43 protein-coding genes (1 of these 43 cut by a window edge) are annotated in these 57,083 nt (G+C 74.2%); 22 read left to right on the plus strand and 21 right to left on the minus strand.

Going from position 1 to position 57,083, the window contains the following annotated elements; genetic code table 11:
- Positions 1-450 carry the 3' portion of a sulfurtransferase gene (locus P2H44_RS20985; RefSeq protein ID WP_275766790.1) on the plus strand. It extends 444 nt beyond the left edge of the window, so the window shows 450 of its 894 coding nt (coding positions 445-894); its start codon lies beyond the left edge, outside the window; its stop codon occupies positions 448-450.
- A 16-nt stretch (positions 451-466) separates the two neighbouring features.
- On the opposite strand, the gene P2H44_RS20990 is transcribed toward P2H44_RS20985, so the two are convergent.
- The 4 genes from P2H44_RS20990 to P2H44_RS21005 all read right to left on the minus strand — a co-directional run bounded on the left by P2H44_RS20990 (position 467) and on the right by P2H44_RS21005 (position 9,987).
- Positions 467-841, minus strand: coding sequence for a GFA family protein (locus P2H44_RS20990; RefSeq protein WP_275766793.1), 375 nt, complete (start codon positions 839-841; stop codon positions 467-469).
- Positions 842-1,077: 236 nt separating this feature from the next.
- Positions 1,078-3,540: a Tex family protein gene (locus P2H44_RS20995; protein WP_462976310.1), complete on the minus strand. Its 2,463-nt coding sequence runs from the start codon at positions 3,538-3,540 to the stop codon at positions 1,078-1,080.
- Between the two features lie 121 nt (positions 3,541-3,661).
- Positions 3,662-6,229: an FAD-dependent oxidoreductase gene (locus P2H44_RS21000; RefSeq protein WP_275766794.1), complete on the minus strand. Its 2,568-nt coding sequence runs from the start codon at positions 6,227-6,229 to the stop codon at positions 3,662-3,664.
- Complete coding sequence (locus tag P2H44_RS21005) at positions 6,226-9,987, minus strand: NAD(P)-binding protein (RefSeq protein WP_275766796.1); 3,762 nt, start codon at positions 9,985-9,987, stop codon at positions 6,226-6,228. Before P2H44_RS21005 ends, P2H44_RS21000 begins: the two co-directional genes overlap by 4 nt.
- Positions 9,988-10,159: 172 nt before the next feature.
- Here P2H44_RS21005 and P2H44_RS21010 point away from each other — a divergent pair, with 172 nt between their 5' ends.
- Positions 10,160-14,152, plus strand: a complete 3,993-nt coding sequence (locus P2H44_RS21010) for an AAA family ATPase (protein WP_275766799.1) — start codon at positions 10,160-10,162, stop codon at positions 14,150-14,152.
- Between the two features lie 90 nt (positions 14,153-14,242).
- Here the strand turns inward: P2H44_RS21010 and P2H44_RS21015 are convergent, their stop codons facing one another.
- Positions 14,243-16,813 carry a CheR family methyltransferase gene (locus P2H44_RS21015; protein WP_275766802.1) on the minus strand — a complete coding sequence of 857 codons (2,571 nt, stop codon included), beginning with the start codon at positions 16,811-16,813 and terminating at the stop codon, positions 14,243-14,245.
- Between the two features lie 79 nt (positions 16,814-16,892).
- Here P2H44_RS21015 and P2H44_RS21020 point away from each other — a divergent pair, with 79 nt between their 5' ends.
- The gene (locus tag P2H44_RS21020) at positions 16,893-17,276 is read left to right on the plus strand and encodes a response regulator (protein ID WP_275766803.1); all 384 of its coding nucleotides are present in this window, start codon (positions 16,893-16,895) and stop codon (positions 17,274-17,276) included.
- Positions 17,273-19,756: a hybrid sensor histidine kinase/response regulator gene (locus tag P2H44_RS21025; protein WP_275766805.1), complete on the plus strand. Its 2,484-nt coding sequence runs from the start codon at positions 17,273-17,275 to the stop codon at positions 19,754-19,756. The genes P2H44_RS21020 and P2H44_RS21025 overlap by 4 nt, the downstream gene beginning before the upstream one ends.
- Before the next feature lie 51 nt (positions 19,757-19,807).
- Here the strand turns inward: P2H44_RS21025 and P2H44_RS21030 are convergent, their stop codons facing one another.
- The 3 genes from P2H44_RS21030 to P2H44_RS21040 all read right to left on the minus strand — a co-directional run bounded on the left by P2H44_RS21030 (position 19,808) and on the right by P2H44_RS21040 (position 23,621).
- Complete coding sequence (locus tag P2H44_RS21030) at positions 19,808-21,871, minus strand: phosphodiesterase (RefSeq protein ID WP_275766807.1); 2,064 nt, start codon at positions 21,869-21,871, stop codon at positions 19,808-19,810.
- A 138-nt stretch (positions 21,872-22,009) separates the two neighbouring features.
- On the minus strand, positions 22,010-22,759 hold the full coding sequence (locus P2H44_RS21035; protein ID WP_275766808.1) for a DUF1028 domain-containing protein: 750 nt from the start codon (positions 22,757-22,759) through the stop codon (positions 22,010-22,012).
- 40 nt (positions 22,760-22,799) lie between these two features.
- Entirely contained in the window at positions 22,800-23,621 is an 822-nt protein-coding gene (locus P2H44_RS21040) for a GntR family transcriptional regulator (protein WP_275766811.1), read from the minus strand.
- Between the two features lie 169 nt (positions 23,622-23,790).
- Here P2H44_RS21040 and P2H44_RS21045 point away from each other — a divergent pair, with 169 nt between their 5' ends.
- From P2H44_RS21045 to P2H44_RS21085, 9 genes are all read left to right on the plus strand, one after another.
- Positions 23,791-24,777, plus strand: coding sequence for an ABC transporter ATP-binding protein (locus P2H44_RS21045; protein WP_275766813.1), 987 nt, complete (start codon positions 23,791-23,793; stop codon positions 24,775-24,777).
- Positions 24,774-25,847 carry an ABC transporter ATP-binding protein gene (locus P2H44_RS21050; protein ID WP_275766816.1) on the plus strand — a complete coding sequence of 358 codons (1,074 nt, stop codon included), beginning with the start codon at positions 24,774-24,776 and terminating at the stop codon, positions 25,845-25,847. The genes P2H44_RS21045 and P2H44_RS21050 overlap by 4 nt, the downstream gene beginning before the upstream one ends.
- Entirely contained in the window at positions 25,844-27,616 is a 1,773-nt protein-coding gene (locus P2H44_RS21055) for an ABC transporter substrate-binding protein (protein WP_275766818.1), read from the plus strand. Before P2H44_RS21050 ends, P2H44_RS21055 begins: the two co-directional genes overlap by 4 nt.
- A 414-nt stretch (positions 27,617-28,030) precedes the next feature.
- Complete coding sequence (locus P2H44_RS21060; protein ID WP_275766820.1) at positions 28,031-28,978, plus strand: ABC transporter permease; 948 nt, start codon at positions 28,031-28,033, stop codon at positions 28,976-28,978.
- The gene (locus P2H44_RS21065) at positions 28,978-29,862 is read left to right on the plus strand and encodes an ABC transporter permease (protein WP_275766821.1); all 885 of its coding nucleotides are present in this window, start codon (positions 28,978-28,980) and stop codon (positions 29,860-29,862) included. The genes P2H44_RS21060 and P2H44_RS21065 overlap by 1 nt, the downstream gene beginning before the upstream one ends.
- Before the next feature lie 20 nt (positions 29,863-29,882).
- A complete protein-coding gene (locus P2H44_RS21070) occupies positions 29,883-31,478 on the plus strand; it encodes a gamma-glutamyltransferase family protein (RefSeq protein ID WP_275766823.1) in 1,596 nt (531 codons plus the stop codon).
- Between the two features lie 121 nt (positions 31,479-31,599).
- A complete protein-coding gene (locus P2H44_RS21075) occupies positions 31,600-32,931 on the plus strand; it encodes a hypothetical protein (protein ID WP_462976311.1) in 1,332 nt (443 codons plus the stop codon).
- Position 32,932: 1 nt separating this feature from the next.
- Positions 32,933-33,769: a COG3904 family protein gene (locus P2H44_RS21080; protein ID WP_275766826.1), complete on the plus strand. Its 837-nt coding sequence runs from the start codon at positions 32,933-32,935 to the stop codon at positions 33,767-33,769.
- Positions 33,770-34,002: 233 nt separating this feature from the next.
- Positions 34,003-34,710: a Crp/Fnr family transcriptional regulator gene (locus P2H44_RS21085; RefSeq protein WP_275766829.1), complete on the plus strand. Its 708-nt coding sequence runs from the start codon at positions 34,003-34,005 to the stop codon at positions 34,708-34,710.
- A 12-nt stretch (positions 34,711-34,722) separates the two neighbouring features.
- Here the strand turns inward: P2H44_RS21085 and P2H44_RS21090 are convergent, their stop codons facing one another.
- Positions 34,723-35,337, minus strand: a complete 615-nt coding sequence (locus P2H44_RS21090) for a LysE family transporter (protein WP_275766830.1) — start codon at positions 35,335-35,337, stop codon at positions 34,723-34,725.
- 253 nt (positions 35,338-35,590) lie between these two features.
- Here P2H44_RS21090 and P2H44_RS21095 point away from each other — a divergent pair, with 253 nt between their 5' ends.
- Positions 35,591-35,866 (plus strand): hypothetical protein, encoded by a 276-nt coding sequence (locus P2H44_RS21095; protein WP_275766832.1) that lies wholly within the window; start codon positions 35,591-35,593, stop codon positions 35,864-35,866.
- Positions 35,867-35,972: 106 nt separating this feature from the next.
- On the opposite strand, the gene P2H44_RS21100 is transcribed toward P2H44_RS21095, so the two are convergent.
- The 6 genes from P2H44_RS21100 to P2H44_RS21125 form a co-directional block, all read right to left on the minus strand.
- Positions 35,973-36,455 carry a GNAT family N-acetyltransferase gene (locus P2H44_RS21100; protein WP_275766834.1) on the minus strand — a complete coding sequence of 161 codons (483 nt, stop codon included), beginning with the start codon at positions 36,453-36,455 and terminating at the stop codon, positions 35,973-35,975.
- 226 nt (positions 36,456-36,681) lie between these two features.
- Positions 36,682-38,019 carry an aminotransferase family protein gene (locus tag P2H44_RS21105; protein ID WP_275766835.1) on the minus strand — a complete coding sequence of 446 codons (1,338 nt, stop codon included), beginning with the start codon at positions 38,017-38,019 and terminating at the stop codon, positions 36,682-36,684.
- Position 38,020: 1 nt separating this feature from the next.
- The gene (locus tag P2H44_RS21110; RefSeq protein ID WP_275766838.1) at positions 38,021-39,127 is read right to left on the minus strand and encodes an ABC transporter ATP-binding protein; all 1,107 of its coding nucleotides are present in this window, start codon (positions 39,125-39,127) and stop codon (positions 38,021-38,023) included.
- A gap of 58 nt (positions 39,128-39,185) precedes the next feature.
- A complete protein-coding gene (locus P2H44_RS21115; protein WP_462976312.1) occupies positions 39,186-40,322 on the minus strand; it encodes an ABC transporter substrate-binding protein in 1,137 nt (378 codons plus the stop codon).
- 76 nt (positions 40,323-40,398) lie between these two features.
- Positions 40,399-41,199, minus strand: coding sequence for an ABC transporter permease (locus P2H44_RS21120; RefSeq protein WP_275766842.1), 801 nt, complete (start codon positions 41,197-41,199; stop codon positions 40,399-40,401).
- Positions 41,199-42,068, minus strand: coding sequence for an ABC transporter permease (locus P2H44_RS21125; RefSeq protein ID WP_275766844.1), 870 nt, complete (start codon positions 42,066-42,068; stop codon positions 41,199-41,201). The genes P2H44_RS21120 and P2H44_RS21125 overlap by 1 nt, the downstream gene beginning before the upstream one ends.
- Before the next feature lie 95 nt (positions 42,069-42,163).
- On the opposite strand from P2H44_RS21125, the gene P2H44_RS21130 reads away from it, so the two are divergent.
- Positions 42,164-43,150, plus strand: coding sequence for a LysR family transcriptional regulator (locus tag P2H44_RS21130; RefSeq protein ID WP_275766845.1), 987 nt, complete (start codon positions 42,164-42,166; stop codon positions 43,148-43,150).
- A gap of 48 nt (positions 43,151-43,198) precedes the next feature.
- Here the strand turns inward: P2H44_RS21130 and P2H44_RS21135 are convergent, their stop codons facing one another.
- The 5 genes from P2H44_RS21135 to P2H44_RS21155 all read right to left on the minus strand — a co-directional run bounded on the left by P2H44_RS21135 (position 43,199) and on the right by P2H44_RS21155 (position 49,240).
- Entirely contained in the window at positions 43,199-44,413 is a 1,215-nt protein-coding gene (locus P2H44_RS21135; RefSeq protein ID WP_275766848.1) for an amidohydrolase family protein, read from the minus strand.
- Positions 44,414-44,484: 71 nt separating this feature from the next.
- Positions 44,485-45,594, minus strand: coding sequence for a BMP family ABC transporter substrate-binding protein (locus tag P2H44_RS21140; RefSeq protein WP_275766851.1), 1,110 nt, complete (start codon positions 45,592-45,594; stop codon positions 44,485-44,487).
- Positions 45,595-45,646: 52 nt separating this feature from the next.
- Positions 45,647-46,561, minus strand: coding sequence for an ABC transporter permease (locus P2H44_RS21145; RefSeq protein ID WP_275766854.1), 915 nt, complete (start codon positions 46,559-46,561; stop codon positions 45,647-45,649).
- The gene (locus P2H44_RS21150) at positions 46,561-47,652 is read right to left on the minus strand and encodes an ABC transporter permease (protein WP_275766856.1); all 1,092 of its coding nucleotides are present in this window, start codon (positions 47,650-47,652) and stop codon (positions 46,561-46,563) included. The genes P2H44_RS21145 and P2H44_RS21150 overlap by 1 nt, the downstream gene beginning before the upstream one ends.
- Positions 47,636-49,240: an ABC transporter ATP-binding protein gene (locus P2H44_RS21155; protein ID WP_275766858.1), complete on the minus strand. Its 1,605-nt coding sequence runs from the start codon at positions 49,238-49,240 to the stop codon at positions 47,636-47,638. The genes P2H44_RS21150 and P2H44_RS21155 overlap by 17 nt, the downstream gene beginning before the upstream one ends.
- Before the next feature lie 392 nt (positions 49,241-49,632).
- Between P2H44_RS21155 and P2H44_RS21160 the strand changes: the two genes are divergently transcribed.
- Positions 49,633-50,322 (plus strand): GntR family transcriptional regulator, encoded by a 690-nt coding sequence (locus tag P2H44_RS21160; RefSeq protein WP_275766861.1) that lies wholly within the window; start codon positions 49,633-49,635, stop codon positions 50,320-50,322.
- 273 nt (positions 50,323-50,595) lie between these two features.
- The gene (locus P2H44_RS21165) at positions 50,596-52,812 is read left to right on the plus strand and encodes a SulP family inorganic anion transporter (protein WP_275766863.1); all 2,217 of its coding nucleotides are present in this window, start codon (positions 50,596-50,598) and stop codon (positions 52,810-52,812) included.
- A 13-nt stretch (positions 52,813-52,825) separates the two neighbouring features.
- Here the strand turns inward: P2H44_RS21165 and P2H44_RS21170 are convergent, their stop codons facing one another.
- Positions 52,826-53,434 (minus strand): TetR/AcrR family transcriptional regulator, encoded by a 609-nt coding sequence (locus tag P2H44_RS21170; protein WP_275766864.1) that lies wholly within the window; start codon positions 53,432-53,434, stop codon positions 52,826-52,828.
- A gap of 172 nt (positions 53,435-53,606) precedes the next feature.
- On the opposite strand from P2H44_RS21170, the gene P2H44_RS21175 reads away from it, so the two are divergent.
- The 5 genes from P2H44_RS21175 to P2H44_RS21195 all read left to right on the plus strand — a co-directional run bounded on the left by P2H44_RS21175 (position 53,607) and on the right by P2H44_RS21195 (position 57,051).
- The gene (locus tag P2H44_RS21175) at positions 53,607-54,155 is read left to right on the plus strand and encodes a carboxymuconolactone decarboxylase family protein (protein WP_275766865.1); all 549 of its coding nucleotides are present in this window, start codon (positions 53,607-53,609) and stop codon (positions 54,153-54,155) included.
- 84 nt (positions 54,156-54,239) lie between these two features.
- A complete protein-coding gene (locus P2H44_RS21180) occupies positions 54,240-54,704 on the plus strand; it encodes a nuclear transport factor 2 family protein (RefSeq protein ID WP_275766868.1) in 465 nt (154 codons plus the stop codon).
- 14 nt (positions 54,705-54,718) lie between these two features.
- Positions 54,719-55,327 carry a pyridoxamine 5'-phosphate oxidase family protein gene (locus P2H44_RS21185; RefSeq protein ID WP_275766870.1) on the plus strand — a complete coding sequence of 203 codons (609 nt, stop codon included), beginning with the start codon at positions 54,719-54,721 and terminating at the stop codon, positions 55,325-55,327.
- A 57-nt stretch (positions 55,328-55,384) separates the two neighbouring features.
- Entirely contained in the window at positions 55,385-56,494 is a 1,110-nt protein-coding gene (locus tag P2H44_RS21190) for an AraC family transcriptional regulator (protein ID WP_275766872.1), read from the plus strand.
- 95 nt (positions 56,495-56,589) lie between these two features.
- Positions 56,590-57,051, plus strand: coding sequence for a hypothetical protein (locus P2H44_RS21195; RefSeq protein WP_275766875.1), 462 nt, complete (start codon positions 56,590-56,592; stop codon positions 57,049-57,051).
- Positions 57,052-57,083: the final 32 nt, after the last annotated feature.

Raw genomic sequence — 57,083 nt, forward strand, 5'->3', positions numbered from 1 at the left:
CGGCCGGTCTCGACCGAGCCGGTCGACTATCCCGAGGGCCGACTGGTCGCGAAGGAGCGGCCGGGCCTGTTCGTGGGCAAGGAGGAGATGCTGGCCGCGATCGGGGACGGGGCCGTGTGCTCGCTGAACGCGCTGAGCCCGGACCTGCACTCGGGCGAAAACGCGCGCTACGGGCGGCCGGGGCGGATCCCGGGGTCGACGAACGTGCCGGCGGGCTCGCTGGTGGATCCGCAGACGAAGCGGCTGGTCTCGCCCCGGGCGGCGGCGGAGGCCTTCGCGGCGGCCGGGGCGACGCCGGAGAAGCGGGTGCTGAACTACTGCGGCGGCGGCATCGCGGCGACGCTGGACGCGTTCCTCCAGCACCAGCTGGGATACGAGGACGTGGCGGTCTACGACGCCTCGATGTCCGAATGGGCGAAGGACGAGCGGCTGCCGATCGAGGTGGGCTGAGGGCGCGCGCGGCGCCTCAGTCCTCCTGGTCCCGCTCGTGGAGCGCGAGGCCGGGGATCGGGGGCAGCCAGCTCTCGCGCCGGCAGGTCCAGAGCTCGTAGGTCGGGGCGAACCGGTCGGGGGCGTCGAGGGCGCCGAGATGCACCTCGACCTCCCCCTCCGAGCGGGCGAAGACCGAGGAGCCGCAGCGGGGGCAGAAGTGGCGGCCCTTGTAGTGGTTCGTCTCGCCGGAGATCTCGACCGCCGCCTCGGGGAAGATGGCGGCGGCGTAGAACGGCGCGCCATGGTGCTTGCGGCAATCGAGACAGTGGCAGAGGCAGACGCGGGAGGGCTCGCCGGTCGCGACCAGGCGGACCGCGCCGCAGAGGCATCCGCCGGGGGTTCGCGTCATGGCGCGTCCTTTCGTGGGGCCGGGTCCTGCGGAACATAGCGCGTCGCGGAGGACGTGGAAGGGCGGCGCGGCAGGCGCGGCGCGGGGATAGCAGCGAGGCGCCGAGGCAGGCCCGCGCGCGGATTGGCGCGAGGCGCCGCGGCGGGCGCGGCGCCTGGGTCCGGCCGCCCGCCCGCGGCGCAGGGCCGGCGGGGCGCCCGGCCCCGGCGGCGCGGACGGCGGGCCGGGGCGCGGGATCAGCCGCGCTTGCGGATGGCGTCGAGCAGGGCCGCGCCCAGCGCGCCCTCTCCGGGGGCGGGCGCGCCGCCGCCGGGCTTGCCGCCGCCGCCGGGCCCCTTGCCGCCGGGGCCGCCCTTGTGGGGGCCGCGGCCGCCGCCTCCCCCGCCCGGACCGCGTCCGCCGGGGCCGCCGGGACCGCGGCCGCCCTGCCCGCGGGCGTCGCGCGGGGCGCCGCTGCGGCGGGGCTGGCCGTCCTCGGCCGAGGCCTGCTTGCGCATCGAGAGGCCGATGCGCTTGCGGGCGGCGTCGACCTCCATCACCCGCACCTTCACCACGTCGCCGGCCTTCACCACCTCATGCGGGTCCTTCACGAAGCGGTCGGCGAGCTGGCTGATGTGCACCAGCCCGTCCTGGTGGACGCCGATGTCCACGAAGGCGCCGAAGGCCGCCACGTTGGTCACCGTGCCCTCGAGCAGCATGCCCTCGCGCAGGTCGGAGATCTCCTCGACGCCGTCGGCGAAGCTGGCGGTCTTGAACTCGGGGCGCGGGTCGCGGCCGGGTTTCTCGAGCTCGCCCAGGATGTCGCGCACGGTGGGCAGGCCGAAGGCGTCGGTGACGAAATCCTCGGGGTCGAGCCGCTTGAGCGCCGAGCCGTCGGCCTGGATCGCGCGGATGTCGCGCCCGCAGGCCTTCACGATGGCGCGGGCGAGGTCGTAGGCCTCGGGGTGGACGGCGGAGGCGTCGAGCGGCTCCTCCCCGCCCTGCACCCGCAGGAAGCCCGCGCACTGCTCGAAGGCCTTGGGCCCGAGGCCCGAGACCTTCTTGAGCGCCTTGCGCGAGGGGAAGGCGCCGTTGGCGTCGCGATGCACCACAATGTTCTGCGCCAGCGAGGGGCCCACGCCCGCCACCCGCGCCAGCAGCGGCGCCGAGGCGGTGTTGAGGTCCACGCCCACCGCGTTCACCGCATCCTCGACCACGCCGTCGAGCGCCTTGGCGAGGCGATGCTGGTCCACGTCGTGCTGGTACTGGCCGACGCCGATGGACTTCGGCTCGATCTTCACCAGCTCGGCCAGCGGGTCCTGCAGGCGCCGCGCGATGGAGACGGCGCCGCGGAGCGAGACGTCGAGGTCGGGGAACTCCCGGCTCGCCAGCTCGGAGGCGGAGTAGACCGAGGCGCCGGCCTCGGAGACCACCACCTTGGTGGGGGCCTTGTCGCCCGCGGGCAGGAGCTTGAGGGCGTCGGCGACCAGCCGCTCGGTCTCGCGCGAGGCGGTTCCATTGCCGATGGCGACCAGCTCGACGCCGTGTTTGCGGACCATCTCGACGATCTTCGCCTCGGCCCCGCGGACGTCCTTCCTGGGCTGGAACGGGTAGAGGGTCGCCGTCTCCAGCAGCTTGCCGGTCGCGTCGACCACCGCGGCCTTCACCCCGGTGCGGATGCCGGGGTCGAGGCCCAGCGTGGCGCGGGGACCGGCGGGGGCGGCGAGCAGCAGGTCCTTGAGGTTGCGGGCGAAGACGGCGATGGCCTCCTCATGCGCCCGCCGGCGCAGGTCGCCCATCAGGTCGAGATACATCGTCAGGCTGAGCTTCACCCGCCAGGCCCAGCCGGCGGTCTTCTTCAGCCAGGCGTCGCCCGGGCCGTCGCCCCGGATGCCCACGGCGGCGGCGACCGCGGCCTCGACCTGGGCCTCGCCGGTCTCGGGGTCGGGGGCGATCGCGACGGTCACGATCTCCTCGTTCTGGGCGCGCAGGACCGCCAGCGCGCGGTGGGAGGGCATCGTCTCCCACTTCTCGGAATGGGCGAAGTAGTCGGAGAACTTGGCGCCCTCCTGCTCCTTGCCCGGCACGACGGTGGCCGAGACCACGCCGGTCTTGTGCATCAGCGTGCGCAGGCGGCCGAGCAGGTCGGCGTTCTCGGCGAGCTCCTCGACCAGGATGTCGCGGGCGCCGTCGAGAGCCGCCTTCACGTCCTTCACCGCCTCGGTCACGTAGGCGGCGGCCAGCGCCTCGGGCTCGGCGTCGCGCCGGTCCTGGATGGCGCGCAGGAGGGGCTCCAGGCCGTTCTCGCGGGCGATCATCGCCTTGGTGCGGCGCTTGGGCTTGTAGGGGAGGTAGAGGTCCTCGAGCGTCGCCTTGGTCTCGGCACCCGCGATGGCGCGGTGCAGGTCGTCGGTCAGCTTGCCCTGCTCGGAGATCGACTTGAGGATCGCGGCGCGCCGCTGCTCCAGTTCGCGCAGGTAAGTCAGGCGGTCGGCGAGGGTGCGCAGCTGCGCGTCGTCGAGCCCGCCGGTGACCTCCTTGCGGTAGCGCGCGACGAAGGGGACCGTGGCGCCGCCGTCCAGCAGCTCGACCGCGGCGGCGACCTGGGGCGGACGGGCGCCGATCTCCTCGGCGATCAGCCGGGCGATCTTCTGGGCGACCTGGCCCTCGGCGGCCTGCGGCGCGGGAACGGGGGACGGGCTGTCGGCGGGCGTGTCCAAGGCGAAGCTCCCTCAGGGGTCCGGGAGGGTGGGGATACCCAAGGCCGGCGCCCGGTCCAAGGGGGGAAGATGCGGCGCCCCCGGGCGGGGCGGCCGCGCCGCCCGGCGGCCTCGCGCGGCCTCAGCCGCCGCGGGGCCCGCCGGGGCGGCGGGGGAAGGGCGGCTTGGGCAGGCCCTTGGGCGGGCGGATCCGCGGCGGCCGGAAGCCGGGCGGGCGCGGAAACAGCCCCAGGGGCCGGCTCGCCATCGACCGCGGCGGCGCCTCGGGCGGCGGCAGGGACCCGGGCGAGGGAGCGGGCGCGGCCCCCCGCGCGGCGGCCAGCCGGCGCGGGCCGAGGCCGATGCGCGCGCGGGCGATGGGCTTCACGCGCCGCGCCTCCGCCTCCCGCTCGGCCGCCGTGCGCGCGGCGTAGCCGGGATCGTCGCTGGGCGAGAGGGACCTGGGATCCTCCCCGATCACCGTCTGCGGAAAGCCCGAGATCGCGCGCGAGGCCTGGAGGCCCGACATCACCGCCCCCTCGACCGAGGAGATGTTGAAGCCGTTGTCCGTCCAGTCCCCCGCGAAGACCAGGTTCGAGAGCCCCGCCGCCTGCGTCTTCGGCCGGTGATCCATGCCCCCGGCGGTCGAGAGGACGTAGAGCTCCTGCAGGTCGATGTTGGCCTGGAGATGCTGGCCGCGGATCCGCTCCGCCCCCTCGCGGTTCCCGGGATCGAACAGGGCGGACCAGTCGAAGCCCTCCCCGTCGCGGGCGGCGGGCCAGAGGGGGGCGGACTTGGTCTCGAGGAAATCGGTGATCGAGGCGCGGGTCCAGTCCAGCGCCTCGGCCTCGGTCTTCGCGGCGTCGAAGGGGAAGGTTCCGCAGGTGTAGTAGAGGGTCGAGACCCGCGCGTCCCCCCACTCCTCCCGCTCGAGGATGTGGGTGAAGTCGGCCATCGAGGACCAAGGCTCGACGAAGGCGCCGGAGACGGCGGGCGGCGCGCCCACGCCCAGCGCCTGGCGGGGGCGGGCGAACCAGAGCTGCGCCGCGCAGGTCCGCACGGACTTCACCCGCCGGGTGGCGCGGAACCAGGGCTCGATCTTCTCCACCAGGTCGCCGCAGACGGCGCGGTGGGCGGGCAGCGGGATCGCCATCACCACCCGGTCGAAGTCGCGCCCAGCCTGAAGCTCGCGCACCTCGCCCCGGTTCTCCCAGCCGCTGTCGTAATGCTCGAGGTTCACGCCGGCGGCGCGCAGGGCCTCGCCCTCCTCGAGCTGGTCGTAGAGGGGGGAGGCGGGCCAGCATTCCAGCCCCTTCACCTTCACCAGCGGGTCGTAGCGGCCCTTCGGCGTCGCCTGCTTCTGGAGGCGCACCGTCTCGATCCGGTTCAGGCCCGCGTCGGCCTCCAGCCCCACCACCTGGTCGAAGAACTCGAATTTCACGCCGCGGCCCAGCAGGGCGAGGTAGGCGGGGGCGAAGATCGTGTCGCCCATGCCGGCCTGCATCTCGTAGCAGAAGGCGCCCTTGTAGCTGAACGGCAGCCACAGGCAGGCGCGCAGCAGCACCGCGGCGGAGAAGTCGGGCTGGTCCCACTTCCCGTCCCGATAGGCGAAGGCGGCGTCGTAGATCGAGCGGATCAGGGGGCTGTCGAAGGCGAGCCCGTTGGGGTTCTTCGGCTCGTCGTCGGGCAGGCAGGCGTGACGGCGCAGCCAGTCGCGCCCTTCCTCGGCGTTGACCGAGTCCACCCCGTTGCGCTCGAGGTCGTCGATCAGGATGCCCCGGCAGATGGTGATGCCGAGATAGGCGAGAATCCAGCTCCGCCGCGCCACGTCGTCCTGGGGGATGCGGGGCGACAGCTCGCGCCAGGTCGCCTCGGCCAGCAGGCGCAGGCCCTCGGCCATGGCGAGCTCCACCCGCCGGCCGGCGGCGGCGTCGGTGGCGACATGGGCGCGGGCGGTGTGGTGCAGGTCGCGGGCGAGCGCGCCGGGATCGTGGGTCACGCGTCCCGCCGCCGGCGCCGCGGCGCCGGTGGCGAGGTGGAAGGCGCCCGCGGCCATTCCGGCGAGGCGGTGCAGGCCCCGCTCGGCCACGTCGAACAGGCTCCGGGCGGCGAGCTCCAGCTCCTGGCGCAGCAGGTCCTCGAAGCGGGTGGCGTGGCCGGCCTCGTGCAGGGCGCGGCGCACCCAGGCGAGGATGATCTCGACGAAGGCGAGGGTGGAGGGGTGGCCGCCCGCCAGCGCGGGGGTCTCGGGGAAGTCGAGCCGCCAGTCCCGCCACTCCCCCTCCACCCTCTCGCGCAGGACGAAGGTGTTCTGGGGGCGGAAGGCCTGGTCGAGGGTCGCCAGCGGCGCCTCGGGCGGGCGGGCGAGCTCGTCGTAGATCTCGCGCATCATCTGGAAGGCGTTGTCGTAGCAGCCGAACCAGATGTGCAGCCCGTGCTCCAGCACCCGCTGGGCGTTGTCGGGGTCGCGGCCCGAGGCGCCCTTGCCCCCCAGCCGCCAGCCCATCGTGTGCACGGTGACGTCGTAGCGCCCCTGCTGCTCGGGCGCGGTCAGGGCGAGCGCGGTGGTGATGCCGCCCAGCCCGCCGCCCAGGATCACCACCTTCTCCCTGCGCCGGGGCGACGGGCCCGGAGGCGTCGGGCGCGGGGGCGGCGGGGCGCCGTAGGGCTCGGGGCGCGCGGCGGTCCCCTCGATGCGGTCGTCGCTCATCTCTCGCCCTCCCCGGTCAGCCAGGCGGTCGCGCCCAGGTGCGGCCCCCAGACCACCCGCCCCAGGTCGAGGCGGAAGTCCATGGTCATCTCGATCCCGTAGACGCCGGTCATGCGGTGCTGGAGGCCGAGCTGCCCGATCAGGGCGGCGTTGTTGAGATCCTCGATCTCGACCGTGTGCGGCCCCAGCAGGCGCATGTCGCGGAAGTTCGAGAAGTAGATCGGCGCGCTGGTGAAGCCCTGCAGGATCGCGCGCTGCGGGTCGATCACGTCGCGCACCTGCTTGAGGAACAGCTGGTCCAGCCGGCCCTGGATCATGTTCGCCACCAGCCGCGCCAGCATCTCGGGCGAGGGCGTCAGCGGCGCCTGCGGCGCGTCGCGCAGAAGCGCGCTCACGTGGGCGACGAGCGCGCTCATCCCGCCAGACAGCGGGCCGGAGGCCTGCGCCTCGCCCGCCGCCTCGGGGGTGATGCGCATCAGGCGGCGGAAGGCCCAGGTGTCCTGCGCGGGGCTGTGGCGCACGCCCCAGGCCTTCACCTCGAACCCGTCGTGCGGGGCGCCGTCGGGGCCGGGTTCCCCGGGGAAGGTCACCTCGCCGGGCTGCTTGGCGTAGCCGTAGACGCTGCGCCCGATGTGCACCGCGATGGGGTTGTCGACCACGAGATAGGGGCAGAAGGCCATCACCCGGGTGATGACGTCCGAGTCCGGCGCCGCCCGCCGCCCCAGCGCCATCCACACCGCCAGCTCCCGCTCCGCCTCGGCCGAGATGTTGGGGCGGTCGGGGTCGCCGTCCTTGGTGACCTCCAGCAGCGACAGCATCATCAGGTCGCTGACCGGGGCGAAGCAGGCCTGGCCGCCGCTGGGTCGGTTGAACAGCCCGTCCGTCACCTCCTGCATCCGCGCCAGGTCGCCGCGCACGAAGAAGGCGTAGGCCTTGGCGCCGTTGAACTGGAAGGGGCCGGGGAAGGTGAGCATGCCGTTGTGCTCGATGAACCACGGCAGGCCCGCGCCCTGCGCCCAGGGGGCGGGGCGCATGTCGAGATAGGGGCTCGACGGCGGCACCCGCGGGATCGCCGACGGCCGGCCCGAGATGGCGCGAGAGACGAGCCGGCCGGAGATGATGGCGTATTCCATCCCGCCGAGGTTGCCCGGGTTGTCGGTCCAGTCCCCGGCGAAGAACAGGTTGTAGTAGCCCGAGCCGTCCACGCGCAGCCGGTTCTTCGCCGTGCCCGTCCTCGCCTGCACGTAGCGCATCGAGGGGTCGATGTTGGCCCGCAGCACCTGCGCGTCGAGCCGCGCCGGCCCCGCGTCGTTGGCGGGCGCGTGCAGCAGCGACCAGTCGAAGGCCCCGCCCTGCCCCGCCCCGGCCTGCGCCGCCGCGTCCTTCTGTGCCCCGCCCTTCTCCTCGCCGTCCGCCGCCGCGCGCGCCGGCCCGCCGGGCCCGAAGGCGCGGGGCCAGCGCAGCTCGGCCCCGCCGCCGGGTTCCAGGAAGGCGAGCGTGTCGCGCCGCACCTGCGCCAGCGCCTTGTCGGGCGTCGCCCGCGCGGTGCGCGGCGGCGCGTGGCGGGGGCCGGCGAGGCCGCCCACCAGGATCGTCTCGTGGGCCGGCGGCGCGCCCTCCCACCGCTCGGCGGCGATGAACCGGTCGGTGGAGGCCGAGCCGTAGAGCGGGCCGCGCGGCAGGCCGAAGACCATCTCGTCGGCCTTGGGATCGCCCAGCGCCGTCAGCGGCCGGTCGAAGCGCAGCTGCACGCTCTGCGTCTGGCAGGAGGCGACGCCGGTGGTCATCCGCCGCCACGCCGCCTGCTGGAGCATCGTGCGGTGGGAGAAGTGCTTGGAGGCCTCGGGCGGGATGGCGAGGATCGCCACCTCGAAATCCTCGCCCAGGTGCAGCACCTCCGGCGGGCCCGGCGGGGTCCAGTCGGCCCAGTAGGATTCGAGGTCGACCCCCTTCTCCTTCAGCGCCTCCCCCTCCGCCAGCTGGTCGTAGTCGGGGGTCGAGGGCCAGCAGTCCAGGTTCCCGACCCGCACCAGCGGGCGATAGGGCGCCCCGTCCTTCACCGTCGCCTGGCGGGTGATCTCGATGGCGTCGAGGCGGTCCATGGTGGCCGAGGGAACCAGGTCGGTGACCCGCGCGAAGAACTCGAACTTCACCCCGCGGCGCAGGAGCTCGTGGTAGATCGGCGCCGCGATCACGTCGCCGGTGCCTGCGTTGAGCTTCCAGAAGAACGAACCGCGATAGCGCGCGAGCACGAACAGCCCTTGCACCAGCGCCCCGGCCGAGAGGTCGCCGCGCAGCCGGTCGTCGCCCTGCGGGTAGGCCAGCAGCAGGTCGTAGACGAGCGTGGTCAGCGGCCCCTCGCGGGTGACCTCCAGCGCGCCGTGCTTCTTGAGCCAGTCGCGGAAGTCGATGTCGTCGTGGCGCTTCGCGGCCGCGGCGGGATCGATGAGGAAGCCGTCGCGCAGGGCGCCGGCCAGCACGGTGCGCAGAAGATCGGCGATCATCAGGGCGCGCCGGGTCTCGTCGTCGAGCCCGCGCACCCAGGCGTCGACGCCCGGCCCGTCCCACAGGCGCGCGATCTCGTGCCAGGCGATGTCGAGCAGGTCCGCGAGGCGCACGTGATGCTCGTGGTCGTGGTCCTCCAGCGCCTCGGGTACGCCGCGGGCGAAGGCGAGCGCCAGGTGCATCGCCCCCGAGACGCCCCCCGCGACCGCCGAGAGCGCGCCGTGGAAGTCGCCGTGGCTGAGACGGTCCCACCAGTCGGGCTTCGCGATCGGCGCCGCGGCGCCGTGGCCGAAGGGAGAGGGGAACGGCAGGCGGGGCGGACCGTGCTCGGCGAGCTCCGCCAGCACGCCCAGCGGCGACAGGCGGCCCAGGCCCGCGGGCCCGGGAAAGGCCGCGCCGCCGGGGCGCGGCGCGGCGCCGAGCGGCCCCGCGTCCGTCGGCGCGGCGGCGGGGCGGGGGGCCGTCGCGCGGCCCGCGGCGGAGGCGAAGGGATCGGGGCGCGCGCCCCGCAGCGGATCGCCGAAGCGGCGGCCGAGGCCGACCGCGGCGCGCAGCCCCTCTTCCAGCAGCGCGCCGGGGCCCGGCGGGGCGCCGGGGGGGCGGTGGGGCAGGCTCTCGCCGACCCGGTGGCCAAGCTCGGCCGCGGCGCGCACGCCCTCGGCGAGGCCGGCGGCGAGCCCGGCGCCCGCGGCCAGCGCCGGGGAGGCCAGCGCCTCGAGCAGCGCGAAGGGCGCCGGCAGGCGTCCCCCGCCCGCGGCGCCGGCGACCTTGCCGTGGTGGAGCGCCAGCCCCTCGAGCATCTCGAGCACCAGCTTCCACATCGGCGGCGCCTCGCCCACGCCGGGCAGGCCGGGCATGCGCGGCAGCTCGATCACCCAGGGGATCTCGCGCCCCTGCCAGGATTCCATGACGGTGAAGCGGTCCTCGGGGGTCACCGCGTCCCAGACCGTGGCGAAGCGCGAGGGCTCGGCCTCGCCCTTCGCGGCGGCCTCGGCCTGCGCCTCGTAGGCGGTCTTGAGGATGCCGAAGGCGTTGTCGTGGGCGCCCATCAGGACGTGGAGGCCGCGCTCCTCGATCGCGCCGCCGCGGGCGAGGTTTCGCCCGCTCGCGGCCTTGCCGCCCAGGCGCCAGCCCTCCTGCCAGACGGTGACCTCGAAGGCCTCGCCCTGCTCGGGCGCGGTCAGGGCCCAGGCGGCGGACAGCCCGCCCAGCCCTCCGCCCAGGATGGCCACCTTGGTCTTGCCGCTGCGCATGATCGCCGTTCGCCTCCCGCTCGCCGCCCGTGAGACTCACGACCTATTCGGGGTTTCGCAAGCGTTTTCGGGCCGGCTATGCCATGCTGACCCGGGCGCGCCGCCGCCGGCTTCGCAGCGATGGCGGGAATCGGGACGGGCCGCTAGGGATGAGGGGGTCCGACGAGGGGGAATGATGGACGGCGCCGGCGACTCCGCCCGAGGATTCATCCGCAGCTTCGTGCCGCGAAGCATCGCCCGCGACGCCGGCCTGCCGGAGACGCGCGGCGACCGGGCGGGATTCCACCAGGTCGACTTCCCCGCCGCGGTCGCCTTCGTGGACCTCGTCGGCTTCGCCGCGGCCACCGAGAAATACGAGCGCATGGGCCCCGAGGGGGTCGAGACCTTCTCGGCCGCGCTCAACCGGGTGTTCGGGGTGATGATCGACGCGATCGCGGCCAGCGGGGGCGAAATCTCGGCCCTGCCCGGCGACGCGCTGATCGCCTATTGGCGCGCGCCCTCGAAGGCCGCCCTGCCCGGCGTGGCGCGCCGCGCGCTGGACGGCGTGCAGGCGCTGATGACCCTGACCGACCTGCCCCAGGCCGCGGACGGGGGGCGGCTCGCCTTCCACGCGGGCTTCGCCACGGGGCGCGCGCGCCTGTGCCAGACCGGGCGCGGCGACGGGCACCGGCTGTGGTTCCTCGCCGGCGACGCGATGGCCGCGGCCGAGGCGGCCTCTGACCGCGCCGAGGCGGGCGAACTGGTGGTGGCCGAGGGCGCCGAGATCGCCGACGCCCCCATGCGCCTGCCGCCCCGGGAGGAGGCCGACGCCCCCTCGGAGGCGCAGCTCGCCCGCTACATCCCGCCCAGCCTGCGGCCGCGAATCATGGCGGGCCAGCAGTCCTGGCTGGACGAGCTTCGCTTCGTCTCGGCGGCCTTCATCTCCTGCCCCGACATGGGCGGCGACGGGCCCGAGGGGTTCGCGCGGCTGCAGGCGGCGGCGACCACGGTGAAGGCGGTGGTCGACATGCACGGCGGCGCCCTGCAGGGCCTGCTGCCCCACGACGGCCAGGCGGAGTTCCTGGCCGCCTTCGGCATCCCCGGCCTCGCGCGAGACGACGACGCCGACCGGGCGACGACGGCGATGGTCGAGCTGCGCGCGGCGCTGGCCCAGCAGGGCGTCGCCGCCCATGCCGCGGTGGCGAGCGGGCCGGCCTTCTGCGGACTGATCGGCTCCCCGCGCTGGCGCACCTACTCGATCCGCGGCTCGGCGGTGAACCGGGCGGCGCGGCTGCTGTCGGCGGCGATGAAGGGGCCGCCGGCGCTGCTGATCGACGCCGCCACCCAGGCCGCCTGCGACGCCGACGCCTTCGAGATGGAGCCCGTGGCGCCCCTGCGCCTGAAGGGCATTCCGGGCGAGGTCCCGGCCAGCCGGGTGATCGCCGCCCGCCCCCGCGACGCCGCCCCCCGCGCCGACGCGCCCATCGCCGGCCGGCAGGAGGAGCTGGCGCGCCTGGAGACGATGCTGGACGCGCTGACCTTCGAGGGCCAGGCCGCCGGCGCCCGCGCCGCGGTGGTCGAGGGCACGCCGGGCATCGGCAAGTCGGCGCTGCTCGCCGCCGCCGCCGCCGCGGCCGCCGCGCGGGGCTTCCGGGTGCTTCGCTCGGGCTTCGACGGCGGGCGCGTGGCGCCGGTCTACGCGGCCTGGCGCGCGCCGGTGCGCGCGATGCTGCGGCTGGAGGGGCGCGCGACCCCGTCCGCCGCCGCGCTGGCCGAGGCGCTGGACGCGGCCGGAGAGGATCCGCGCGCCGCCTCGGCGCTCGCCGCCGCGCTGGGCGCCCCGGTGCGCGCGGGCGAGGAGCCCGGCCAGGCCGAGCGCGCCGACGCCGCCATCCTGGGCCTCCTGCGCCGCGCCGCCGACCGCGGGCCGGTGGCGCTGGTGCTCGACGACGCCGAGCGGCTCGACACCGCCAGCCTGCGCGTCGCCCAGGCGGCGCTGGCGATGGACGCGCCCGTGGCCCTGCTGATCGGCGTGCGCACCGAGCGCGAGGCCGCCGCCGGCGCGATCGAGGCGATGCTCGCCCGCCCCCGGGTGGAGCTGCTGGCGCTCTCGGAAGTGGACGTCGAGACGGCCGGGCGCCTCGCCGCCGCCCGCCTCGGCGCGGCGGAGGCGGACCCGGAGCTCGCCCGCCTGATCCACGCCCAGGCCGCGGGCAACCCGCTGTTCGTGCAGGAGCTCGCCCAGGCGCTGATGGAGCAGGGGCTGCTGGCGCTGGAGGATGGGCGCGCGGGCTTCGCCGCCGGCCGCCCGCGCCCGGCCGAGGCCGACCTGCCCCCCACGCTCGACCGTCTGGTCGTCTCGCGCGTGGACCGGCTGGACGTGGAGGAGCAGCTGACCCTGAAGGTGGCGAGCGTGGTCGGCCGGCGCTTCACCTCCGCCCAGGTCGGCGCGGTGCATCCCCTCCAGCCCGAGGATGCGGCCTGCCGGGCGCAGTGCGAAGACCTCGCCGCCCGCCGCCTGACCCCGGCCGAGCCCGCGGGCGGCTACGCCTTCCTGCACGCCGCCATCCACCGCGCCGTCTACGGGATGCTGACCTTCTCCGCCCGGCGGGAGCTGCACGGCTCGGCCGCGCGCAGCCTCGAGGCGGGGGGGATCGAGGCCGAGCCGGTGGAGCCGCTGACGCTCGCCGGTCACTGGCTGGCGGCGGAGGAGCCGGCGCGCGCCCGCCCGCATCTCGCCGCCGCGGGCCTGCAGGCGATGCGCGCCAGCGCCGACCCCGAGGCGCGCGAGGCGCTGGACCGGGCGCTGGAGATCGAACCGCAGGGCGAGGTGGACCCGATCGACGAGGCGCGGCTGCGCTTCGCGCTGGGGGAGGTGGAATCGCGGCTAGGCGACGGCGCCGCCTCCCGCCGCCGCTTCGGCGAGGGGCTGGCCCTGCTGGGGGAGCGCTGGCCGCAGGGCCGCGCCGCCGTGGGCCGGGCGATCCTGCGCGAGGCGGGCGTGCAGATGCTGCGCCGCCGCCGCGGCCCGCCGCACGCCCGGGCGGGCGAGCGCAACGCCCGCGCGCTCGCCGTCTCCCACGGGCTGCAGAAATACGGGCATCTGTTCTTCTTCGAGCAGTCGCTGGAGGAGATGACGCTCGCCATCCTCCAGACCCTGAACCGGGCCGAGGACTCGGGCGATCCGGCCGAGATCCGGCGCGCCTGCGGCCAGTTCATGCTGACCCTCGACGTCGCCGGCGCGAAGGGCTGGGCCGAGGCCTACGCCCGCCACGCCGAGACCGGCCTGCCGGAGGCGGGCGAGGGGCCGGTGCGCTCCCACCTCGCGCTGCACCGGCTGAACCGGGGCGAGTGGGCCGCAGCGCGGCGCTGGCTGACCGAGGGACTCGCGGCCTCGGCCGGCGACCGGCGGCTGGAGCTGGACCTGCGGGTGTTCGAGCGCTCGATGCTGACGCTGCTGGGCGACTACGCCGAGGCGCAGGCGAAGGCCGAGGCGCATTTCCGCGTGGCGGAGACCTCCCACGACGTGCAGCACCGCTGCTACGCCCGCGTGGCCAAGGCCGAGCTGGCCCTGCGCCAGGGCCGGCGGGACGAGGCGAAGGCCTGGCTGGAGGAGGCGCGCGCCCACCTGCTGCCGGCCTTCGTGGACGACGCGCTGATGCTCTACGGCCCGCTGGCCGAGATCCGGCTGGCGGAGGGCGACGCGGCCGAGGCCTGGCGGCTCGCGACCGAGCAGCTCGCCCGGATCCGCAAGACGCCGAGCTTCGGCTACTACGCCGCCGACGCGATGGCCTGCGTGGCCTGGACGCTGGTGCGGCTGGCCGAGGGCGCGCCCCCGCCCGGCGCGACGGCGCGCGAGACCGCGCAGGCGGCGGACCGGGCGGTGAAGGCGATGGACGGGCTCGCCCGCCGCTTCCCGCCGGCGGAGCCGCGCGCGGGCGCGATCCGCGCCCGCCGGCTCGCCGGCCAGGGGCGCGCGGCGAAGGCCGTCGCCGCGGCCGAGCAGGCCGTGCGCCGCGCCCAGGCGCTGGAGATGCGCTTCGACGAGGCGGTGGCCCGCCAGGCGCTGGCCCATGCAAGGGGCGCGGGCCCCGACGCCCGCGCGCAGGCGCTGCTGGAGGAGCTGGGGCTGAGCGCCCCGGGCCTGGGCGCCTGGCCCGCCGCCGACCGACCCGCCGCCGGCTGACCCGCCGCCGACCGCCCCCCTCCGACCGAGCCCCCTCCGCCCGAGCCCCTTGAGACCGACCGGGGCGCCCGGGCGGCCCGGGCGCGCGCCTCACGCCTCGCCCGACCAGTGGAAGATCAGCAGGGCGCCGCCTCCCTTCCCGGCGCCGGCGCGTCCGGCGCGGGGCATCGGCTTGATGCGCACGCTCAGGTCGCGGCCCTTGTGGCGGCCGCGGAAGACCTTCTCGGTCCGCGTCTCGATCGCCTCGGCCGCCGCCGCGGGCAGGTCCACGAACTCCGGCCGCGGACCGATCACCGAGAGCGGGCGACGCACGTCGTGGGACTGGAGCTCGAACCGCTCGGCGATCACCTCCGAGAAGCGGCGCACCCGGCAGGACGGGTCGACGTGCATCACCCCCACCTCGAGGGTCTTGAGCACCAGCTCGATGTTCTGGTTCAGCTCCGAGAGCTGGTTGATCTGGTGCTCGTGCTCGGCGCTGACCGAGACCATCTCCTGGTTCACGGCGTGCAGCTCCTCGTTGGAGCTCTGCAGCTCCTCGTTCGAGGCCTGCAGCTCCTCGTTGGAGGCCTGGAGTTCTTCGTTGGAGGCCTGGAGCTCCTCCCCGCTCGCCTCCAGCCGCTCGGTCACGTGCTGGAGGGTCTCCTCGGTCAAGCGCAGGTCGCGCTCCAGCTCGGCGATGCGGCGGGCGAGGAGGCGCGTGTCCTCGTCCCCCGGCGAGACGGGCACGTCCGGGCCGGTTCCGGGGGCGTCCTGCTCCGGGTCCAGCGGGTCCTTGAGGTTCAGGGCCACCAGCATCATGCGGCCGCCGCGGACCTCCTGCAGGGGTTCGATGCGCACCTCGCACTCCCGCGGGCCGTCGGGGCCGCCGGTCAGGGTCACGCGGCGGACGTAGGTTTCCAGCTGCTCCTGGCGCAGCTTCTCGGCGGCGACGTTGATCACGAAATGCAGGTCGGGATGCACGATCTCCTCGACCGTCCATTCGGCGAGGTTGTTCATCGTGTCGATGAAGGCCGCCGCCCCCCCGAACCAGGCGAGCACCGCGCCCGTGTCGGTGACCAGGATCGAGGAGGGGGCGTAGCGCTTGAGCAGCGCGTCGTAGCTGCGCATCAGCGTCTCGCGGTCGCGGAACTCCGACGCCGCCGGGCGCAGCGCGGGCATGCGGGGCGCCGGCGGCTCGCGCAGCCCGCGCTCGGCCCGGGTGGCGGCGCCCAGCTGCGCGGAAAGGATCGAGCCGTCGACCACCCGCCGGCTGGAGGCCTTCTGGTAGAGGCGGGCGCGGCTGTCGACGCCGCGGAACTCGCCCGCGTAGCGCCCCAGGCTCTCGGAGGCGCCCAGCAGCAGGTAGCCGTCGCGGCGCAGGCCGAACAGGAACATCGAGATCAGCCGCGACTGCGCCGGTTCCGTCAGGTAGATCAGCAGGTTGCGGCAGGAGATCAGGTCGAGGTTCATGAACGGCGGATCGCTCAGCACGTCATGGACCGAGAAGATGATCTTCTGGCGCAGCGCGGGCGAGACCACCCAGCGGTCGTCCACGCGATCGAAGTAGCGCTCGCGCAGCGTGAGGGGCACCCCCTCCAGCGCCTGGGCCGGGTAGACCCCGGCCGAGGCGAGGTCGATCGAGCGGCGGTGCACGTCGGTGGCGATGATGCGGAAGTTGCGCGGGCGTCCGGCGGCGTCCAGCGCCTCGCACATCTCGATGGCGATGGTGTAGGCCTCCTCCCCGCTGGAGCAGGCCGGCACCCAGATGCGCAGGGGCGAGCGGCTCTCGGCCGCCGCGGCCATGGGGTCGAGCGCCTGGGCGCGCAGGGCCTCCATCGACTCGGGGTCCCGGTAGAACTCGGTCACCCCGATCAGCATGTCGTGATACAGTTCCTCCAGCGCCGCGGGGTCGCGTTCCAGCGCGGCGCGGTAGGCCTCGACCGTGGGGAAGCCCTGGAGCTGCTGGCGACGCTCGATCCGGCGCTGGACGTTCTGGGGCTTGTACTCGGAGAAGTCGAGGTTGTGGGCCTCCTCCAGCAGCTTGAGGATGCTCTTGGGCCCGGGCGCGACCTCCATCGGCTTGCGCCGCCCTTCGGCGAAATAGGCCTCGAGCGCGGCGGGCATGTCGCGCACCGGCAGCACCTGGTCGGCGATCTCGCTGGCCAGCGAGGCGCGCGGCATCGAGGCGAAGGCCGCCTCGGCGGGGGTCTGCACCAGCACCAGCCCGCCGGCGGCGTGCAGGCTCTCGGCCCCCCGCGCCCCGTCGCTGCCCGAGCCCGACAGGATCACCGCCGCGGTGCGCCGCGGATCGCGGTCGGCGGTCGAGGACAGCAGCGCGTCGATGGGCAGGTGGGGCGCCTCGTCCCCCGGCGCGTAGGAGCGGGTGCGGAACACGTCCCCCTCCAGCTTGGCCAGCGTGCTGGGACGGTTGAGGAAGATGGTGTCCGGCGCCAGGCTCGCGCCGTCCTCGATATGGCGAATCGTGAGCGACGAGCGGCGCGACAGCAGCTCGTGCATCATCGACTTGTAGTCCGGCGACAGATGCTGGACGACGACGAAGCACCATCCCGCCTCCCGCGGGGCGGCTTCGAAGAAGGCTTCCAACGGCTCCAGCCCGCCCGCGGAGGCGCCGATGACGATCAGCGGCATCGGCGGCTCGTTCGGCTCGGAAGCGCTCGGCATGTCTTGACCCTCCCCTGGTCGGCGCTAACCTTGCGCGCGTACCCAAACATCGCAGGTCATCCACCGGGAGAGAAGAGCATTGGCCCGCGTCCTGATCGCCGACGACGAAGCCGCCTACCTCGACGTGTTCTGCGAGGGACTCGAGGCGAAGGGCCATGAGGTCACGGGCGTGACCGATGGCGAGCAGCTCCTGGCCCGCCTGAAGGCGGCCGAATACGACATCGTGTTCATCGACGTGGTGATGGCCGGCGGGGGCGCGATCACGCTGTCCCACGCCGTCGAGCGCGTCGCTCCGGAGATGCCGGTGGTGGTGATCACCGGCCGGATCGAGCTGATCGAATCGCCCCTGCTGCGGCAGGGCCTGCGGAGCACGGTCGCGAAGGTCCACAAGACCGCCTCGCTCGACCAGCTCGACCAGATCGTGCGCCGCCATGCGCGCCGCGCGATCGGAGCCGGAGAATGACCGGCGCGATCACCGGCTCCTCCGAACCCGGTCCGAGATGCCAGGGGTCCGCGGACCCCTTCGCCGCGGCGCGACGGGAGACGCGGCGGCGGCTCGAGGCCTGGGCGGGCGGCCTCGCGGGGGTGGTGCTGATCACCTCGCTGGCGACGCTGCTGCTGGGCTGGGGGCTGGGCCTCGACGCGCTGGTGCGGATCGACGTGTCGGCGCCGGCGATGGTGCCGCCGACGGCGATGTGCCTCTCGGCGCTCGCGGCCGCCCTGCTGCTGCGCCTGCCGCCCGGATGGAGCCGGGCCGCCGCGGCCGCCCCGAAGCTGGCGGAGGCGCAGGGCCGCTCGACCTGGACGCTGGCCGGGATCGCGCTGGCGACGGCGGCGGGGATCTACGCCGCCGTGCGCATCGCGACCACCGTCTTCGCCTACATCCAGGCCCCGCCCGAGGCGGGCGACCGCATGGCGCTGGGCACCTCGGTCGGGGTGCTGCTGGCGGCGATCTGCGCCGTGGCGGCGACGGGCCACGGGCGGCTGGCGGACCGCACGGTCTCGATCCTGTGCGCGCTGGGCGCGACGCTGACGCTGACCGCGCTGGGCACCTGGGTGCTGGATCGCGACGCCTACGACACCACTCTGGCTTTCGTGGGGATGTCGCCGCAGACCTCGGCGGCGCTGACGATGATGTTCATGGCGACCCTGCTGTCGCGACCCGACTTCCAGCTGATGCGCAACGCCTCGGGGCCCGGGGTGGGCAGCCGGGCGGCGCGGATCCTGCTGCCGCTGTCGCTGCTGGGTCCGCTGCTGCTGGCCGAGCTCGCCATTCTCGCCGCCGACCGGGGCCTGCTGGACGTCAGCGTGCTGGCCAACGCCCTGGGCGCGGCGCTGGCGATGACCGCCGCGGCGACCGTCCTGCGCCTGGCCGGCCTGCGCAACCGGGAGGAGGCGCAGGCCCGCCGGCAGGAGGCGCAGATGCGCGCCGCCCTTGACGGCATCGACGCGGCCGTCTTCGTCTTCGGCCCCGACCGCCGCCTGCGCATGACCAACCGCGGGGCGGAGCGGCTGAGCGCCGGCGCCCGCTCCCCCGCCCGCTGGCTGTTCGAGGAACGCTTCCACGCGCTGGGCGACCGGCGTCGCCTGCGCCCCGAGGAATCCCCCGCCCGCCGCCTGCTGGAGGGGACGCGCCGCCACGACCTGTGGGTGGGCTGGATGGACCCGGGCGGGGCCGAGCACGCGCTGCGCTTCGGCCTGCGGCGGCCGGCGGATGGGGAGCTCCAGGTCCTCTCGGTCCAGGACGAGACCCAGGGCTGGGCGCTGCGCGAGAACCTGAGCCGGACCGAGCGGCTGGACGCCATCGGCCAGATGGCCGGGGGCGTGGCGCACGAGACCGCCAACATCTTCGGCGTGATCCGGCTGAGCGCCGACACCGCCCTGCTGGCCGGCGACGCCGAGACCACGGACCGGCGGCTGCGCGCGATCCAGCTCGCCTGCGGCCGCGGCGCCGAGCTGACCGAGCGGCTGCTGGCGCTGGTGCGCAACCGCGCGGCGGAGGCCGAGTCCATCGACCTCGCCCCGGCGCTGGAGGAGGCGGTGGAGATCGCCCGCGCCGCCCTGCCCGACACGATCCGCATCGAGCTCGCGCCCCTGCCCGAGGGGACGCGGATCCACGCCGCGCCCGTGGACCTGCAGGCGGCGGTGCTGAACCTGGCGGTGAACGCGCGCAACGCCATCCTCGAGCATCGGGCCGCGGCGGCGAAGGACGGCGGCGGGGACGCGTCCCGGCCCGCGGGCGGCCTGATCCGCATCTCGGCCACGCGCAACGGCGCCCTGCGCCTGACGGTGGCCGACGACGGGCCCGGCATGCCGGAATGGCTGCTGAGCCGCGCGGCCGAACCGTTCTACACCACCCGCCTGACCGAGGGCGGCAGCGGCCTGGGGCTGGCGATGGTCGACACGTTCGCGCGCCGGCTGGGCGGGACGATGGAGCTGGCCTCGTCTCCCGGCCAGGGGGTGGAGGCGACGCTGGTCCTGCCCCTGAACGGCGCCGTCGCCGGCGACCCGCCGCACAGGGAGGACGAGGAGAGCGCGCCCCTGCGCCTCGGCCCCCGGCGCCTGGCGGGCCGGCGGATCCTGGTGGTCGAGGAGGATCCCGGCTTCGGCGGCCTGGTGCTGGAGCTGCTGGAGACGGTCGGCGCCGTCGCCGTCACGGCGCGCACCGCAGAGGAGGCGCTGGAGCTGGCGCACGCCGGCCCGCGCTTCGACCTGCTGCTGACCGACGTGCTGCTGCCCGGCCGCATCGGCGGCCTGCGCCTGGCCGAGCGGATCCAGACCGAGCCCCTGCAGGCCGCGCAGGGCCGGACGCCGGTGGTCTACATGTCCAGCTACGTCGATCCGCTGGAGCGCGACGCGCCCCATGTCCCGGGCCTGTTCCTGCGCAAGCCGGTGGGCGCGGCCACGCTGGTCAACGCGCTCGACATCAGCCTCGCGGACTGAGCGGCGCGCGGAGCGGGGACCGCCGCCGGGCGCCTGCGGCGGCCGGACACGTCAGGGCCGGGCTTCGGGCGGGGCCTCGGGCGGGGCCGCGACGGGCGGCGCCGAGGGGACGGGGGCGACGTCGTAGACCGCGCGCGCGCCCTCCAGCGCCTCGGGCGGCAGGGGGCGGGCGAAGAAGTCGCCCTGCCCGATCCGCGCGCCCATGTCCCGCAGCCCGGCGAGCTGCTCGCGCGTCTCCACCCCCTCGACCACCACGTCGAGGCCGGTGCGCGCGGCGATGGCGATGATCGCCTCGATCACCGCGCGGTCGTGCACGCCGTCGCGCATCCGCCGCACGAAGCGGCGGTCGATCTTGAGCACGTCGATGGGCCAGCGGCCCAGGTGCTGGAGCCCGCCGTAACCGGTGCCGAAATCGTCCATCGCCAGCCGCGCGCCGCGGGCCCGAAGCTCGGACAGGTTGCGGTAGATCTGGCCGTTGGCGTCGCCCAGCAGGATGTTCTCGGTCACCTCCAGCGTGATCGCCGACCAGTCGAAGCCGCGGTCGGCCAGCTCCGCCTGCAGGTCGAAGGCGAACTCGGGGTTCATCAGGTCGAGCGCGGTGAGGTTCACCGCCAGCCGCGACCGCGCGACCGTGGCCGCGTGCTCGGTCCCCCGCCAGGCGGCGCGCCAGGCGGCGAACCGCTCCAGCCCCTCGCTGACCATGGCGCGGGTCACCAGCTCGGCCTTGCGGTGGTCGGAGAAGATGGCGCCGAAGTCGCTGGGCGCCAGCACCGCCCCGTCCTCGTCGATCCAGCGGGCCAGCACCTCGAACCCCGCGCAGGCGCCGGAGCGCAGGTCCACCAGCGGGTGGAAGTAGGGCACGATCCGGTTGCGCTTGATCGCCGCCTGGAAGCGCCGCTCCAGCTCGCGCCCGTTGAAGCGGCGGTGCAGGCGGGGCTGGTAGACGACGGTCGTGCCGCGGCCGGAATCCTTGGCGGCGTAGAGGGCGGCGTCCGCCGCCTCGAACAGCTGCCGGAAGCGGTCGGAATGGTCGGGGAACAGGCCCACGCCCACGCTGATCCGCCCCAGGTCCGGCTTGCCCAGCAGCGCCGCCGCCCGCAGCACCGAGCTGCGGCAGCGCTGCAGGAGGCTCGTCAGATAGGCCGTCCCCTGGCGCGGCAGCGGCACGAGGGCCGCGAACTCGTCCCCGCCGATGCGGCCGAACAGCGCCTCGTCCGGCAGGGCGGCGCCCAGGGTGCGGGCGATGCCCTGGATGTAGACGTCGCCGAAGGCGTGGCCGAAGACGTCGTTGATCCGCTTGAGGTGGTCGATGTCCACCAGCAGCAGCGCCCAGGCGCCGCCCCCCGTCTCGAGCCGGGAGCGCGCGCCGGCGCGGAAGGCGCGGGTGTTGGCGAGGCCGGTCAGCGGGTCGGAATCCGCGCGTCGGGCGAGCTCGCGGCAGCGCCGTTCGCTGGCGCGCAGGTCCTCCTCCCGCGCGGACCCGTCGAGCAGCGCGGCCAGCGACGTCGCGAGCAGCGGCGCCAGCGCCGCGAGGTCGGGGCGCGTCGCCGCCTGGGGCGGGAAGGCGAAGGCCGCCGCGCCCAGCCGCGCGCCGTCGGCGCCGATCAGCGCGACGCCCTCCAGCGAGGAGCCGTCCGCCGCCCGCCGCGGCGCCAGGCGCCAGCCGGCGGCGGCGGCGTCGGCGGAGTGGGCGCGGGGCGTCGGCGGCTCGGGGGCCAGCAGGTCGCGGCACAGGCGGTCGAGCGCCGCGTCGACGTCGAGGGAGAGCGCGCTCGGCCCGTCGGGCGCCTCGGCCTCCTCCGCCTCGTCGGGGCCGGAGGAGGCGGCGCAGAGCGCGACGGCGGGCGCCGGCGCGCCGGGGAAGGCCGCCTCGCGCCCCGCCGCCGTCACCCGGCAGCGCAGGGCGCCCGCGGCCGCCCGCGCCGCGGCGGCGAGGCCCGCGAGGTCCGGCGCGCCGCCCGCGCGCGCCGCAGCGTCGGCGCCCCGCGCGGGCAGGCGCGCGCCGGACCGGGGACGCTGGGGCGGCGGGCTCGGCGGCTCCGGCGCGAGGTCGGACGCGTCGGCCGCCGGCGGACGCAGCCGCCGTTCAGCCTCCCGGATAGAATGCGGATCCAAAACGGACGTTCCCCCAGACGCTTGGACCGATGGTCCCCTGCGCCATCTCGGGAGAGATTCGTTAACAACGGGTTACTCCGACCCGCTGAAAGCTCGCCCCGTCGTCCGTCGGGATCGGGGCCCGGTCGGGATCCGCGCTCAGTCCGGGTCGGCGGCGTGGGAGCGCGACGGCACGCCCATCGCCTCGCGCTCGGCCTCCAGCGCGGCGATGGCGGCGTCGAGGGGGCGGCGGTCGGTCTCGCCCGAGAAGGCGGCGGCCCGGCCCATGCGGGCGGAGAACAGGGTGAAGCGCTCCCGCGCCACGGCCAGCAGGCGCTCGAGCTCCTCCAGCGGCCGGGCGTGGTCGTCGACGCGCAGGTCGAGCCGGGGATAGACCTCGCCGTCGTGGATGCGGATCGCGGCGGACTGGCGGCCGCGCTTGTCGCCGCCCGCGCCCTCGGCCGCGAGCATCGCGGCCAGCAGGCGGTCGGCCATGGGCAGCTCGGGCGCGGCCTGCCAGGCGGCGAGCGCGGCCGCGATCACCCCCGGTCCCGCCAGCATGTTGCCGGCGACCGAGACGTTCTCCCCCGCCAGGTGCCCGGCCCAGTCGATGCACTCGGCCCCGGTGTGGGCGGCGATGCGCCCGGCGGCGTCGATGGCGTGCCATTGCCGCTGGGGCGCGCCGGCGTCGCGGGCGACGAGGTCGGCGCGCACCGCCTCGGGCGCCTCTCCGGCGGCGATGCGCTCGGCGCCCTCGACGCCCCACAGCGGGTTCACGAAGGCCTGGGTGGCGACCGCCGCATTGGGCCGGATGTTGGGGACCAGCGCGCCGACGGCGAAGAAGCGGCTGGCGACGCCCACGCCGAATTCGCCGGTGGCGGGGTCGCGGGCGACGATCGAGTAGGTCATGGCGAGGCTCCGGGTTCGGCGGGAAAGGGGCCCGCGGGGGTCAGTCGCCGCGGAAGGCGGCCTCGCCCCCGGCGGCGGCGTGAAGCGAGGGGGCCCAGCGGGTCAGCACCCGGGCGAGATGGTCGGCCATGGCGCGCGCGGCGACGGCGGCGTCGCCCCGGCGCAGGTCGGCCAGAAGCGCGCGATGCTCGTCGCCCACCCCGGCCTCCTGGAAGAAGGGCCGCGGCACCTCGAGCCCGCCCAGCGTGTAGCGGTGGATGTGCAGCGCGCAGCGCAGCAGCATCGGGCGCAGCAGGCCCATGCCCGCCACCTCGGCGAGGGCGGCGTGGAAGTCGCGGTCGAGCTCGGAGCAGCGGTAGAGATCGCCCGCCGCATGCGCCTCGTCCATCGCGGCGAGGATCCCGGGCAGGCGCGGGTCGTCCATCGCGGCCTCGCCTGCGGCGATGCGCAGGGCCACGCCCCGCTCGATCGACAGGCGCACGCGCACCATCTGGGCGGCCTCGGGCAGGCTGGTTTCGGTGACCACGGTGCCGCGATAGCCGCGACGCTCGACCAGGCCTTCCTCGGAGAGGCGCAGCAGCGCCTCGCGCACGGTGCCCTGGCTGCAGCCGTGCTCGGCGGCGAGGGTCTGCTCCAGCAGGTGGTCGCCGGGGACGAGGTCGCGGAACAGCACCGCCCGGCGCAGGGCCAGGTGGACCTGGTCCGCGCGCCGGCCCGGCCCGCTGGCCGCGCCGCCGCGATCCGGCGGGCGCCCGGCGCCCTTGCCGATCTCCCGCCCGCCCGGCTCCCCGGCCGCGGAGTCCGCCCCCGAGCCTTGCGACGCCCCCAGGCCTTGCGACGCAGCGTCCGACGATGACCGCATTGACACCCCCGCTCTCTTGGCCCCCATTATCGATATCGATAATAGGTCCACCCCGACCTGTCGAGTCGGGCGCGCCGCCCGCGTTCGACGTTACGGCCCGCCCCTGACACGCCGCGCCCCCCGCGGTCACGCCCGCAAGACGACGCGCCGCATCCGAAAAGGAGAAGGCTTGCCGCTTCTGGAGATCGAGGATCTGGCCATCGACCTGGCCCGCGACGGCGAGCGCCTCCGCCTGGTGCACGGCGCCTCGCTGAGCGTGGCGGAGGGCGAGACGGTGGCGGTGGTGGGCGAATCGGGCTCGGGCAAGTCGCTCACCGCGCTCGCCGCCATGGGCCTGCTGCCCGAGGAGCTGACTATCGGCGCCGGGCGCATCCGCTTCGACGGCCGCGACCTGGCCGCGCTGGACGAGGAGGCGCGGCGCGCCCTGCGCGGCGGCGACATGGCGATGATCTTCCAGGAGCCGATGACGGCCCTGAACCCGGTCCTGTCCATCGGCCGGCAGCTGACCGAGGGGATGCGCGCGAAGCTGGGGATCTCGAAGTCCGAGGCCGCGGCGCGCGCGGTGGAGCTGCTGGCCCAGGTCGGCGTCACCGACCCCGAGCGGCGGCTCGCGCAATACCCCCACCAGTTCTCGGGGGGCATGCGCCAGCGGGTGGTGATCGCCATGGCGCTCGCCTGCCGGCCGCGGCTGATCCTGGCGGACGAGCCGACCACCGCGCTCGACGTCACCATCCAGGCGCAGATCCTGGCGCTGACCGCGAAGCTGTGCCGGGAGCATGGCGTGGGGCTGGTGCTGATCACCCACAACCTCGGGATCGTGGCGCGCTACGCCGACCGGGTCACCGTCATGTACGCCGGCGGGGTGGTCGAGGCGGCCGAGGCCCGCGCCCTCTACAAGGCGCCGCGCCATCCCTACACCCGCGGGCTGCTCGACAGCGTGCCCCGGCTCGACCTCGACCGGGCGAGCGGGCTGCAGCCGATCCCCGGCTCGCCCCCCGACCCGATGCGCCCCGTCGCCGGCTGCCGCTTCCACCCCCGCTGCGCCCGGGCCGAGGCCCGCTGCCGGGCCGAGGAACCGCCGCTGGAGCGCGCGGGCGACCACGCCTTCGCCTGCTGGCGCCCCCTGCCCCTCCCCACGCCGGAGCCCGCGGCATGAGCGCCCCCGCGCCCTCCCAGCCGCCGCTGCTGGAGATCGTGGACCTTCACGTCCGCTTCCCGATCCGCTCCGGCCTCCTGCGGCGGGAGACGGGGCAGGTGCGCGCCGTCTCCGGCGTCTCCCTCAAGATCCGTCGCGGCGAGGCGGTGGGGCTGGTGGGCGAGAGCGGCTGCGGCAAGACCACCCTCGCCCGCGCCGCCCTGCAATTGCAGGAGGCGACCGAGGGCGAGATCCTGTTCGACGGCCGCCACGTGAAGACCCGCCCCGACCGCGCCGCCTTCCGCCGGCGGGTGCAGGCGATCTTCCAGGACCCGTTCTCCTCGCTGAACCCACGGATGTCCGCCGGCGACATCGTGGCCGAGCCGATCCGCGTCCACGGCCTGCGCCCGCGCGGCAAGGTGAAGGCGCGGGTGGCGGAGCTTCTGGACCTGTGCGGCCTGCCCGCGCGGTTCATGGAGCTCTATCCCCACGAGATGTCGGGCGGCCAGCGCCAGCGCATCGGCATCGCCCGGGCGCTGGCCATGGAGCCGGAGCTGATCGTGTGCGACGAGGCGGTCAGCGCGCTGGACGTCTCGGTGCAGGCGCAGGTGATCAACCTGCTGGCCGAGCTGCGGCGCGAGCTGGGCCTGACCTACCTGTTCATCGGCCATGACCTGAGCGTGGTGCGCCACCTCTGCGACCGGGTGGCGGTGATGTATCTGGGCCGGGTGGTCGAGCAGGGCCCCTCCGACGCGCTCTTCGCGGATCCGCAGCATCCCTACACCCGCGCCCTGATCGACGCCGCGCCCGAGCCGGACCCCGAGCTCGCCCGCGCCCACGAGGTCGTCCCCCTGCAGGGAGAGGCGCCCAGCCCCGCGGCCCCGCCGCCCGGCTGCGCCTTCCATCCGCGCTGCCCGATCGCCGTGGCGCGCTGCTCCCAGGAGATCCCGGCGCTTGCGCCGGTCGGCGCCGGACATGGCGCCGCCTGCTGGCTCGCCCGCCCCGCGGCGGTCGGGACCGGCCAACATGACGGGAAACCCGTCGACCTTTCGCCGAACCCAGGCCAAGTCCGACAGGAGATGCTGAGATGACCGAGAAGCCCCCCCTCGATCCCCACCTCAAGGCGGCGCTCGCCGACGCCCACGACTTCGACCCCCGCGACCCGCTGTTCGGCCTGCGCCGCGACGAGCTCTCGGGCCCGCGCCTGTCGCGCCGGGCCACGCTGCGGCTGCTGGCGGCGGGCGGCGCGCTGACCGCGGCGTCGCTCGCCCCCGGCGGGCTGACCAGGGCGCTGGCGCAGGGCAAGGCCGGCGGCACGCTGACATGCGCCTGGGCGGGCGTGGCCGAGATCGTGACGCTGGACCCGGGCCAGATGACCCAGGTGCTGCAGTTCCAGATCACCTCCAACGTCCTGTCGGGCCTGACCCACATCAAGCCCGACCTGATCGCCGAGGGCGACCTGGCCGAGAGCTGGGAAATCTCGGAGGACGGGCTCGTCTACACGTTCAAGCTGCGCGAGGGCGTGACCTTCCACAACGGCGACGCCTTCACCGCGGACGACGTGCTCTACACCTACGCGCGTTCCTCCGACCCGTCGAAGTCGATCCACTCGGCGAACCTCTCGAACGTCGCCTCGCTGGAGAAGCTGTCGGACTACGAGGTGAAGTTCACCCTCAAGGCCCCGCAGGCGTCCTTCCTGACCAAGACGACCGAGCGCGCCTCCGGCCGCGTCCTCTCCATCGTCTCGAAGCGCGCGCTGGAGGAGATGGGCGACGCCGCCTACGGCCTCGCCCCCGTGGGCACCGGCCCCTTCAAGATCACCGAGCATGTCCTGGGCCAGGGCGTGACGCTGGAGAAGCACGCGGGCTTCTGGGATCCGGAGCGGCCGAAGCTCGACAAGGTCGTGATCCAGCCCATCGACGGCGTCGAGCCGCTGGCCGCGGCGGTCGAGGCGGGCGACATCCAGCTCGTCGGGGGCAACCCGATCGCCGCCCAGCTGATCGACCGCTTCAAGTCCAACCCCGACCTGATCACCGACATCAAGCCCGGGCCGGGCTTCCAGTCGGTCTGGCTGAACCCCTGGGTCGAGCCGATGAAGGTCGAGAGCTTCGACAAGCCGATGGAGGAGCTGAAGAAGGACAAGGGCTTCATGGTCCGCCTGGCGCTGGCCAAGGCGCTGGACCGCGACCTGTTCATCAAGCAGGCCCGCTTCGGCTACGGCCTGCCCGCCTACGGCTCGGTCAACGCGGCCATGGCCTACTACTACGACGACGCCATCGCCGAGACCTCGGAGCAGGCCTACGACCCCGACGGCGCGAAGGAGCTGCTGGCCGCCGCCGGCTATCCGGGCGGCGAGGGCTTCCCGCCGATCAGCCTGCACGTGCGCTCGTCCCACAAGCGCGACGGGCTGGTGATCGCCAACATCCTCAAGCAGGTGCTGGGCATCACCGTGACCGTGGAGGTGATGGAGTTCACCGTCCAGCTGGAGCGTTTCCAGGCGATGGACTTCCAGATGACGCTCACCGGCTCGGGCGGGGACTACGACCCCGACGACGCGCTCGAGGACTGGATGACCACCACCTGCAAGTTCAACGGCCGCACCCGCGACAAGGAGAAGATGCCCTACGGCTTCTTCTCGGACCCCGAGGTGGACGCGCTGTCGGCCCAGCAGTCGGTGACGCCGGATCCCGAGACGCGCCGCGGGCTGGTGCAGAAGGCGAACGCGATCACCTCGGACAAGGTGACCTGCGGGTTCCTCTATCACCCTGTCGACGTGCTGGTGCGCGCGAAGTCGGTCGACTACCCGGCCGAGAGCCGCATTCCCGGCCTCGTCGACCTGGATCGCGTCACCCTCGGCTGACGCGCCCGGAAGGCGGCCGCGGCCTGCGCCCGGGAGGGGGCGCCGGCCGCGGTCCCGCCCGCCGCGACGCCGCCCGACCGCCGGATCCGGCCGGACGGGCGCGCCGCCGCGCGGGGCCGGGGCGCGCGGGGAGGGACGCCCGCGCGCCCCGGCGACGTCCGCCGCGATGCCCGCCCCAGGGGCGCCCCGGGCCTGACCCGGGGCCTCCCGACGCCCGCCTACGGCGCGAAGCCGGGGGAGACGCGGCGCCGCCCGCCCCCGAGCGTCGCGCCCGCCGCGCCGGCGGCCAGAGGCCCCGGGTCGAGCCAGGGGCGCCTCCCGCGGGAGGCGGGCGCTCCGAACCGCAGGCGCGGCCCCATCCGGGGCCGGGCCTTCCGCCGAGACGGTCGAGGGACCGCAACCGGAGGCCGGCCGATGACCGCCTTCCTGATCCGACGAAACCTGGGCGCGCTGGCCGTGATGTGGGCGGTGGCGACGCTGGTCTTCTTCATGCTGCGCCTGGTCCCCGGCGACCCGATCGCGGCCATGCTCGCCGACGCCGCCGGCCCCGAGGCGGAGGCCGCGCTGCGCGCCAAGCTCGGCCTCGACCAGCCGCTGGTGGTGCAATACGGCCTGTGGATGTGGAACGCGCTGCAGGGCGACCTCGGCGCCTCGATCTACGGCTCCAACCAGCCGGTGCGCACCATCCTCGCCGAGGCGCTGCCGCGGACGATGTCGCTGGCGCTGCTGTCCTTCCTGATCGCGGTGGTGATCGCGGTGCCGGCGGGCATCATCTCGGCCACCCGGCGCAACACGCCCGCCGACGCGGCCGTCAGCCTCGGCGCCTTCCTGGGCCTGTCGATGCCCGACTTCTGGCTCGCGATCCTGCTGATCATCGTCTTCGCGGCCAACCTGCAATGGCTGCCCGCCATCGGCTACGTGCCCCTGTCCGAAAGCTTCTGGGGCTGGCTCGAGCACCTGATCCTGCCGGCCATCGCGGTGGGCACCGCCTTCTCGGCGATCATCGCGCGCATGATCCGCTCCTCGCTGCTGGAGGTGCTGAAGGCCGACTACATGCGCACCGCCAAGGCCAAGGGCCTGCGCGAGCGGGCGATGCTGTGGAGCCACGCGATGCCCAACGCCCTGATCCCGGTGGTCACGGTGGTGGGCATCGCCTTCGCGCTGCTGATCTCGGGCGCGGTGGTGGTCGAGAACGTCTTCGCCATCAAGGGCCTGGGCCGGGTGCTGATCGGCGGCATCCAGGCCCGCGACTACCCCGTCGTGCAGGGCGCGATCCTGGTGATCTCGGCCTTCTTCGTCTTCTCCAACCTGCTGGTCGACCTGCTCTACGGCGCGCTCGACCCGAGGATCCGGTACGAGTGATGACCGACGCAGCTTTCGCCCCCGCCGAGACCGCCGAGGCCCTGCCGCCCCGCCGCCGCGGCCGCCTGTGGCAGGCGCTGAAGAAGGACCGCAAGGCGCAGGTCGGCCTCGCGGTGCTGGCGATCTTCGTGATCGGCATGACCTTCGCCGCGCTGATCTCGCCCTACGATCCCAACGAGATGACGCTCGACATGATGAGCGGCCCGTCGCTGGCGCATCCGCTGGGGACCGACGATCTGGGCCGCGACCTGCTCTCGCGCATCCTTTACGGCACGCGGGTGTCGCTGCTGATCGGGGTGTCGACGGTCGCGATCGCGCTGGTGCTGGGGGTGGCGATGGGCATGGCCGCGGGCTGGTACGGCGGCTGGCTCGACCTCGTGATCATGCGCTACATCGACCTTCAGTGGGCCTTCCCCAACTTCATCATCGCGGTCTATCTGGTGGCGGTGTTCGGGGCGGGGCTGGTGAACGTGATCGTGGCGGTGTCGCTGGCCTTCCTGGACGATTTCGCCCGCATCGCGCGATCCATGACCCTGACCATCCGCGAGGAGCAGTTCGTCGACGCCGCCCGCACCATGGGCTTCTCCGACGCCCGCATCCTCGCGCGCCACATCCTGCCCAGCGCCATGGCCCCGATCATCGTGCAGGCGACGGTGTCGGTCAGCTACGCGATCCTGGGCGAGGCGACGCTGTCGTTCCTGGGCCTCGGCGTCGAGGCGACCACCCCCACCTGGGGCCTAATCCTCGCCGACGGCCGAGGGTTCGTGTCCCAGGCCTGGTGGCTGGGCGTGTTCCCCGGCCTCGCCATCATGCTGGTGGTGCTGGCGATCAACTTCATCGGCGACTGGCTGCGCGACGCGCTCGACGTGCGCCAGAGCCTGTAATTCCCACCGCGGAGCCTTCCATGTCCTTCCCGATCGTCGCCCCCTACCCCTCCCGCCGCTCGCCGGTGATGGCCGACAACGTGGTGGCGACCTCCCAGCCGCTGGCGGCGCAGGCGGGGCTCGAGATGCTGCGCCTGGGCGGCAACGCGGTGGATGCGGCGCTGGCCGCCGCCGCGGCCCTCACGGTGGTCGAGCCCACGGGCAACGGCCTCGGCTCGGACGCCTTCGCGATCCTGTGGGACGGCTCGGCGCTGCACGGGCTGAACGCCTCCGGCCGCTCCCCCGCCGGCTGGACGCCGGAGCGCTTCGCGGGGCGGGACGCCATGCCCGAGCGCGGCTGGGAGGCGGTCACCGTCCCCGGCGCCGTCGGCGCCTGGATGGCGCTCAACGCGCGCTTCGGGACCCTGCCGTTCGAGACGCTGCTCGCCCCCGCCATCCGCCTCGCCGAGGGCGGCTACGCCGTCACCCCGATGATCGCGACCACCTGGGCGCGCAGCGTGGCGACCCTGAAGGACCAGCCCGGCTTCGCCCGGACCTTCCTGCCAGGCGGCCGCGCCCCCCTGCCCGGCGAGCGGTTCTCCAACCCCGCCGCCGCCGCAGACCTGCGCCTGATCGCGGCCACGAAGGGCGAGGCCTTCTACCGCGGAGAGATCGCCGAGCGGATCGCGGCGGATGCCGCCCGCCACGGGGCTGCGATGACGCTCGACGACCTCGCGGCAGAGGCGCCGGACTGGTGCGGCACCGTCTCGGGCGCCTTCGACGGGGCCGAGCTGCACGAGATCCCGCCCAACGGCCAGGGGATCGCCGCCTGCATGGCGCTGAAGATCCTGGAGCAGACCGGCGTCCGCGACTTCGGCCCCGACGACCCGCAGGCCGTGCACCTGATGATCGAGGCGATGAAGCTCGCCCTGCGGGACGCCGAGGAATACGTGGCCGACCTCGCCCACATGACCACGGTGGGGGTCGAGGACCTGCTGGCGCCGGGCTACCTGGCCGAGCGCGCGGCGATGATCGACCCTGCGCGGGCGCAGGACTTCGGCGCGGGCGCGCCGAAGGCCGGGGGCACGGTCTACCTGACGGCGGCGGACGCCTCGGGCATGATGATCTCCTTCATCCAGTCGAACTACATGGGCTTCGGGTCGGGCGTGGTGCCGGAGGGGACCGGGGTCAGCCTGCAGAACCGGGGCTGCGGCTTCTCGCTGGCGCCCGGCTCGCAGAACCAGGTCGGCCCGCGCAAGCGCCCGTTCCACACCATCATCCCCGGCTTCCTGATGAAGAACGGCGCGCCCGAGATGTCCTTCGGCGTGATGGGCGGCCCGATGCAGGCGCAGGGGCACATGCAGATGGTCCTGCGCACCCAGCTGTGGGACCAGGACGTGCAGAGCGCGGCCGACGCGCCCCGCTGGCGGATCACCGAGGGTCTGGGCGTGGCCTGCGAGCAGGCGATGGACGATCGACTGGTCGCCGCGCTGCGCGGGATGGGTCACGCGATCTCGCTGGAAACGCCCGACGTCTCCTTCGGCTTCGGCGGCGCGCAGCTGATCCGACGGCTGCCGGGGGGCGGGTATTCGGCGGGCTCCGACCCGCGCAAGGACGGCTGCGCGGTCGGGTTCTGAGCCCGGCCCGCGCGGCGCGCGCAAGCCCGGGCGAAGGCGACGCGCGGGAGGCCCCGGGGCGCCCGCGCCCGGGCTCCCCCGCCGTCCGCTGGCGCGGCGGTGATCGCCCCGCGCGTTGATGATGCGCCGCGGCCCCCCATATCTCCCCGGGGGAGAGTGGGAGCGGCGATTGACGGACGATGACATTTCGCGGGACGAGGCCCGAGGGCTTCGCTCCGCCCGCGAGCTCGAGGGGCACCTCAGCTGGCTCGACGCCTTCACGCCGGCCGCCCTGGGGGTGCTGGCGGTGGCCTCGGGCATCTACACCTACCTGGGCGTCTCGAGCCTGCTGGACGGCTCCGGACCGATGACCTTCCTCGCGGCGGCGGCCTATTCCATCGCCGTCTCGGTCGGGATCTTCGTGTTCTGGAGCTACCTGATGCGCCTGCTGCCGGCGATGCGCACCGCGGGCGGCTTCGTGGGGCTGGGGATCGCCACCCTCGTCGGCTCGCTCGCCATCGTGGCGATGTCGAGCTGGCTGAACGCCGCCGCGCTGGCCGGCGGCGCGGCGGTGGAGCAGCACCTCGCCCGCACCGTGCAGGACTACCAGGCGAGCCTCGAGCGCGCCCACCTGATCGCCGTCTCCGCCCAGGGGCTGGAGCGCGACGTGGCCCGCGCCCGCACGTCCTTCGAAGATCTCTCCGAGCAGGAACGCGCGGGGGAGCTCTCCGGCACCGCCGGCCGCGGCGCCGTCTTCCGCCTGCTCAACCAGAAGGCCGACGAGCTGCGCGCGCTCGAGGCCCAGATCGCCGCCCAGAACGCGCCCATCCAGAGCGCCTTCGAGGAAGGCAACGACATCCTCTCCCGCATGCGGGCGCTGATCGTGGAGCAGGGCTCGGTCGAACAGCGCTCGGTCACCTTCTCCGAGGAATCGGTGCGGCTGGCGGGCGTCATCACCACCCTGCGCCAGCTCCAGGTCGCGCCCCTCGTGGCGCGGGCGGCCGAGGACCTGCGCGCCTCGGTGGTGCTGCCCGAGCTCGACGGGCGCTCCGCGGGCGTGCGCGAGGACCAGGCGGCGACCATCGGCTCGGTGCTCGACGCGCTCGACGGGCGGGCGGCGACGCTGCGCGCGGCGGCGGAGGAGGTGCTCGCCATGCCGCCCCCGCAGGAGACGACCTACACGCCGATCTCCTCGGCCGACGCGGTGATCCGCTACGCGGGGAACTTCGCCCCCTCCTGGGCCGGCGCCATCGCCATCGACCTGCTGCCGGGCGTGCTGGTCTTCATTCTCGCCGTCACCCAGGCCGCGATCCGACGCGGCCGCGAGGGGGCCGCGACCGAGGACACGCTGACGCTCGCCGAACTGCGGGCCGCCATGCGGGCGATGCGCGACATCGAGACCTCGATGGGCCAGGCCGAGACCGCGGCCGAGGCCCGCCGCCCCCGCCGCTTCCCCGTCGACGCGGCCGAATAGCGTGAGCGCCGAGACCGAGGCGCCGCCGCGGGAGGCCGCCGGCCCGCCCCGCCCCTGGACCGACCGCCTGCCCTCCGCCCGCACGGTCCTGCGGCTGTGCCTGCTGGGCCAGGCGCTGGTCGCGGGCGCGGTGCTGCTCGAGACCGGCTGGGGCGTGATCGAGACCGCGGGGCGCGAGGGGATCGAGACCGCCCCCGTCCCCGCCGTCTCGCCCGGCGACCAGCGCCGGCCGTTCTCTCCCGGCCAGGTGCCCACCCGCATGGGCCCCGAGCAGCCCGACGAGGGCCCCGTCCGCCTGCCCCAGACCCTGCCCCGGCGGCTGACCTTCTCGATGCACCCGACCGAGGAGTTCGGCGAGGTGATGCTGGTCGCCGGCGCCATCGACGAGGGCGCCGCCGCCCGCCTGCGCTTCTACCTCGAGGACCTGCCCCGCCCCCCCGACGCGGTGGCGCTGCACAGCCCCGGCGGCTCGGTCGACGAGGCGCTGAAGATCGGCCGGCGGCTGCGGGAGCTGGACCTAGACACGCTCGCCCTGCCCGACGCGGCGTGCCTGTCGGCCTGCCCCTACATCCTCGCCGGCGGGGTCGAGCGCACCGTCTCGCGCACCGCCTGGGTGGGGCTGCACCAGCACTATTACGACGAAAACACCCTGCTGCCGGCCTTCCTCGCGGTCGAGAAGATCCAGGAAGGCCAGGGCAAGGTGATGGAATACCTGGCCGAGATGGGGGTCGATCCGCTGCTGATGACCCACGCCCTGCGCACCCCGCCCGAGGACATGTACCTGCTGGTGGAGGAGGAGCTGACCCGCTACCGCCTCGCCACCGTCATGGCCCCCTGAGCGCGGCCGGGTCCGGGCGCGCGCAGCCCGATGGATCCCGGCGCGGACGCACGCCTGACGGCGCCCCCGGCTCGCCCCGGGGCCACCGGCGCCGCGCCCCCCGCCACCCGGTCCCTGCCGCCGGCAGGGTTTCCGCAGGGTCGCAGGCCCTTGATCTCCGCCCCTTCCACGGGCGAACCTGCGGCCGCGCCGGCGAGCCTGCCCGCGCGTCCCAGCCGGAGACGTCCCAACCGATGGACAAGAGCGAGGCGATACGCGCCTGCCACCTCTTCGCCGAGGCGCAGGCGGAGACGCTCGCCGCCCTCGCGCGGCGCAGCGCGATCGGACGCCACGCCGCGGGCAGCACCCTGTTCATGGAGGGCGACGAGGCCGACGGCCTGCGCGTGGTGCTCGACGGGCTGGTGCGCATCTGGATCGCCGACGACGAGGGGCGGGAGCTGACGCTGACCCTGCTGGAGCCCGGCGAGCCCTTCGGGGAGATCGCCCTGCTCGACGGCCTGCCCCGCACCGCCAACGCCACCGCGGTGGAGCCGACCACCTGTCTCCTGACCCCCGCCGCCGCCTTCGACGAGGCGCTGCTGGCCGACCCGCAGCTCGGACGCCAGGTGATCCGCCTGCTGTGCGAGATCCTGCGCCGCAACACCGAGGCGATGGGCTCCTTCGCCTTCCTCGGCCTCGACGCGCGCCTGTCGCAGAAGCTGCAGGAGCTGGCGATGGCCCATGCCGAGCTCGACGGCCCCGCCGCCCGCTTCACGCGCCGCTTTTCCCAGACCGACCTCGCGCGGATGCTGGGAGTGACGCGGGAGGCGGTGAACAAGCGCCTCGCGGCCCTGACCCACGACGGGCTGATCGGGCTGGAGGACGGCCTTCTGCAGATCCCCGACCTGTCCGAGCTGGCCGAGCGCGCCCGCCGCGCCCAGTCGCTGTCGCGCGGGCGCTGAGGCCGCGCCGGCTCAGGCCAGCGCGCGGGAGACGGCGAAGGCGCCCACGACCAGCAGCGAGGCGGCCGAGATCAGGTTCAGCCCCCGCGCCAGCCCCGCCTGCACCAGCGCGGTCGAGACCGCCAGGTAGGGCGTCAGCGCCGCCGCCGAGGAGGCGACGACCACCGCGATGCACAGGCCCGTCTCCCGCGGGCCCAGCGCCGCGGCGCCGCCCCCCAGCAGGCTCGGCAGCAGCGAGACGAAGAACATCAACGCCAGCGGGTTGGCGAGGCCCACCCACAGCCCCTCGGCCGCCAGGCGCGCGCGCAGGGGCGGCAGGCCGCAGACGGCCTGCGGGAGGGCGACGGCGCTGCGCAGGGCCCGCCAGCCGCACCAGATCAGCGCCGCGCCCCCCGCCGCCTGCAGCGCCAGCAGCAGCTCGGGCTCCACCGCCCGCGCCTTCAGGATCAGCCCGACCGCCAGCACCGTCCACGCCGCCTCCGCCGCCAGGATCCCGCCGATCGCCGCCGCGCCGCCCGCGAGACCCGAGCGGGCGGTGGCCGCCCCCACGAAGGCCACGTTCTGCCCCGGCGCGACCGAGGCCGCGAAGTTCGCCGCGGCCAGCGCGATCCAGATGTCGGTCGTCATGGCGCTCCTCCTTTTCTTGGGGCGGGAGGACGCCACGAAACGGCCGGCGCCGGCTGTGACCGGGGCGACGGCGGCATGTGAGCGCGATCACAGGCCGCGCGGGGCGCCGGCCGGGCGGGCCTGCGCGAGGGGTGTGACCGGGTTCACACGCGCCCTGTGGTCGGGATCACATCGGGGGCGGCGCAACCGGTGCAGGGTGGTCTCCAGCGCCACGACGGCGCTCGCCCCAGGGCGGTTCGGAAGGAACGCAAGCATGGCTGAGATGATCTACCGCGGGTTTCCGCACGACGGCATCGCCCAGACCCCGCCCCGCGCCCCGCTGGCCCTGGTCTACCGCGGCGTGACGCACGACGGGCTGGGGTCCCTCGCGGCGCCCGCGTCGCGCAACATGCCGATGCGCTATCGCGGCGTCGCCTACCGCCTGTCTCCCTCGGGTCGGAGCGCGGCGTCGCGTGGGGGGGGCGCCCGTCCGCCGATCGTGGACCTGCCGCGGATGCGGCCGGCCCAGCAGGTCGCCTGGGGCCGCTAGTCGGCCGAGCCCCGCGGCGCCGGCGTCGCTCCCCCGAAGCGACGCCGGTCTCCGGCTCCGGGCGCGGACGCCATCGGCGGCGTGAGCCACCTCGCCGCCGATGGCGTCACTCTGATTCCGCCAGCGCCGCGCAGCCCGCGGCGTCGAGCAGAAGATCGTGCTGCCCCTCGATCACCTGGAAGCCCAGGCGGTCGTAGAAGCGCAGCGCGTCGACGCTGGCGTGATAGGCGGCGAGCTTGATGAACCCCGCCCCCCAGGTCTCCGCCCCGTCGGCCAGCGCCGCGGCCAGCAGCCGCCGGCCCAGCCCCTGGCCGCGCATGGCCGGCGAGGCCCAGAGGTCCGACACGTAGATCCCCGCCCCCCCGCGCACGGTCGAGAAGACCGGCGAATAGAGCGTCGCGCCGACCAGCGGCCCGGGCCCCGTCTCGGCGATCTGGGCGCGGAAGGCGGCCGCCGGCCCCCAGCCCGCGGCGCGCAGCGTCTCGACCTCCGCCGCGTGGTCGTCGCCCAGGTCCCGCGACAGGCCCGCCAGCGCCGCGTTCAGGCGCGCGGCGTCCTCCGCGGCGGCGAGGCGCAGACGCAGGCTCATCGGATCGCCCTCCGCTCGGCGCCCTTCAGGCCCGGCAGGGCCCGGGCCTCGGCGGGAGGCGCCGGCAGGCGCGACGACATCGAGGGCCTCCGGATCGGGCCGGCGACAGCGCAGGGGATCAGGATCTTGGACACGTCGGGCACCCTTCGCGGTTTCTGTCGAGAGGATCGCGGCGCGGCGCGCCCCGGGTCGAGCCCGGGGCGCCTGCACGGCGGGCGGGCCCGCGTCAGCCCGCCCGCAGCGCGGGGGCGAGTTCGGCGGCGAGATCGGACAGCGAGGCGTCGAGCCCCTCGACGATCTCGTCGAGGTGGTCGGCGTTCAGGATCAGCGGCGGGCAGACCAGGATATGGTCCCCCTCCACCCCGTCGCGGGTGCGGCGGGAATAGACGATCAGGCCGCGTTCGTAGGCGAGGTCCACCAGCCGCTGGTGGGCGTTCAGATGCGCGGGCAGCGGGGCCTTGGTCTCGCGGTCGGCCATCAGCTCGAACGCCGTCAGCAGGCCCTTGCCGCGCACGTCCCCGATCAGCTCGTGCTTCTGCATCAGGCCGTGCAGGCGGGCCATCAGCGCCTCGCCCATCCGCTCGGCGTTGGCGCAGAGCTCCTGGCGCTCGATCTCCTCGACCACCGCCAGCCCCGCGGCGCAGGCGAGCGGATTGCCCGCGTAGGTGAAGCCGTGGGGGAAGCCGCCGGCGTCCAGCACGGGTTCGACCAGCTTCTCGTCCGCGATCATCGCGCCCAGCGGCGCGTAGCCCGCGCCCAGGCCCTTGGACATCACCACGATGTCAGGCCGCGTCCCCCAGTGCTCGCAGCCCAGGAAGCGCCCGGTGCGCCCGGCGCCGGTCATCACCTCGTCCATGATCAGCAGCACGCCGTGGCGGTCGCAGACCTCGCGCACCGCCTCCATGTAGCCCGCGGGCGGCACCAGCGCCCCGGTCGAGGCGCCGCCGACCGGCTCGACGAGGAAGGCGAGCACGCTGTCGGGCCCCTCCGCCTCGATCGCCGCATCCAGCTGGGCGGCGTAGCGGCGCCCCGTCTCCGGGTCGTCGGGATCGAGCCCGTCGAGATAGGCGCGCGGCGCGGGCACCTTGGGCATCGGCCGCATCATCGGCTCGAACGGCCGGGTCAGGGGCGCGTAGCCCGTCACCGCCAGCGCGCCCAGCGTGCAGCCGTGGTAGGAGGGCGCGCGGGAGATCACCTTCCACCGCCCCTCCCGCCCGGTCGCGAGCGCATGGCTGCGGGCGAGCTTCATCGCGCTCTCCACCGCCTCGGACCCGCCGGAGACGAAGAACACCCGCGTCAGCCCCGCGGGCATGAGCGAGGCGAGGCGGGCGGCCAGCGTCTCGGAGGCCTCGGTCTCGAAATGCAGGCGGTAGCCGAAGGTCGCCTTCTCCATCTGCCGCTGCATGGCGGCGAGGACGGCGGGGTTGGAATGGCCGATGTTGCACACCATCGCGCCGGAGGATCCGTCGAGATAGCGCCGGCCGTCCTTGTCCCAGATGTAGACGCCGCGGGCCTGCTCCAGCACCGGCTTGCGGCCGCGGCCCTGGTAGAAGAGGTTGCTCATCTCAGGCTCCCGCGCCCGCCTCTGCGCCAGCGCCCGAACCCGCCAGCGCCGCGCAGTCGCGCGGGCGGAAGGCGGCGACGACGGCGTCGCCCTGGGCGAAGGGGCGGCGGTCGATCATGTTGATCGCCTGCATCTGCCGGTCGCCGAGCCGCACGAAGTAGCGCACCGTCTGGCCCTGGTAGTCCACCGCCTCGACGGTGGCGGGGGCGGCGATCATCCCCTCGGGGGCCGCGCCCGCGGGCAGGAGCTGCAGCTTCTCGGCCCGCAGCACCAGCTTGGCGGGGCCCTGCCGGACGCCCGGCGCGCGCTCGGCCGCCACGTCGACGGGGCCGAAGACCGGCGCCTCGAGCGTCGCGCCCTGCGGCCCCGCGGCCATGCAGCGGGCGTCGAGGATGTTGGAGGCGCCGAGGAAGTTCGCCACGAACTCGGAAGCCGGGGCGTTGTAGACCTCCTCGGGCGTGCCGACCTGCTCGACCCGGCCCGCGCTCATCACCACGATCCGGTCCGACAGCGCCAGCGCCTCGGACTGGTCGTGGGTGACGAAGACGGTGGTCACGCCGATGCGGTCCTGGATGCGCTTGAGCTCGACGCGCATGTCCTCGCGCAGGTTGGCGTCGAGGGCGGACAGCGGCTCGTCCAGCAGCAGCACGTCGGGGTCGATCACCACCGCGCGGGCGAGCGCGATGCGCTGCTGCTGGCCGCCCGACAGCGCCCTTGGGTGGCGGTCGCCCACGTGGGGCAGCTGCACCAGCTCCAGCGCGGCCTTCACCCTGCGGGCGATCTCGTCCTTCGGGACCTTGCGGTACTTCAGGCCGAAGGCGACGTTCTCGGCCACGGTCTTGTGGGGGAACAGCGCGTAGTTCTGGAACACGATCCCGAGGTTGCGATTGTGGATCGGCACCTCGTTCATGCGCTTGCCGCCGATCAGGATCTCGCCCTCGGTCGGGTCCAGCAGGCCCGCGATCATGCGCAGGTTCGTGGTCTTGCCGCAGCCCGAGGGGCCGAGCAGCGTCACGAACGCGCCCTCGGGGATCTCGAGCGTGGTCTTGTGGACGGCGGTGAAGTCGCCGAAGCGCTTCACGATGTCCTTGAGCAGAACGGAACTCATCGGGCGCGGAGCCTCCCGGCCTGGGGCGCCCTCCCCCGGAAGGGAGGGCGCGGGGACCTCAGTAGCCCTTCTGGACGCGGCCGAAGGTCTTCGACCACTCGGCCTCGTGGCCGTTCCAGTAGGCGGGATCGGCGAAGGTCAGCCCGTCGAGCGTGCCCGAGGGGTCGAAGGCCGGCAGCTTGGGGATCTTGGCGCCCAGGTCCACCTTCTGCGGGTCGAGCGCGGGCGGGTAGTTCTGCCCCTCGGCCACCGCGATCGAGGTCTCGGGCGCGAGCATGAAGTTCAGGAGCTCCTCGCACGCCTCCATCGGAGAGCCCTTGAGGACGAACATGCACTCCTGCCAGCCGTAGCCGTTGGGCGGGTCGTAGTAGCCGATGTCGTGGCCCTGCTCCTGCAGCGCGTAGATGCGGCCGGACCAGCCCTCGGTGACGTGGATCTCCTCCTCCGCCAGCAGCGACATCAGCTCGGCGCCCGAGGTCCAGTACTTCAGCGCGAGGTCCCGGTGGGCGCGGATCGCGTCCCAGCAGGCGTCCTCGTCGGTCACGCCGTTGGGGTCCTGGTCGGTCTGCAGCGCGGCGTACCACATGCGGGTGCGCCAGTCGGCCCAGCCGCCGATCTTGCCCTTGTGCGCCTCGTCGATGAGGATCTTGGCGCCCTTCTCCTTCATCTCCTCGTCCGAGATGTGCTTGCGGTTGTAGGCGATGCCGGTGGTGCCGTAGTCGAAGGGCACGCAGGACAGGCTGCCGTCGGTGACCTTGCGGAACACGTCCACCAGCTTGGGGATCACGTACTCCAGGTTGGGGATGTTGGCCTCGTTGAGCTCCGAGGTCAGGCCCAGCCCGTGATAGCGCGCGTAGTCGAAGACGCCCGAGAGGTGGGCGATGTTGTACTCGCCCGGCTGGGAGGCCTTCACCCGGCTCAGGTACTCGTCCCCGCCGCCGAAGGTGCCGTCGACGACGGTGATGCCGGTGGCCTTGGTGAACGGGTCGAAGGCGTTGGCGCGCAGCGCCTCGGACACCACGCCGCCCCAGCCGTCGAAGCGGACCTCCGACACGTTCGCGGCCAGCGCCCGGTAGGGCGTGACCAGCCCGTAGGCGGCGCCGGCGGCGCCGAGCAGCCCCATGAACGTGCGGCGGTCGAGGTCGCCGTTCAGCACGCGCTCGCGCGCGCGTTCGTAGCGGGTGATGTCGTCCATCTTGCGGGTCATCGACGTCTCCTTGTCGGGGTGGAGGCGGCCGGGCGTCTGGCGGCCCGGTCCGCGAGAGAGGGCCTCAGCCGCCGGATCGGGCGGCGAGGCGTCGGGCCACGGCCGCGCCGATCAGGGGCAGGCCGACGGTCATCAGGATCATCACCGTGCCCAGCGCGTTGATCTCGGGACTGATCGAGTTGCGCAGCATGGCGAAGATCTGGGTGGGCACGGTCTCGACGCCGCCGGGCTTCCAGAACAGGGTCCCGGTGATGTCGTCGAAGCTGATCGTGAAGGCGAAGAGCGCGCCGGCCGCGACCGCGGGGGCCATCAGCGGCAGGGTCACCTGGAAGAAGGTCTGCACCGGGCTGGCGCCCAGGCTCTGCGCCGCCTCCTCCAGCTCGGGCTTGATCGCGACCAGGCGCGCCTGCACCACCAGCACCACGAAGGGCAGCGTGAAGATCACGTGGCCGAAGAGCAGCAGCGCGAAGCTCTTGTGCAGGCCCAGGAAGTTGAGGAACAGCAGCAGCGCGACCGCCAGCACCACCTCCGGCACCAGGATCGGCGCGATCAGCAGGGTCGAGATCGCGTTCGCCCCCGGCACCCGGTAGCGCACCAGCGCCAGGCTCGCCAGCACCCCCAGCGTGGTTGAGATCGCCGCCGTCATCAGCCCCAGCACGATCGAGGTGCGGAAGGCGCGCAGGATCGCCTCGTTCTCCGCCAGCTCCACGAACCAGCGCAGCGAGAAGCCGGTCATCGGGAAGGACCCGAACTGGGAGGCGTTGAAGCTGAGCAGCACCACCACCGCCACCGGCAGGAACATGAAGACGTAGACGAGCACCGCCCAGGTCGAGACGGCCGCCCAGCCGAGGGAGAACCCGCGCATCAGCCCAGCCCCTTCATCAGCTGCGCCATGCCCAGGTAGCGGTTGTAGATCGCCACCAGCAGCCCCAGCACCGCCAGCAGCATCAGGCTGAGCGCGGAGCCCAGCGGCCAGTTCAGCTGGGTGATGATCGCCTCGAACACCAGGTTCGCGAACATCGCGTCGGTCGGCCCGCCCAGCACCAGCGGCGTGATGTAGGTCCCCGCCCCCAGCACGAAGCACAAGAGCCCCCCGGCCGCGAGCCCCGGCAGCGACAGCGGCAGCGTCACCTCGAGGAACGCCTGCCAGCGCGTCGCGCCGAGCGAGGTCGCCGCGTCCTCGAGGTTCGTGTCGATGCCTTCCAGGGAGACGAAGATGTTGAGGATCATGAAGGGCAGCAGGAAGTGCACCAGCCCCAGGATCACCGTCGCCTCGTTGTAGAGCATGTTGATCGGCTCGGAGATCACGCCCAGCGCCATCAGGGCCGAGTTGATCGCCCCCGAGACGCCCAGGATGTTGATCCAGCTCATCGTGCGGATGATGTAGCTGATCCAGAACGGCAGCATCAGGAGCAGCAGCAGGATCATCTTGTTGCCCTTCGAGCGGGCGATGAAATAGGCCGCCGGGTATCCCGCCAGCGCGCAGACCAGCGTGGTGATCGCGGCGATGCGCAGGGTCGAGATCAGGATGTCGCGATAGAAGGCGTCGCTCAGCGCCTCGGCCCAGTTGTCGAGGTGGAAGCCCGCCACGTCCGCGCCCGTCGCCGTGCGCAGCCAGAAGCTGTAGACCGCGATGAAGATCAGCGGGACGAACAGCAGCAGCGTCACGGCCGTCAGGGCCGGAGACAACAGGATCCAGGGCTGGCGCGCTTCGCGGGCCTCGACGGACGACATCACGATTTCCCACAGGCTCTCTTGCGGAAAAGGATGGCGGCGCCGGGCTGCATAGATCAAATAGATATCGAGAATTGTGACTATAGGTTCGATCTATGCAGGACCCGCCCGCCGCCCATGACCCCACGCCCCGCACCGCGCCCGAGCGCGTCGCGCGGGAGCTGGACTGGAACCTGCTGCGCACCTTCGTGGTCCTGGCCGAGAGCCATTCGATCACCGAGGCCGCGCAGCGGCTGAGCTTGAAGCAGCCCTCGGTCTCGGCGGCGCTGAAGCGGCTGGAGGACCGGATCGGGCGGCGGCTGATCGACCGCTCACCGGGCAGCTACGCGCTGACCGACGCGGGGCGCCTCTTGTATCGCGAGGCGCTGGAGATCAACGGCTCGGTCCTGCGGCTCTCGACCCTGCTGCGGGAGCTGACGGACGAGGTGCAGGGCCACGTGAAGATCGAGCTCGCCTCCCACGTGGTCTGCCCGCTGTTCGACCAGGCGCTGGCGGAGTTCCACGCCGCCCACCCGCACGCCAGCTTCTCGATCGAGGTGCGCTCGTCGGCCGACGCCATCGCCGAGGTGATGGCCAAGCGCGCCTCCTTCGCGGTCTGCCTGGTGCGCGACCACAATCCGCGGCTGGAGTATCGCCGCCTCTACCGGGAGTTCTTCGGCCTGTTCTGCGGCCCGCCGCACGCGCTGTTCGGGCGGACCGACCTGACCCTCGCCGACACCGCCGGGCACCGCTCGGTCAGCTTCGAGACGGACCGGCTGCAGGACGTGCTGCGCCCGGTGACGCTGATGCGGGCCGAAGCCTCGCTGGGCCAGACGATCACCGGCCTGTCCAGCCACCTCGAGGAGGTGCGCCGGATGCTGGTGGCGGGCCTGGGCATCGGCCCCCTGCCCCTGCACGTGGCCGACCGGGACGTGCGCGACGGCCTGCTGTGGCAGGTGCCCCCCTACACCGGCCTGCCCGCCATCGACGTGCATGTCGTGTGGAACGAGGCCGCGGTGAAGAACCGGGCGGAGGAGCTGCTGCTCGCCCGCATCCTCGACCTGATCGCGCGGACGCCGATCGAGGAACGCACCTATGGCTGAGCGGGCGAGCGGGCCCCCGCGAGGGGCCCCGACACGTAAGGCGGCGCGTCAGGCGGCGCGGCGGAGCGCGTCGAGCATGCGCCCGTCGCGGGCGATCAGGCGGCCGTTCTTCCACACCTCGCGCGCGGCGGGGGCCGAGACGACGGCCTCGGGCACGTTCTCGACCGGCAGCACGACGAAATCGGCCGCGGCGCCCGGGCGCAGGCCATGGTCGGTCAGGCCCAGCGCCGTCGCGCCGCCGGCGGTGATCACGTCGAAGGCGTCGGCGAGCTGCGCGTCGGTGTTGAAGCCCGAGCGGTAGCCGATCATCTGCGCGCGCCCCAGCATGTCGCCGTCGCCGTAGGGCCACCAGGAATCCCGGATGTTGTCGCAGCCCGACCAGACGGTCGCGCCCGCAGCCCGCAGGATCGCGACCGGCGGGAACGGGTGGGCGCCCGGCGCGTTGGTCATGATCGCGACCCCTGCCGCCGCGATCACGTCGGCCGCCTTCTTCTGCTGGTCCGGCGTCACGTCGCCCAGCCCGTAGGCGTGGGAGACGCCGACCTTTCCCTGCATCCCCGCCGCGACCGTGCGCTCGCAGATCCGCTCGATCTCGAAGACGCCGAGCGTGCCGTGGTCGTGCAGGTGGATGTCGATGGGCTTCCCATGCTTCTCGGCCAGCGCGAAGACGACGTTCAGCTGCCCCTCGACGTCCCGGTCGAAGGCGGCGGGGTCGAGGCCGCCGACCACGTCGCAGCCCATCGCCATCGCCTCGTCCATCAGCTTGTCCACCCCGGGGCTCGCGAGCACGCCCGACTGGGGGAAGGCGCAGAGCTGGAGGTCGATCAGGCCCGCGTATTCCTCGCGCACCGCGAGCAGGGTCTCGACGTGGCTCAGGCGCACGTTGAGGTCGATCATCACATGGCTGCGCATCCGGGTGGAGCCCTGCGCCAGGCACAGCTCCAGCTGGCGGCGGGCGCGGATGTCGAGCGGATCGGCCTCGGCCAGGTTCTCGTTCTGGAAGCGCACCCGCTCATGCACGTCGAAGCCGGCGGTGCAGGGCTTGTGGGGCTTCCAGGCCTCGCCCCAGAAGGAGGTGTCGAGGTGGATGTGCCCCTCGACGAAGCCCGGCGCGACCAGCCGGCCGCCGAAATCCACGACCGTGGCCGCGCCCGGGCGCGGCGCCCCCTCGGGCAGGACCGCGTCGATGCGCCCGCCCGTCACGGCGAGGGCGGCGCGGGATCCGTCGGGAAGCAGGGCGTTCTCGAAGAGGGTGTCGGTCACGGGAGGGGGCTCCGGCAGGCGTTGCAATGGGGCGGGGACCGGCGCGCCGGTCCCCGCGGGGGTGGGGGCGATCAGCCCTTGGGCAGCGAGCCTTCGACGCCCTCGACCAGCCAGGTCATGCCCTTCACGTCGCCGGGGGCCATCACCTCGCCCTCGGCCACGCGGATCTCGCCGCCGTTGTCCTTGATCGGACCGGAGAAGATCTGCAGCGAGCCGTCGACGATGGCGGCCTCGGCCTTGGCCATCTCCTCGGCGACCGAGGCCGGCAGCTCCGGCGAGGCGGTGGTCATCTTCACGAAGCCGCCCTCGCCCAGGCCGCGCCAGCGCGCCGTCGGCTCCCAGGTCCCGGCCATCACGGCCTTGGCGGCCTCGATATGGGCGGCGGACCAGTCGAGCTCGAAGCTCACCAGCTGCTTCTCCTTCACGTAGGCCGAGAAGTCGCCGGTCGAGCCGATGGACCACACGCCCTTCTCCTCCGCCGCCAGCCCCTGCACGGGCGTGTTCGGCGAGCCGGAGATCACGTCGGCGCCCTGGGCGACGAGGGTCGCGACCGCGTCCTTCTCCTTGCCCGGGTTCACCCAGTCGTTGACCCAGACGATCTTGAGCGTGGCGTCGGGGTTCACCGAGCGGGCGCCCAGCAGGAAGGCGTTGAGCGAGTAGATCACCTGCGGCACCGGGAAGGCGCCGACCCAGCCCAGCACGTTGGACTTGGTCATCCGCCCCGCGGCGATGCCGGTCAGGTAGGTGCCTTCGTAGTGCTTGGCCTCGAACACCCCGAGGTTGGGGCCCGCGTCGATGCCCGCGCAGCACTCGAAATGCGACTTGGGCAGCGAGGGCGCCAGCTTCCGCAGCGAGGCGTACTGCGAGAAGGTGGTGCCGAACAGCAGCTGGTGGCCCTGGATCGAGAGCTGGCGGAACAGCCGCTCGCAGTCCTGGATCTGGGTGATGTTCTCCAGCACCGTCACCTCGACCTGGTCGGGGAACTCTTCCTGCAGGGCGCGCCAGGCCTCGGCCTGGAAGTATTCCCAGCCGGTGTCGGAGATGGCGCCCATGTGGATCACGCCCACCTTGAGCTTCTCGCCGGCGGCGAGGACGGGCCGGGCGGCCAGCGGCGAGAGCCCGGTGGCGAGGCCGGCGGCGGCGGCGCCCTGCAGGAGGCGGCGGCGGGAGAGGTCGGTCATGGCAGGCGTCCTTTCTGGAGAGAAGCAGGTCCGGGGAGAGGCGGGTGGCGGGTCAGGCCGCGAAGGGCTTGCCCAGCGAGGCGGGGACGTGCAGGCGCATGCGCGCCCCGTCGCGGGAGATCACGACCAGCACGACGATGGTGGCGAGGTAGGGCAGCGCCGACATCAGCTCCGACGGCACGGCCGCGAGCGCGGTCTGCCCGAAGAGCTGGGCGATGGTGGCGCCGCCGAAGAGGTAGGCGCCCGCGAAGCATCGCCCCGGCCGCCAGGTGGCGAAGACCACCAGCGCCACCGCGATCCAGCCGCGCCCGGCGATCAGCCCCTCGGTCCACAGCGCCGTGTAGACGACCGAGACGAAGGCCCCCGCGATCCCCGCCATCGCGCCGCCGAAGAGGACGGCGAGATAGCGGATCCGCGCCACCGGATGCCCGATGGCCCAGGCCGAGGCGGGGGACTCGCCCACCGCCCGCAGCACCAGGCCGGCGCGGGCGCGGTAGAGGAACCACCACACGCCCGCGAAGACCGCCCAGGAGAGCCAGACCAGCGGATGCAGCTGGCCCAGCAGCGGCCCGAGCAGCGGCAGCTCCCCCGCCGCCTGCTGCAGCGCGCTGGGCTCGGGCGCCAGCGCCATGCCCACGTAGGGCTTGCCGAGGTAGGAGCCGAGGCTGGTCCCGAAGATGGTCAGGGCGAGGCCGGCGGCGATCTGGTTGGCGCCCAGGCTGACGGCCAGCACCGCGAAGGGAAGCGACAGCGCCGCGCCGGCCAGCGCCGCGGCCAGCACCGCGCGCTCGAGGCTGCCGGTCTCCTTCATCACGGCGAAGCCGAGGACGGCGCCCAGCACCATCATCCCCTCGACCCCGAGGTTGATGACGCCCGCGCGCTCGGTCACCAGCTCGCCCAGTGCGGCGTAGACCAGCGGCGTGCCCGCGACGAGGGCGGCGACCAGGACGGGGAGAAGGTCGGGCATCAGGCGGCCTCGGCGCTGGAGAGGGGGGAGGGCGCGTCCTCCACCCGGCGGATGCGCCAGGTGGTCAGCACGTCGGCGGCCAGCAGGAAGAACAGCAGCGTCCCCTGGAACAGCCCGCCGATGGAGGAGGGCATCCCCAGCATCATCTGCGCGTAGTCCCCCGCGATCGCGAGCAGCGCCAGCAACAGCCCCGCCAGCACGATCCCCGCCGGATGCAGCCGGCCCAGGAAGGCCACGATGATCGCGGCGTAGCCGTAGCCGGCCGAGGCGGTGGGGAAGATCTGGCCCAGCGGCCCCGCGATCTCGCCCACGCCCGCCACGCCCGCGGCGAAGCCCCCGCACAGCATCCCGATCCACACCGCGCGGCGCACCGGGAAGCCCGCGTAGCGCGCCGCCCCCTCGGCCGCGCCGGTGACGCGGAGCTGGAAGCCCAAGTGCGTGCGCTCGATGAAGATCCAGGCGACGGCGGCGGCCAGCAGGGCGAGCACGATCTCGATGTTGGCCCGCGTGTTCTCGATCACGATCGGCAGCAGCGTGTCGGGGGCGAGCGGCGCGGACTGGGGGAAGTTGAACCCCGCCGGATCGCGCCAGGGCCCGAACACCAGGTAGGCGAGCCAGAGCTGCGCGCAGTAGTTCAGCATCAGCGAGGTCAGGATCTCGGAGGCGTTGAAGCGCGTCTTCAGCAGCGCCGGGATCGCGGCCCAGAGCGCGCCGCCGATCCCGCCCAGCACCAGCATCGCGGGCATAACCCAGGGGCCCGCGCCCCCGAACTCCAGCGCCAGCCAGCCGCCGAAGATCACCCCCAGCACCAGCTGCCCCTCGGCCCCGATGTTCCACACGCCTGCGCGGAAGCCGATGGCGAGCCCCACCCCGATCAGGATCAGGGGCGCCGCCTTCAGGAGCAGCTCTCCGAAGCCGTAGAGGTCCGACAAGGGCGTCGAGAGGAACACCCACAGCGTCGTCAGCGGCGGCCTCCCGTCCAGCGCGAACATCGCCATCGCGACCAGCAGCGTCAGCGCCACCGCGATCAGCGGCGAGGCCCAGCGCATCAGGCGCGAGGGGCGGGGGCGGCGTTCAATGCGCAGCGGCATCGGAGCTCTCCTGCTGGGCCGCGCCCGCGGCGGGCGAGCCCGCCCGGCCGCTCATCGCGAGGCCGATGGCGTCGCGGTCGCATTGGGCGCGGGGCGCGGCGGGGGTCAGGCGCCCGCCCGCGATCACCGCGATGCGGTCCGAGATCTCCATCAGCTCGTCCAGCTCCTCGGAGATCACGACCACCGCGGCGCCGCGGTCGCGCAGGTCCATCAGCGCCTGGCGGATGGTCAGGGCCGCGCCCACGTCCACGCCCCAGGTCGGCTGGGCCACCACCAGGGCGCGCGGCTCGTTGAGGATCTCGCGCCCGATGACGAACTTCTGCAGGTTCCCGCCCGAGAGACTGCCGGCCGGATCGTCCAGCCCGCCGGCGCGCACGCCGAACTCCTCGACGATGCGGCGGGCGCCGGCGCGGATCCGCGCGCGGCGCAGGAAGCCCCAGCGGGTCGTGCGCGCGGCGCGGGCGGTCAGCAAGGCGTTCTCGTGCAGCGGCAGCTCCGGCGCGGCGCTGCGGCCCAGCCGGTCCTCGGGCGCCGAGGCCAGCCCGAGGCGGCGCCGCGCCCGCGGCCCCATCCGCCCCAGGTCGCGCCCGTCCAGCCGGATCGCGCCGGGGGCGCAGGGCCGCTCGCCCGAGAGCGCGTCCATCAGCTCCGCCTGGCCGTTGCCCGAGACGCCGGCGACGCCCACGATCTCCCCCGCCCGGACCTCGAGCGAGATCTCCTCCAGCGCCGTCCCGAACGGGTCGGCGGAGGGCAGCGACAGCCGGTCGATCACCAGCAGCGGCGCCCCCGGCGCGCGCTTCGCGGGCGCGCGGAAGGCCTGCAGGTCCGCCCCGATCATCATCCGCGCCATCGAGGCCGCGGTCTCCCGGCGCGGATCGCACACGCCCGTCACCCGCCCGCCCCGCAGGATGGTGGCCTTCGAGCAGAGCGCGCGCACCTCCTCGAGCTTGTGGGAGATGTAGAGGATCGAGCAGCCGTCCTCGGCGAGCCGGCGCAGCGTCACGAACAGGCTCTCGACCGCCTGCGGCGTGAGGACCGAGGTCGGCTCGTCCATGATCAGCAGGCCCGGATCCTGGAGGAGCGCGCGGATGATCTCGACCCGCTGGCGCTCGCCCACCGACATGGTCCCGATGCGCCGGCGCGGGTCGACCGGCAGGCCGTAGCGCCCGGCGACCTCGGCGATGCGGCGCGACAGCGGCTCCAGCTTCGGACGGTCGGGCATGGCGAGCGCGATGTTCTCGGCCACCGTCAGCGTGTCGAAGAGCGCGAAGTGCTGGAAGACCATGCCCACGCCCAGGCGCTGGGCCTCGGCGGGGGAGCGGGGCTGCGCCTCGCGCCCGTTCCACAGCATCTCGCCCGCGTCGGCGCGGACCATGCCGTAGATCACCTTCATCAGAGTCGACTTGCCGGCCCCGTTCTCGCCGACGATGGCGTGGATCTCGCCCGGCGCGACGGCGAGGTCGATGCCGTCGTTGGCCACCACCGCGGGATAGACCTTGCGGATGCCGCGCAGCTCGAGACGCAGCGGCGGGGGCATCGCGGGGATCCCCTCGCGGGCGGTCGTCGCGCCGTTCTCCGTCCCGCCCATGCCCGCTCCCTCGCCGCGCCGGTGCGATCCGCAGCCGGCTTCGTCGCAATTATGGACGTCAGATTGAATACAATTTCAAGCCAGATTTGAGATCGCCGCCATCCCCGCCTTCATTCGCAACGATTCCAGAGCCTTGGCCGGATCGAGCCCGCCGCGATGCAGCGAAATCCCCGCTGCAGCGCAGCGCCAAGGCGCGATTCGAGGCGGCCCAGCGCCGGATTCGGCGACGATCCCGGCCTTGGAAGCGCCCTCGACGCTCGTTGCACGTCCCCTTCCGCAACTGGAGATGGACAAATCCGCGCCCGGATCGTATCCATCGCTTCCCGACGCCCGCCGCCGGACCGATTTCCAGACGCGCCCAGCGCCCCCGCGACCGGGAAGGAGCCCGCCCCATGTCCACCCAGCAGAGCCGCAGCGACGCGATCTACGCGACCCTGCGCCGGGCGATCCTGGAGCAGGCGCTGGCCCCCGGCGCGAAGCTGCCCGAGGACTCGATCGGCGAGACCTTCGGCGTCAGCCGCACCTCGGTGCGCAACGCGCTGGTGCGGCTCAACGTCGAGGGGCTGGTGGACATGGTCCCCAACAAGGGCGCCTCGGTCGCCATGCCCACGCTCGAACAGGCCCACGACGTCTTCGAGATGCGCCGGGTGCTGGAGCGCGAGGTGGTGCAGCGTCTGTGCCGGCGCATGTCCAAGGACGCGATCGACGCGCTCGAGGCCCATATCGCCGAGGAGGAGCGCGCCCTGCGCTCCGCCGGCCCGCGCTCGATCCGCCTGGCGGGGGAGTTCCACATCCTGCTGGCCGAGCTGACCGGCTCCCAGACGCTGAGCGACTACGTGAGCCAGATCGTATCCCGTTGCTCGCTGATCCTGGCGCGGTTCGGCCGGCCGCATTCGGCCGAATGCGGGGTCGAGGAGCATGTCCGCCTGGTCGCCGCCCTGCGCGAGCAGGATGCGCAGACCGCCTGCGCGGTGATGGACGCCCACCTCGACGCGGTCGAGACCCGCGCCCGCATCGACGAGCCCGAGACCGAGCCCGACGTCGCCTCGATCCTGGCGCGCTACGCGGCGGTGGCGGACTGAGGCGAGGGGCGGCCCGGGAACGCCCGCAAATATCGCGAATTCATGTTGGGTTCCGTTTGCGCGCGATACGATCCGCGCCGTAATGCGTGATCGTCCCCAGCCTCAAGCCGATCCGGCCCCGGTCGCAGCCGCGCATCGCGTATCGGCGCATCGCGTATCGGGCCGCGGCCCGGGCCTGAGCCGCGCCCCCGCGCGGACGCCCGGCGTCGGGCGCGTCCGCCCATCCCGATCCAGCCGTCCGAGCGCCTCGCCGCACGCCCCGCGGGCGGGACGGTGAGCGTGCAGGAGGCGGAGCCGCCCGCGCTCGCGCCCGCCATCCGGCGCTCGGCGCCGACCCGGCTGGCGGTGCAGGCCTTCGCCTTCGCGATCATCGGGATCCTGTCGGTGGTGCTCGCCATCTCCTTCGCGGCGCTGATCTTCAAGGGGCCGCTGGGCGCCGACCTGGGCCGGGGCGCGACGCTGATGCTGGCGGGCGGCGCGGTGCTGGGCGTGGTCGGCGCCGCGGCCTCCTCCCTGCGCGGCGCGGTGATCGGGGTGCAGGACGCGCCGGCGGTGATCGTGGCCATCGCCGCCGCCGCCATCGCGACCGAGTGGCAGGCGGGGCCGGGCCTCGACCGGTTCTCGACCATCGCCATGCTGCTCGCCACGACCACCGTGGCCTTCGGGGCCACGCTCTACGGGCTCGGCCGCTTCCGGCTGGGCTTCCTGATCCGCTACCTGCCCTATCCGGTGATCGGCGGCTTCATGGCGGCGACGGGCTGGTTCCTGCTGGTCGGCGCCTTCGGCTCGATGCTGGGCGTCGCCGGCCAGGGCGAGGTGCTGGCGATCGTGCTGCGGGGCGAGGACTGGCTGCGCTGGGCGCCGGGGACGGCCATCGCGCTGGCCCTGCTGGTCGCCGCGCGCCGCATCCGCGGCGCCGCCGCCCTGCCCGTCGTGGTCTGCCTCGCCTTCGCGACCTTCTACGCGGCGCTGGCGCTGGGGGACCGGACGCTCGACTGGGCCGGCGCCCAGGGGCTGCTGCTGGGGCCGTTCCCCGACACCCTGCTGACCGACGCCATGCCCCTGCACACCGCGGCGCGGGCGGACTGGGGCGCGATCCTGGGCCAGGCGCCGCTGGTGCTGACGGCGGTGGCGATGGCCGTGGTGGGGATGCTCCTGAACCTCACGGGGGCCGAGCTCGCGACCGGCCGGCGCGCCTCGGTCGACGCGGACCTGCGCGGGGTCGGCTTCGCCAACATCGCGGCGGGCGCGCTGGGGGGCGGGCCGGGCTACATCTACATCAGCCTCACGCTCCTCGCCCGCCGCTTCGGGGTGATGCAGCGCGCGGCCTGCGTGGCGGCGGGCGTGGCCTGCGCGCTGGCGCTGGTGTCCGGCCCGGCGCTGATCGGGGCGCTGCCGATCTGCGTCTTCGGGGGGATCACCGCCTACCTGGGGGCGGACCTGCTCTACCAGTGGCTCTGGGTCGAGCGGCGGACCCTGCCCGCCCGCGACGTCGCCATCGTGATCGTCATCCTGATCGTCGCGGCGACCATCGGCTTTCTCGAGGGGATCCTCGCGGGGCTCGCGGTCAGCGTGGCGGTCTTCGTCCACTCCTGCATCTCGGCGCCGGTGGTGCGGCGCACCTTCTCGAACCGGGTGCGCTTCAGCACCGTCGAGCGCTCCCCCCGGGAGGCCGCGCTGCTGGAGGCCCATGGCGAGGAGACGCGCGTCTACCAGCTTCAGGGCGTGCTGTTCTTCGGCACCATCTCGAAGCTGTCCGAGCGGATCGGCGCCGACCTCGCCGGCACGCCCTCGATCCGCCGAGTGATCGCGGATTTCCAGCATGTGCAGAGCCTCGACACCTCCGCCATCCAGGGCATCGCCAAGGCCGCCGCCGACGGGCGGGCGCTGGGGATCGAGGTGGTGCTGTGCGGGCTCGAGCGCGCGCTGACCGCCCATCGCCCCGAGGCGCTGCGCCCGCTCCTCGACGAAGGCGCGCAGCTGGTCGCCACGCTCGACGAGGCGCTCGAGGAGGCGGAGGAGGCGACGCTCGCCCGCGTCGCGCCCGAAGGCGGCCTGGCCGGGCGCGAGACCGAGGAGCCCTTCGGCGACGGCGTGGCGCGCGCCAAGGTGCACCGCTTCTTCGACTCGCTGGCCCTGGCCCCGGGCGAGCGGCTGATCCGCCAGCGGGAGACGGCGGACGACATCTTCTTCCTGCGCCGCGGCTCGGTGGCGGTCGAGCTCGACGACGAAGTCGCGGGTCGGATCCGGGTCGGGGTCCACTTCGCCGGCTCGGTGATCGGGGAGATGGCGCTGTTCACCGACGGCCGACGCTCGGCCGACGTGGTGGCGATGACCGAGTGCGAGGTGCTGCGCCTGACCCTCCAGGACCTGGAGCGGATGGAGAGCGAGGACCCGGTCCTCGCGATCCGCTTCCACCGACTGGTGGCGGGCCAGGTCTCCTCCCGCCTGCGGCGGGCCAACGACCTGATCGGAATGCTCAGGCCCTGAGCGCGGGGGCGCCTCAGGCGCCCGCGCTTGCGCCTGCGGTCGGGGCGGCGGGCAGCGCAGCCGCCAGCAGCGCCTCGGCCATGTCGCGGGCGATCCGCGCGGCCTGGGGCATGTCGCGGACATGGGCGGTGGCGATCGCGCCCTCCTTCAGCAGCGCCAGCTGCTCGGCCAGCGCCGCGGGATCGGCGGCGCCCGCCTCGGCGCAAAGGCCCTCGATCCACTCCACGATCTTGCGCTTGTGCTCGGCGGCGGCCTTGTGGGCGGGGTGCGCCTGGTCCGAGAACTCGGCGGCGACGTTGATGAAGGCGCAGCCCGAGAAGCCCAGGCCTGTGAACGCCTCGCCCCGGAACCAGATCTCCAGCGCGTCGAACATCGCCAGCAGGCGGCCGCGCGCGTCGGGCGCGGCGGCCTCGGAGCGGGTCATCAGCCAGTCGCGGAACTGCTCGTCCCGACGCTCCAGCACCGCCAGGATCAGCTCGTCCTTCGAGCGGAAGTGCTTGTAGAGCGTCATCTTCGCGACGCCCGATTCGGCCAGGATCCGGTCGATGCCGGTGGCGTTGAAGCCCCCCGCGTAGAACAGGCGGAGGGCGGTTTCGATCAGGTCGTCGCGTCGGGACTTCACGCCGTTTCCCCTTGTTAACAGACAGTTCCGTCTACCCCCCCTGCCGGGCGCCCCGCAAGGGCGCGCGCCCGATGCCGGGCGCGTGATCGACGTCGGGCTTGCATATACAGACTGGTCTGTCTATTTCAATCCCGCGGCGCCCCCGCCGCCCCCATCGCAGGAGACCCGATCCATGCCCCGCATCCCGCTTCCCGCCACGATCCAGGACGCCCCCGCCGCCGCCCAGCCGCTGCTGGAGGGCGTGCAGAAGTCCCTCGGCTCCGTGCCCAACCTGTTCCGCCTGACCGCCAACAGCCCCGCCGCGCTGGAGGGCTGGCTGGGCCTCAGCGGCGCGCTGGGCAAGGGCGCGCTGAAGCCCCAGACCCGCGAGCGCATCGCGCTGGCCGTCGCGCAGGAGAACGGCTGCAGCTACTGCCTGGCCGCCCACAGCTACCTGGCGCGCAACCTCGCCAAGCTCGACGACGCCGAGATCGCGGCCAACCGCGCCGGCGGCTCGACCGACGCGAAGGCCGACGCGGCGGTGCGCTTCGCGGTGAAGCTGGTGCGCGCCCGCGGCCATGTCTCCGAGGCGGACCTGAACGAGGTGCGCGCGGCCGGCTACGGCGACGCCGAGCTGGTGGAGATCGTGGTCCACGTCGCGCTGAACACGCTGACCAACTACGTCAACGAGGCCTTCGGCACCCCCGTCGACTTCCCCGCCGTCGACGCGAAGGCGGCCTGATCCGGCCGCCGACGGGGCGGGCGCGCGCCACGGACCCCGGCGCCGCCCGCCCCCCCTCCAGATCCTCCCCCAGGAGCCTCCGCCATGCCCCGCCCGCCCCTGCCCCCGTTCGACGCCGCGAGCGCCGCCATCAAGGTGCGCCTCGCCGAGGACGCCTGGAACACCCGCGCCCCCGAGCAGGTCGCCGCCGCCTACACCCCCGACAGCCAGTGGCGGAACCGCGCCGAGTTCGTGACCGGGACCCCGGCCATCGTCGCCTTCCTGACCGCCAAGTGGGCGCGCGAGCGCGACTATCGCCTGGTCAAGGAGCTCTGGGCCTTCGAAGGCGCGCGCATCGCCGTGCGCTTCGCCTACGAATACCGCGACGGCGCCGGCGACTGGTTCCGCGCCTACGGCAACGAGAACTGGGAGTTCGCGCCCGACGGCCGGATGCGCCGGCGCATCGCCTCGATCAACGACCTCGCCATCTCCGAGGCCGACCGCCTGTTCCGCTGGCCGCTGGGCCCGCGCCCGGTCGACCACCCCGGCCTGACGGCCCTGGGCCTCTGAGAGGAGCGCGCGCCATGCCCCACGCCTACGCAGAGATCGCCTTCACCCCCCGCGTGCGCGCCGAGCAGGCGCGCTTGGGCTCGGACGCCGCCTACGCCCCGATGCTCGCGCCCGGCCGCGACGGCGGGGCGGAGCTGACCGCGCGCGAGGCGCAGTTCCTGGCCGAGCGCGACGGGTTCTTCCAGGCCTCGGTCTCCGAGACCGGCTGGCCCTACGTGCAGCACCGCGGCGGCGCGCCGGGGTTCCTCAAGACGCTGGATCCGCGGACCGTGGCCTATGCGGACTACAGCGGGAACCGGCAGTACATCTCGCTGGGCAACCTGCTCCAGGACGGGCGCGTCTCGATCCTGGCGGTGGATTTCGCGCGGCGGAGGCGGCTGAAGCTGCTGGGGCGGGCGCGGATATCGGAGGATCCCGCGATCGTCGAGGCGCTGCGCGGCCCCGACGGCCCCCCGGCCGAGCGCGCGGTGGTGATCCATGTCGAGGGCTTCGACTGGAACTGCCCCCAGCACATCCCCCGCCGCCTGACCGACGCCGAGCACGGCGGCGAGATCGCCCGCCTGCAGGCCCGCGTGGCCGAGCTGGAGGCCCGCCTGGCCGAGACCTCCGGCCGACCCGCCTGACCCCGCGCGCCGCCCCCGCCGGGGCCGGCGCCGTCATCCCCGAGGGAGCCTTCCGCCATGACCCGCGTCGCCGCCGCCTTCGCCCGCGCCCTGACCTCCGCCGCGGGCCTCACGCTCACCGAAGGCGGCGTGGTCCGCGACGGCGCGCGCATCGTGCGCCGCCTCGGGCCCGACGCGCAGGACCGGCTGCCCGACGCCGAGCATTTCGCCCTGATCGAGTGGATCGGCGCCCGCTACGCCGACCCGACGGAGCTGGTCTTCGCCTACGCCCGCGCCGTGCAGCTCGACCACCTGGGCGTGCTGGGGCTGGCGCTGAAGACCGCGCCGACGCTGCGCGGCTCTCTGCGCTGCATCGAGCGCTATTTCCGCCTGCTGACCGACACCGCGGCCTACCGGCTGGAGGAGACGGGCGGCCTCGCCGTCTTCTCGATCGAGGCCTGCACCGCCCCCCATCCGGCGCTGAGCCTGCGCAACGAATGCGCGCTGGCCGCCCTGGCGCGCTGCCTGCGGCGCATCACGGGCGAGGGGCTGCGCCTCGACCACGTCTCCTTCCGCCATGCCTGCACGGGCGATCCCGCGCGCTATGCCGAGCGCTTCGGCTGCCCCGTGCGCTTCGGGGCCGAGCGCGACGCGCTGGCCTTCGCGCCCGAGATGCTCGACCGCCCCAACCGGCTGGGCGACGCCGCGGTCGCCGCCTTCATGACCCGCCACCTCGACGCCGACCTCGACCGGCTGGGCGGGCCGCTCCCCTCCGCGCCCGACCTGCGCGCCCGGCTGCTGCCGCTGCTGAGCGAGCGGCTCGGCGGCGGCGCGCCCGCGGCGGCCGAGATCGCGCGCGAGCTGGGGATGAGCGAGCGCACCCTCTACCGCCGCCTCGCCGAGGACGGCCTGACCTATCGCGACGTGCTGGCCGAGGCGCAGACCCGCCTCGCGCGCAATCTGCTGGAGGCGGGCGAGCAGAGCCTGGCCGAGATCGCCTTCCTGACCGGCTTCTCCGAGCAGAGCGCCTTCGCCCGCGCCTTCAAGCGGCAGGCCGGGCAGACGCCCGCGCGGTTCCGCAGCCAGTCGCTGGCCCGTCGGCGCGGCGCGCCTGACGTAATGGCAGGTTCTGCCGACAGGCTGGCGGGTCCGGTCGATACCGGGGCCCCCGCCCCGTCCTATTCCTGAGGTCACGGACGCAACGGAGCCCGCCCGGTCCCCCGCCTCGCCGCCCTCGCGCGGCCCGGCGCCCCGGCCGCCGCCCCCAGACGAGAGAGCCCGGCATGAGCACCCTTCGCCTTCCTTCCCGCCCGGCGCCCCGGGGCGGCCTCCTCCTCGCCCCCTCGGGCCGTCCCGGCCCGGTACTCGCGGGCCTCGCGCGGGCGTTCGCCCCCCGGCCCTCGCCCTGCCCCCCTGCGCGGAGCCGCCGGGCCTTCCCGCTGGCGCGCCGCCCGATCCTGTCCGAGCGCGCGGCCCTGCTGACGCTGGCCGCGGGCCTGGCGGCGGCGGCGATCGCGCCCGCCCCCTCCCACACCAGGGCGGCGGAGGCGGCGACCCTGCTGCGCGTCGCGGCCCCGGTCCTGCGGGCCGAGGCCGCGGCCCCCGCGCCCGATCCCGCGCCCGCCCCGGCGGACGTCGCCCGCTGCGCCGCCCTCGGCCCGGACGTGGTCGTCGCCCCTGAAACCGCCCGCGACGGCGCCCCGCCGCTCTGCGCCCGAACGCTGTCCTCGCTGATGGCCGACTGATCCCGCATCCGGCGCCGCGCCCTCCCGCGCCG

Source organism: Albimonas marina (genome assembly GCF_029223255.1).
Classification (GTDB): domain Bacteria; phylum Pseudomonadota; class Alphaproteobacteria; order Rhodobacterales; family Rhodobacteraceae; genus Albimonas.

What these genes read in the sequence shown, in the direction of transcription:
- P2H44_RS21150 (WP_275766856.1), bottom strand. Translation starts at nt 47,652, where the DNA reads ATGCCGCTGCGCATTGAACGCCGCCCCCGCCCCTCGCGCCTGATGCGC.
- P2H44_RS21120 (WP_275766842.1), bottom strand. Translation starts at nt 41,199, where the DNA reads ATGCGCGGGTTCTCCCTCGGCTGGGCGGCCGTCTCGACCTGGGCGGTG.
- P2H44_RS21060 (WP_275766820.1), top strand. Translation starts at nt 28,031, where the DNA reads ATGACCGCCTTCCTGATCCGACGAAACCTGGGCGCGCTGGCCGTGATG.
- P2H44_RS21085 (WP_275766829.1), top strand. Translation starts at nt 34,003, where the DNA reads ATGGACAAGAGCGAGGCGATACGCGCCTGCCACCTCTTCGCCGAGGCG.
- P2H44_RS21100 (WP_275766834.1), bottom strand. Translation starts at nt 36,455, where the DNA reads ATGAGCCTGCGTCTGCGCCTCGCCGCCGCGGAGGACGCCGCGCGCCTG.
- P2H44_RS21035 (WP_275766808.1), bottom strand. Translation starts at nt 22,759, where the DNA reads ATGACCTACTCGATCGTCGCCCGCGACCCCGCCACCGGCGAATTCGGC.
- P2H44_RS21155 (WP_275766858.1), bottom strand. Translation starts at nt 49,240, where the DNA reads ATGGGCGGGACGGAGAACGGCGCGACGACCGCCCGCGAGGGGATCCCC.
- P2H44_RS21125 (WP_275766844.1), bottom strand. Translation starts at nt 42,068, where the DNA reads ATGTCGTCCGTCGAGGCCCGCGAAGCGCGCCAGCCCTGGATCCTGTTG.
- P2H44_RS21055 (WP_275766818.1), top strand. Translation starts at nt 25,844, where the DNA reads ATGACCGAGAAGCCCCCCCTCGATCCCCACCTCAAGGCGGCGCTCGCC.
- P2H44_RS21010 (WP_275766799.1), top strand. Translation starts at nt 10,160, where the DNA reads ATGATGGACGGCGCCGGCGACTCCGCCCGAGGATTCATCCGCAGCTTC.
- P2H44_RS21090 (WP_275766830.1), bottom strand. Translation starts at nt 35,337, where the DNA reads ATGACGACCGACATCTGGATCGCGCTGGCCGCGGCGAACTTCGCGGCC.
- P2H44_RS21000 (WP_275766794.1), bottom strand. Translation starts at nt 6,229, where the DNA reads ATGAGCGACGACCGCATCGAGGGGACCGCCGCGCGCCCCGAGCCCTAC.
- P2H44_RS21070 (WP_275766823.1), top strand. Translation starts at nt 29,883, where the DNA reads ATGTCCTTCCCGATCGTCGCCCCCTACCCCTCCCGCCGCTCGCCGGTG.
- P2H44_RS21160 (WP_275766861.1), top strand. Translation starts at nt 49,633, where the DNA reads ATGTCCACCCAGCAGAGCCGCAGCGACGCGATCTACGCGACCCTGCGC.
- P2H44_RS21190 (WP_275766872.1), top strand. Translation starts at nt 55,385, where the DNA reads ATGACCCGCGTCGCCGCCGCCTTCGCCCGCGCCCTGACCTCCGCCGCG.
- P2H44_RS21195 (WP_275766875.1), top strand. Translation starts at nt 56,590, where the DNA reads ATGAGCACCCTTCGCCTTCCTTCCCGCCCGGCGCCCCGGGGCGGCCTC.
- P2H44_RS21025 (WP_275766805.1), top strand. Translation starts at nt 17,273, where the DNA reads ATGACCGGCGCGATCACCGGCTCCTCCGAACCCGGTCCGAGATGCCAG.
- P2H44_RS21175 (WP_275766865.1), top strand. Translation starts at nt 53,607, where the DNA reads ATGCCCCGCATCCCGCTTCCCGCCACGATCCAGGACGCCCCCGCCGCC.
- P2H44_RS21115 (WP_462976312.1), bottom strand. Translation starts at nt 40,322, where the DNA reads ATGGACGACATCACCCGCTACGAACGCGCGCGCGAGCGCGTGCTGAAC.
- P2H44_RS21140 (WP_275766851.1), bottom strand. Translation starts at nt 45,594, where the DNA reads ATGACCGACCTCTCCCGCCGCCGCCTCCTGCAGGGCGCCGCCGCCGCC.
- P2H44_RS21040 (WP_275766811.1), bottom strand. Translation starts at nt 23,621, where the DNA reads ATGCGGTCATCGTCGGACGCTGCGTCGCAAGGCCTGGGGGCGTCGCAA.
- P2H44_RS20990 (WP_275766793.1), bottom strand. Translation starts at nt 841, where the DNA reads ATGACGCGAACCCCCGGCGGATGCCTCTGCGGCGCGGTCCGCCTGGTC.
- P2H44_RS21105 (WP_275766835.1), bottom strand. Translation starts at nt 38,019, where the DNA reads ATGAGCAACCTCTTCTACCAGGGCCGCGGCCGCAAGCCGGTGCTGGAG.
- P2H44_RS21075 (WP_462976311.1), top strand. Translation starts at nt 31,600, where the DNA reads ATGCGCCGCGGCCCCCCATATCTCCCCGGGGGAGAGTGGGAGCGGCGA.
- P2H44_RS21180 (WP_275766868.1), top strand. Translation starts at nt 54,240, where the DNA reads ATGCCCCGCCCGCCCCTGCCCCCGTTCGACGCCGCGAGCGCCGCCATC.
- P2H44_RS21095 (WP_275766832.1), top strand. Translation starts at nt 35,591, where the DNA reads ATGGCTGAGATGATCTACCGCGGGTTTCCGCACGACGGCATCGCCCAG.
- P2H44_RS21185 (WP_275766870.1), top strand. Translation starts at nt 54,719, where the DNA reads ATGCCCCACGCCTACGCAGAGATCGCCTTCACCCCCCGCGTGCGCGCC.
- P2H44_RS21050 (WP_275766816.1), top strand. Translation starts at nt 24,774, where the DNA reads ATGAGCGCCCCCGCGCCCTCCCAGCCGCCGCTGCTGGAGATCGTGGAC.
- P2H44_RS21015 (WP_275766802.1), bottom strand. Translation starts at nt 16,813, where the DNA reads ATGCCGAGCGCTTCCGAGCCGAACGAGCCGCCGATGCCGCTGATCGTC.
- P2H44_RS21065 (WP_275766821.1), top strand. Translation starts at nt 28,978, where the DNA reads ATGACCGACGCAGCTTTCGCCCCCGCCGAGACCGCCGAGGCCCTGCCG.
- P2H44_RS21145 (WP_275766854.1), bottom strand. Translation starts at nt 46,561, where the DNA reads ATGCCCGACCTTCTCCCCGTCCTGGTCGCCGCCCTCGTCGCGGGCACG.
- P2H44_RS21005 (WP_275766796.1), bottom strand. Translation starts at nt 9,987, where the DNA reads ATGCGCAGCGGCAAGACCAAGGTGGCCATCCTGGGCGGAGGGCTGGGC.
- P2H44_RS21130 (WP_275766845.1), top strand. Translation starts at nt 42,164, where the DNA reads ATGCAGGACCCGCCCGCCGCCCATGACCCCACGCCCCGCACCGCGCCC.
- P2H44_RS21110 (WP_275766838.1), bottom strand. Translation starts at nt 39,127, where the DNA reads ATGAGTTCCGTTCTGCTCAAGGACATCGTGAAGCGCTTCGGCGACTTC.